The sequence below is a fragment of the Streptomyces sp. NPDC027962 genome, from assembly GCF_055566095.1.
On the sequence record NZ_JBVHTA010000038.1, the window covers coordinates 15,634 to 73,013 of the forward strand.

Sequence of the window (57,380 nt, forward strand, 5' to 3'; positions counted from 1 at the left end):
ACAAAAAAGTGCGCTCCCCCCCCCCAACCCCCCCCCCCCTCCCCCCCCACGGTCTCCCCCCAAGCCCCCCCCCACCCCCCCCCCCCCCCCCCCCCCCCCCTCCCCCAACCCCCACCCCCCCCCCCCCCCCCCCCCCCCCCCCCCCCCCCCGGCGGTACCTCCCACGGCAGCCAGTCCGTAGGGGGCGTTCGAGGCGTGGAGTTCGGGGCGGAGCCCGGCGGAGGGACACGCTCCCGCACCCGCCGCGGGGGCTCCCGCCGAGGGAACCGATCAAGGTCGGGAAGCGTATACATGGTGGGGACGGCAAGATCGGGTCAAATGTGGTGTGAGAAGGTCCCCTGCGGCCATACTGCTGGCCGGGAGTAGTCCCACGACCCGCCGGGGGAGGCGGGCCGACGTCAGCGACCAAGGGGGAGGTCACGTGACACACCCGCCGAACGTGCGCACAGCGCCTCCGTCGGCTCCGCGGCACGCGCCCGCACAGCCGCCGGCCCAGCCGCCCGCGGGTCGCGGCGCCTGGACCGAGGGCCGTCGGCGCCTGCATGTCGCGGCGACGACGGAGCCGGGTCGGCTGCAGATCATCGGCGCCGTCCTGGCCGCGCTGGTGCTGGCGTTCGGCGCGGTGGCGGCATTCGAGGTCTCCGCCCGCGCGAGCGCGGCGGACGATGTGGTGAGCCGCAGTCAGCCGCTCAGCGCCGACGCCGCCTCGATCTACCGTTCGCTCGCGGACGCGAACACGACGGCTTCCAGCGGATTCCTGGCGGGTGCGGAGGAGCCGCGCGAGGTCGCCGAGAGGTACGACAGGGACATCGCGCTCGCGTCCCGTCTGCTCATCAAGGCGGCCACGAACACCGGCAGTTCGAGCGAGTCGGGCCGCCAGATCGCCCGGCTGAACGAGGCCCTGCCGCGCTACACGGGCCTGATAGAGACCGCTCGGGCCAACAACCGGCTCGGCCGGCCGCTGGGCGGCGCGTACCTCCGCTTCGCCAACGAGCAGATGACCAGGGATCTGCTGCCCGCCGCCCAGAAGCTGTACGACGCGGAGACGGCGCGACTCGTCGAGGACGACGAGGACGCACGGTTCTGGCCGGTCCTCTCGCTCGCTGCGGGTGCGGTGACCGTCGGAGCCCTGGTGTGGGCGCAGCGGCGCAACTACCGCCGTACCAACCGCGTGTTCAACCACGGTCTGCTCGCGGCGACGGCGGCGACCACGGTGGTGCTGCTGTGGCTCGCGGTGGGCCACACGGTGGCGCGCGCACAGCTGAACGACGCCGAGGAGCACGGCCAGCAGTCCCTCAAGGTCCTCAACGACGCGCGGATCAACTCCCTGAAGGCTCGCGCCAACGAGAACCTCACGCTCGTGGCACGAGGCGCCGTGCTGACCAACGACGGCAAGAGCGACAAGTACGAGACGGACTACGCGACGGGCATGAAGGAGCTCGCGGAGCAGCTGCACCGGGCGGAGCGGCTGGCCGACGACGACGAGGGCCGCATGCCGGTCGAGGACGCCGTCGAGGGTGTGTCCGAGTGGCAGGATCGCCACAAGGACGTCACCAGGACCGACAGGGCAGGCGACTACGACGGCGCGCTCCGGAAGGTTGTCGGAGCGAAGGGCTCGACGGGCGAGTCGTTCGACAGGGTGGACGCGGCTCTGGAGAAGGCGCTGGCGCACGAGCAGCGCGAGTTCACCCAGGCCGCGAAGGACGGGCGCGGGGCGCTGTCCGGGTTGCCGATCGGGGCGGCCGCCCTGGGAGTGCTGGGTGCCGTGGGCGCGATCGTCGGGATCAACCGCAGGCTTTCGGAGTACCGGTGAGAGGGGGAGCGATGACGGACACCAGGACGCGTCCGGGTGGCCGACGCACTCCGCGCAGGCCGCGCGGCTGGGGCGGCGTCGCGGGGATGGCCGCCGCCTGCGCGCTGACCGCCGCCCTCACCCTGCTGCCGCTGTCCCACGGCGGTGCCGACGCCATGACGGAGCACCACGGCCAGGGCGTGGCCTCGGCTGTGCCGGTCAAGGCGGACACCTGCGAGGACCCCGAGGCCTCCCTCACACCGTCCAGCGCCGACGGGCCGGCCATCGACGCGATCAAGGAGCGGGGCAAGCTGGTCGTCGGCGTCGACCAGAACAGCTACCGCTGGGGCTACCGGAACCCCGCCGACCGCGGCCTCGAAGGCTTCGACATCGACCTCGCCCGCGCCATCGCCGAGGACATCCTCGGCAGCCCGGACGCCGTCATCTTCCGTGCCGTCCCCACCAACCAGCGCATCGCCGCCCTGGAGAACGGCACGGTCGACGTCGTGGTGCGCACGATGACGATCAGCTGCAGCCGTATCGAGCAGGTCGCGTTCTCCACGGCGTACTTCCAGGCGGGCCAGCAGGTGCTCGCGCCGAAGAGCTCCACGATCACCGGGTACGACAAGTCACTCACCGGCAAGCGGATCTGCTCCGCGGAGGGCTCGACCGCCTACGAGGCGCTGGAGAAGAACAGCTTCGGCGCGACCTTCAAGGACAAGCACGACGGGCAGAGCGCGGACGAGGACGTGTACACGGTGCCCAACCAGCTGGACTGCCTGGTCAGGCTCCAGCAGGGCCTGGTCGACGCGATCGTGACGGACAACGCCCTGGCCGCCGGCCAGGCGGCGCAGGACCCGGCGGTCGAACTCAAGGGCGATGCGCCCTTCACCACCGAGTACTACGGCGTGGCCACCAAACTCGGCAACGACGACCTGGTGCGGCGGGTGAACCAGGTCCTGGTCGACTACCGCAAGAGCGCCTGGAAGAAGGCGTACGACAAGTGGCTCGCCGCCGACCTGCCGGGCATAGCCGGCCCGCCGCTGCCCAAGTACCGGGACGGGTAGGCCGAAGGGGCGCACGGGCGAGCGCGGCAAACACAAACCACAGGCGCTACAGGCACCACATGCAGCGAAATGCAGCGAAGCGGAACGGAGAGGTGATCGATGGGCCTCGCGGGACCCTTCCCCGGCTCGGCGGGGAGACCGCACGGACCGGTGATGGACCGGGACGAGGTGGACCGCGCGCTGGCACGGCTCGACGCCGAGCACGAGGCGGTCGAGACCTCGCTGCTGGCACTGCAGGACCACGCGGGCCGCAGACTCCTCGAAGGCGCCGAGCTGACCGGTGTCACAAAGGACCGCTGGGCCACCACCGACCAGCAGATCACCCTGCTGTGGGGCTACTTCGACGCGTACACCGCCGCGCTGACCGACATCCGCGAGCTGCGTGCCCGCCGACGATGGTCCAGCCGTGAGGACCTGGCCGAGCTGACCGAGCGGCTGCGCGGGCGCAGCGTCACCGTGGCGGGCACGGCCGCCCATACCGCGCCGCAGATCACCGGACCCGCGAAGCTGGCGGAGGAGTTCAGCCTCGAGGAGCTTGTCGCCCGGATGAACGAGCTGTACGCGTCCTCCCTGGACGTGGTCGTCGCAGCGGACGTGGTGTGGTCGGCGCTGCCCGCCCGCATCGACCTGCTCGCCGTCGAGCTGCAGCGCACCCGTTCCCTCGCGCACTCCGTCGGTGTCCGGCCGGGTGAGCACCCGTCCGGCGACGAGCTGGAGTCCATCACCGACGAGCTGTCCGCGCTGCGCACCCAGGTGGTGTCGGATCCGCTCGCCTTCTGGCAGCCGGCGGCGGGCAGTTCCGCGCCCGGCGGCGGACGCCCCGACACCGAGCGCTACGACCGGGCGGCGCGCGCCCTGGAGGACGTGCGCCGGGAGATCGAGGCGGTCCTGCAGGTCCGGCAGGACTCGGAGGAGCGGCTGCTGCGGCTGCGTGACGTGCTCTCGCGCGCCGACCGGACTTTGACGGAGGCCCGGGCGGCGCGCGGCGAAGTTCTCGCCAAGATCGCCGCGTCGGAGGTGCCCGCCGTCAGCGGACCGCCGACCGCGCTGCAGGAGCGCCTCGCCACGGCCGCCGAGCACCGCCGTCACGCACGGTGGCACAGGCTGTCGCCGCTGCTCGAGTCGCTGGAGCGGGAGGCCGAGGACGAACTGCTGCGGGCCCGCGAGTCGTTGACGGCCGTCACCGCGCCGCTCGCGGTCCGCGCCGAACTGCGCGGCCGGCTGGACGCGTACAAGGCGAAGGTCGCCCGGCACGGCATGGCGGAGGACCCGCTGCTGATCGAACGGTACGACGCGGCTCGCCGCATGCTGTGGAGCGCGCCGTGCGATCTGCGCGCCGCCGAGCAGGCGGTCCTTCGCTACCAGCACGCCGCGGCGGAGGTCCTGGTGCCCGGAGCGGCCGGACCGGAGTCGGGACCCGCCGACCGCAGGGGGGATTCATGAGCGAGAACAAGAACTGCCAGCGCCCCGGTTGCGAGGGCTCGTACGAGGACATGGGCAGCGGCGAGCTCTACTGCGACACCTGCGGTCTGGCGCCGGTGGTGTCGCCCACCGGCATGGTCTCCTCGCCGCCCACCGGCATCGCGGGCGGCGGCCGGGGCTCCTCGTCGGCGCGCAGCAGTTCCCGCTCCTCGCGGGCCTCGTCGCGTTCGGCGTCCTCGCGCCGCTCGGTGTCGGGACGGCTGTCGCGCACGCTGTCCGGCAGCAGCACCTCCGCGCGGTCGGTCTCGGTCCGCAGCTCGGGCTCCTCGACGTCCTCGTCGGCCCGCAACCGGCTCGGTGCGGGGCTGGTGTCCGTGCCGGACGTGCCGCGCCCCGACCCGCGCTCCGCGGTCATGGCGAACCCCCAGGTGCCGGAGCGCAAGCGGTTCTGCTCGCGCTCCGACTGCGGCGCGCCCGTCGGGCGGGCGCGCGGCGGCCGGCCGGGCCGCACGGAGGGCTTCTGCACCAAGTGCGGCCATCCGTACTCGTTCGTGCCGAAGCTGAACGGCGGCGACATCGTGCACGGCCAGTACGAGGTCGTGGGCTGTCTCGCACACGGCGGCCTGGGCTGGGTCTACCTCGCCGTGGACCGGGCGGTCTCCGACCGGTGGGTGGTGCTCAAGGGTCTGCTGGACACCGGTGACCAGGACGCGATGGCCGCCGCGATCTCCGAGCGTCGCTTCCTCGCCGAGATCGAGCACTCCAACATCGTCCGGATCTACAACTTCGTCGAGCACCTCGACCAGCGCACCGGCTCGCTCGACGGCTACATCGTCATGGAGTACGTGGGCGGCAAGGCGCTCAAGGAGATCGCCAACGAGCGGCGCGGGCCGGACGGACGGCGCGACCCGCTGCCGGTCGACCAGGCCTGCGCGTACGGCATCGAAGCGCTGGAAGCACTCGGCCATCTGCACAGCAGAAACCTTCTGTACTGCGACTTCAAGGTCGACAACGCCATCCAGCAGCAGGACCAGCTCAAGCTGATCGACATGGGCGCGGTCCGCAGGATGGACGACGACGAGTCAGCGATCTACGGCACGGTCGGCTACCAGGCCCCGGAGGTCGCGGAGGTCGGCCCGTCCGTCGCCTCCGACCTCTACACGGTGGCGCGGACGCTGGCCGTGCTGACCTTCGACTTCCAGGGGTATACGAACGTCTTCGTGGACAGTCTTCCGGACCCGGAGAACATCGAGGTCTTCGCGACCTACGAGTCGTTCTACCGGCTGCTGGTGCGGGCCACGGACCCGGACCCGGCCCGGCGGTTCGCCTCCGCCCAGGAGATGGCCGAGCAGCTGACGGGCGTGCTCAGGGAGGTCGTCGCCATGCAGACGGGCCGCCCGCGTCCCGCGATGTCGACGCTGTTCGGCCCGGAACTGCGCGTGACGGACACGCAGTTGTTCGCCGAGCTGTCCGAGGACGTGTCGAGCCTGGGCGTGCGGGCCGCCGCGCGCGGCAAGCGCCGCGCGGTGGGCCACGTCCCCTCGGCAGCCACCGCGCCGCAGCCGGTCGGCGCGCCGCACCAACTGGGACTGCCGGGCCTTTCCGGCACCGCGCCGCACCCCCCGGGACTGCCGGGTCCTCCCGCCGCAGCGCCGCACGCCGCCGTCCCCGCACCCCGTTCGCCTGTCGGCCCCCTGGCCGGCCCGGCACCGACGGCACCGGCGCTCGCCCCGCATCTCGCCGTTCTCGACGTCCGGGCGACCTCGCTCGCCCTGCCGGTGCCGCGCGTCGACCCGACCGACCCGAACGCGGGCTTCCTGGCCGGGCTGATGGCCTCGGCTCCGGCCGAGCTGGTCGCGGCGCTGCACGCGGCGGCCGCGAGCTCGCCGGAGACCCGGCTGCGCGAACTGCGGGCGCGCCTCGAGATGGGCGACCTGACCGCCGCGACGAGAGCGCTCGCCACGATGGAGCAACAGCAGCCGGACGACTGGCGGGTGGTCTGGTACCGCGGCGTCACCTCGCTGGTCACCGGCGACCACGAGGCCGCGGCGCTGTCCTTCGACGCGATCTACGACGCGTTCCCCGGCGAGCCCGCGCCCAAGCTGGCCCTCGGCCTGTGTGCGGAGGTGCTCGGCCAGCTGGACAACGCGGCGGACTACTACCGGCTCGTGTGGACGACCGATCCGAGCCATGTGAGCGCGGCGTTCGGGCTCGCCCGGGTGCAGCTCGCGTCGGGCGACCGGACCGGAGCGGTACGGACCCTCGAGTCGGTGCCCGAGTCGTCGATCCACTACACGGCCGCGCGGGTGGCCGCCGTACGGGCGAGGCTGCGGCGGCGCGCCGCGCACGAGCCGCTGCTGGAGGACCTGTCGGCCGCCGCCGCGCAGGTGGCGGCCCTCGGGGACTTCGGCCTGGACGCGGTGCGGCGCGAGCAGTTGTCCACAGAGGTACTCGGCACCGCACTCGACTGGGTACTCTCCGGGAGTCCCGGAAGCGGGCCGTCCGTTCCGCAGGCACCGAATGCACCGAATGCACCGACCGTGCTTCTCGGCAGCGCGCTGGACGAACGCGGCCTGCGCTTCGGACTGGAACGCTCCTTCCGGGTGCTCGCCCGGCTCGCCCAGCGCGGCGAGGAGCGGATAGAGCTGGTGGAGCGGGCGAACCGCTACCGCCCCCGGACGTGGGTGTGATTGATGGCGCAGAAGCACCAGCCGGCTGCCGGGTCGACCTGCCCGGGCTGCGACGAACCTCTGGAGCCCGCTGACCGGTTCTGCGGGGCGTGCGGGTACGACCTGTCGGCCGTGCCCGCCGCGTCGCCGGACCGCCCCACCGTGGCCATCGGCACGCCTGTGGATTGGCCGGCCGCGACCGGCACCGACACCATGGGCACTCCCACCCCTGTCCAGCGCGCCGCCGATGTGCCCGGCACCGACTCCGACGGCGGCGAGTTGGCGCCGCCGGACCCGGCTTCCGGCGTACCGCCGCAGCCCTCGCATGCCCCGACGGGCGGCGCACCCGCGGGCGGGGCCCACCGGCCCGCGACCGAGCCGGGCGCCGGCTTGGGACAGGCAGGCGCGCAGGCCGGTGCCGCAGGCGCCCCGCCCGCCGGCGGTCCGGCGGGGCACGCCGGCACCGGCCTCGGCCCGTTTTCCGGACCGGGCACCGCGCCCCGCGTCGCCCCCGACCACGGACACGAGCGACCCGCGGCCGAGGGATCTCCGGCACGGGCCGCAGGACCGACCGCGGCGGCGGGCGCGGCACCGGCGGCAGGACCGAGCACGGTCTCGGCCGCCGTACCGGCAGCGCAGCCGCAGGAAGCCGTCGGCCGCGAGGAACACGAGCACGCTCGCGACGGCGTGGGCCCGGCCGCGGCCGCAGGGCCCGACCCCTTCGCGGACGGCCCCGTCCCCGGCGCCGGCCAACCAGCCGCGTCCGGCGTGCGGTTCGACAACCCGTCCTCCGGCGACTTCGAGCTCGCCGCGCCCGTCCCCGGCGCCCCCGACCCGCGCGCGGCAGCCGCGCACCCTGCCACTCCCCCGGCGCCGACCGCGGCCAAAGTCTGTGTGGCCTGCCGCGCCGGCCGGGTGGACGACGACGGCTACTGCGAGAACTGCGGCCACGCCCAGCCCCGCGAGCGCGACCACATGGAGCAGGAGCTCGGCTCGGTCGCCGCGGTCAGCGACCGCGGTCTGCGGCACCACCGCAACGAGGACTCGTTCGCCGTCGCCTCCACCTCCCTGCCGGACGGCTCGCCCGCCGTCGTCGCCGTCGTCTGCGACGGCGTTTCCTCGGCGACCCGCCCCGACGACGCGTCGGCGGCGGCGGCGAGCGCGGCCAACGAGCGGCTGCTGGCGGCGCTGCCCCGCGGCACCCACCCCCAGCAGGCCATGCACGAGGCGATCGTCGCCGCATCGGAGGCGGTCAACTCCCTGGCCGGTCAGCCCGCTTCGAGCCAGGGCGACGATCCGCACCGCCACCAGAACGCGCCGGCGTGCACGATCGTCGGCGCGGTGGCGGCGGGCGGGCTGCTCGTCGTCGGCTGGGTCGGCGACAGCCGCGCCTACTGGGTGCCCGACGACCGTTCCGGTCCGCCGGCGCGGCTGACGGAGGACGACTCCTGGGCCGCACAGATGGTGGCGGCCGGTCTGATGAACGAAGCGGAGGCGTACGCGGACGAGCGCGCCCACGCGATCACCGGCTGGCTCGGCGCGGACGCATACGAACTGGAGCCGCACACTGCGGCGTTCAAGCCGGACCGTTCCGGCGTGGTCGTGGTCTGCACGGACGGGCTGTGGAACTACGCGGAGGGAGCGCAGGACATGGCCCGCGCCATCCCCGCCGACGCCGCGGAACGGCCGCTGCACAGCGCGCAGATACTGGTCGGCCACGCGCTCGACGGCGGGGGCCACGACAACGTAACAGTGGCGGTACTGCCGTTCGCCGTCCCGCCGCAAGGGGCAGGATCGGCCTAGAGATGGCTTGACCCGACCGCTGCTGTCCACCGTTGTCTGCTCTTTTCAGCCCCTGCCCACCCCTGCCCGTGCTGTCACTTCCTTGCCCGTGCTGTCACTTCGCTCTGCCCGTAAGGCCGGGCGGAGTCACAAGGAGCCGATCAGATGGCCGTTTTCTCGAAGTCCCAGGTGCCGCAGTTCTCGGTCGACGTGTACCAGAACGCATACCTCCCGGAGGGCGGCCGTGAGGTGAACGCGATCGTCACGGTCACCTCCACCGGCGGCGGCACCAGCGGCGGGGTGCCCCTGCACGGAGCCACCGCATCGCCCTCCGCCGTGCCGGACCGGCAGTCCGGCGCCGCCGTGGTGCTCATGGTCGACTGCTCCGGTTCGATGGACTACCCGCCGACGAAGCTGCGCAACGCGCGGGAGGCCACAGCCGCCGCGATCGACACCCTGCGCGACGGTGTCGCCTTCGCCGTGGTCGCGGGCACACACAAGGCGCACGAGGTCTATCCGGGCGGCGGGCGGCTCGCCGTCGCGGATCCGGCGACCCGTGCCCAGGCCAAGGACGCGCTGCGGGTGCTCGCAGCCGGCGGCGGCACCGCCATCGGCTCCTGGCTGCGTCTCGCCGACCGGCTGCTCTCCTCCTCCGACGCGGCGATACGGCACGGCATCCTGCTCACCGACGGCCGCAACGAGCACGAGTCGCCACAGGATCTGCGGGCCGCCCTCGACGACTGCGCCGGCCGCTTCACCTGTGACGCCCGCGGGGTCGGCACCGACTGGGAGGTGAAGGAGGTCACCGGCATCGCGTCCGCCTTGCTCGGCACGGCCGACATCGTGGCCGATCCCAGCGGCCTGTCGGCGGACTTCACACGGATGATGGAGAACGCGATGGGCAAGGGGGTCGCGGACGTGGCACTGCGGTTGTGGACCCCGGTCGGTGTGGAGATCAAGTTCGTCAAGCAGGTCGCGCCGACCGTCGACGACCTCAGCGGGCGGCGCACCGGGGCGGGACCGCGGGCCGGTGACTATCCGACCGGCTCCTGGGGTGACGAGTCCCGTGATTACCACATATGTGTGCAGGTGCCGGAGGCCGGAATCGGCCAGGAAATGCTGGCGGCCAGGGCCTCGCTGATCATCCCGGCGGCGGACGGCGGCGCTCCCGAGGTGCTGTCGCAGGGGCTCGTCCGGGCGGTGTGGACGGACGACATGGTCGCCTCGACATCGATCAATCCGCAGGTGGCGCACTACACAGGTCAGGCCGAGCTGGCGCAGGTGATCCAGCAGGGACTCGAGGCCCGCAAGTCGGGCGATTTCGACGGGGCGACGGCGAAACTGGGCCGTGCAGTGCAGCTGGCGGCGCGTTCCGGAAACCAGGACACTGCGAAACTGCTTTCGAAGGTGGTGGACGTCGTCGATGTGGCGACAGGTACTGTGCGACTGAAGGCAAAGGTCTCGGACGCGGACGAGATGACGCTCGAAACGCGCTCCACGAAGACGGTTCGCGTCAAGAAGTAAGCACGCAGGAACACGAAGTGAAACGGCCCTCGGGCCGGATGAAGGAGAGGGGGACGCGCCGACATGCCGACCTGCCCGAACGGACACCAGTCGGGTTCCGACGACTGGTGCGAGGTCTGCGGCCACCGCATGGCTCCTCCCGGCGCTCCCTCGGGTGCCGTACCGCCGCCTCCACCGCCGCCCGGATACGGCTATCCGGGCCCGTCCGACCCGAATGCGACGGCCCAGGCCGAGCTGTGCCCGCAGTGCCGCACCCCGCGCGAGGCCATGGCGCCGTTCTGCGAGGAGTGCCGGTACAACTTCCTCACGCACACGGCGACGTCGTACACGCCGGTGGCGCCGCCGCCCCAGCAGTCGGGCGGGCTGAACCTCCCGCCGGGCTTCCAGTCCCAGCCGGGGCCGCCCGCACCGCCGCCGCACCAAGGGCCCCCGCCGCACCAGGGCCCTCCGCCGCCGCCCCCGCAGCAGCAGCAGCAGCAGCAGCAGCGTGATCCTTTCGAGTACCAGGGCTCGCGTCCCTCCCAGATGAACCGGCCCGCCGAGCCCCTGGGCCAGGACTCGCCCGGTGGACAGCAGCCGGGGCCCTTCCAGCCGCAGGGCGGTCCGCCGCCCCCGCCGTTCCAACAGCAGCCCGGACCACCGGTCTTCCAGCAGCCTGCTCCGCCCGTGCCGCCGCAGCCCCAGCAGACGGGCGGCGACGACTGGATGCTGCCCCCGCCGTCCCGCACCCAGTCGCCCCCGCCCCCGCCCCCGCCGGGGCCGCACGGCCACCAGGGACCCGGACAACAAGGACCGGGCCACCAGGGACCGCCGCCGTTCCAGCAGCAGTCCGTGCCGCCGCAGCACCAGCAGGGCCCCGGCATGCAGGGGTCCGACCCCGGCCGGCCGCAGGCTCCCCAGCACCAGTCGGCTCCGGCGGGCTGGACGGCCGCGGTGGGGCCGGACCGCGAGTACTTCCTGGCGATGATGCAGCGCAGCGGCCCGGAGGCCACCGGTCTCAACCTGCCCGCGTACTCCCCCGAGCAGCACCTGCCGCTCACGGGCGGCCAGATCACCATCGGCCGCCGCCGGCAGTCCACGGGCGAGTCCCCCGACATCGACCTGTCCGTGCCTCCGGAGGACCCGGGCGTCTCCCACCAGCACGCGGTGCTGGTGCAGCAGCCGGACGGCTCGTGGGCGGTCGTCGACCAGAACTCCACCAACGGCACGACGCTCAACGGCGGCGAGGACCCGATCCAGCCGTATGTCCCGATTCCGTTGAACGACGGCGACCGGGTGCATGTCGGCGCCTGGACGACGATCACGGTCCGCCGCGGCTGACGACCGAGTCGGCACCGTCCAGCGTGTCCGGCGGGGAGGGAAGCATCGCGCGAGAGACTTCCGCCGGCCCTGGTGGCTCGAGGGCTGGGAGGGGCAGAGCATCTGGACACCCCGACCTCACCCCCGGCTCTCCGGACGCCCTGCGCCGGCGTATCGACGAGGTCGCCGCAGGCTGAACGCGGCACGGGGCGGCGGCCGGTGGAGCGTGTGAGGGCGCTCCGCCGGCCGCCGCATTCGTGTGTCAGGCCCTGACGGGCTGCTCCGGCAACGCGGCCGCACGCCGCTGTCCCGTGACGCTTCCCAGCCAGCCGAGCAGGAACGCGACGGGCAGCGACACCAGGGCGACCGTCTGCAGCGGGAACCAGGCGATGTCCCACTCGGGGAACAGCGCCGTCGGGCTGCCGGAGAAGACGGGGCTCACGACCTGGAGTCCGATCGCGCAACCGAGACCTCCGTACAGCGTCCACAGCAGCCCCCTGCGCGTGAAGCCGCGCCAGAACAGCGAGTACACCAGCGCCGGGAGCAGGCAGGAGCTCGCCACTGCCAGGGAGATCGTGGACAGGAAGCCCATGTTCCAGCCCTGCACCCACACCGCGAGCCAGATGCTCAGCACCCCGATCAAGGCGGACGCGATACGGGCCGCGGCCACCTCCCGGCCCTCGGTCGTGCGCCCGCGGCGGACGACGTTGGTGACGAGGTCGTGGGCGACCGAGCCTGCGGCCGCCAGCGTCACGCTCGCGACGACTGCCAGCGTGGTGAGGAACACCGCGCAGGAGACCAGCACGACGAGCCATGCCTCGCCCGTCTGCGCCGACGAGCCGCCCGCCAGATCGCCGGTGAGCATCAGCAGGCTGCTGGTGGCTCCGGGGTCGGCGGCGAGGATCTTCGGGGCGCCGATCAGCGCCGCGGCCCCGAATCCCAGCACGGTGGTGAGCAGGCAGATGGCACCGACGATGGTGATGGTGTGGCGGACCGTACGGCGTGCCGCCGCGGCGTCGGGCGCGGTGTTGAGCTGGGTGGCGACATGGGGCATGCATGCGACGCCCAGCACCACGGTGATCATCAGACCGATGAAGTCGAGCGTCCCCTCGACCGGGCTGCTGGCGGCGAACCGCAGGCCCGGACGCATATAGCCCTCGGGACGGCCGCTGCCCCGCCCGGCTGCCTCGATGAGGGAGTCGGGGCTCCAGTGGAAGCGGTGGAGCAGCACCGCCGCCACGGCCACGGCCATGACGAGCAGGATCACCGTCTTGATCACCTGGATCGCGATCATGCCGCGCATCCCGCCGAAGGCCGTGGCGCAGACGACGACGGCGCCGATCATGACGATGGCGGTCTGCTCGGCGCCGGGACCGGACACGCCGAGCAGCATGGCGGTGGTCCTGCCCGCACCGGAGAGCTGGACGATCAGATACGGGACGCACGCGCTCAGCGTGACGAGGGCGACCGCGATCCTGACCGCGGGCCCCGGGGTCCGCAGGGCGAACGTGTCGCCGAGGGTGAAGGTGCCGCGTTCCCGCAGCGGGCCGGACAGCAGGAGCAGGACGCCGAGCGACAGCACGGTGCACAGGGCGATGAACAGGCCGTCGAAGCCGAAGACCGCGACGGCTCCCGTCGTGCCGAGCACGGTCGCGGCGGAGAGGTAGACGCCGGTGAGGACGAGGGCGCCCTGGACGGGCCGCAGCCTGCGGCCCGCCGTGTAGAAGTCGTCGACCCGGTCCCGCTCGGGGCCGTTGAGCACGCAGATGAGCAGGATCGGGACGATGAAGGCGAGGAAGCCGACGAGAACCCAGGAGCGGGTGTCCGTGTCCAGGTCGAGGGTGCCGGGATACCCTGCGGCGAGCAGGACCTGGGAAGGCATCAGTGCTCCTCCTCCGGCTCGTACGCGGCCTCCTCGTGGGCGGCGCGGTCGTAACGCGCCGCCGTCCACAACAGGAGCGAGCCCTGCGCGAGAATGGCGACGACGCCGAGGTTGATCTGTCCGGCGACACGGGTGGCCAGCAGGTCCTCTGCGGCGCAGGCAAGCAGGAGATGGACCGCGAAGGTCAGTCCGTTGACGAGCGCGAAGGATCTGCCCGGCCGGTAGGGCCGGGCTCTTTGATGGAACGGGGGGGTGGGCGGATGGGCGTGCTGATAGGCCATGGAACTCTCCGGGCAGGCAGGGACGCGCGCGCATCGCCTCGCTCGGGCGATGCCTGGCGAGGGCATTGCCCGTGACGGCACTGCCCCCTGATGAGGGCTCACCAGAGCACGTACCGACCAGTCAGTCCATGCGCTTGGGGCACCCCGCTGTCCGCTCCCAACGCCGTAGGGGCGCGACTGTGCCGATGCCCATTCGGCCTTCCGCGGTAAGGAATCCGGCCATGGTGATACGCGTACCGGGAGTTGTCCACCGCCGTGATACGGCGTTGGGGACCAGCGGTACAGCCGTTGGCGCCAAGCACTTGATCACGAGCGTTTTCCCAACCTCACGTTGAGGCGTGGTGAAGACGGCCTTCACTATGTCGGTGATCCGGTTGGTGCTGCAGCGGAGCTTTCGCAGCAGGCGCCAGACGTACATGGCGCGCACCTCCGTATCTCCATACGGGCTGCGCGCCCCGGGCATTCATCCGTCGAACTGCCCGAGGGGCCACACGTACGGTCCCTCGGGATCGTCCAGCCAGGCCCACTGGCGGTCGCCGCTGAGCGTGACGCCGAACCGGTTGCGCTCGGGGCGATGCTCGCGTTCCCACAGGGACAGCGCCTCGCGCGGGTCGAGGCTGCCGGCGGTCAGGCTGAGCAGGAAGCGGAAGAGGTCGTTCTCGATCGCTCGCCTGGGCAGCCCGGCGGCCCGCCCCACCAGTGGGGGCGGACCGCCGCGCAGGGGCACGAAGTAGGCCGACGTGCGCAGGAAGCGCCCCTCCGCGCTGCGGCCTTCCGCGTCGTGGCGGACGCGGAGCACGATGATGCCCGTGGACAGCGGTGCGACGATCCGCGCTCCGTGGTTGCACTGCACGGGCCAGGGGAACGGGACCGACGGCAGCGTGCAGGTCGCGATGACGCAGTCGAAGGGCGCGCGCTCCGGGCAGCCGCGGGCGCCGTCGCCGGTGATCACGGCGGGGTGATGGCCGGCGGCCGCGAGGTGGGTGCGGGCGGACTCGGTGATCTCCGGGTCGAGGTCGACGGTCGTGACCGCCGCGTCGCCGAGCCGGTGGGACAGCAGGGCGGCGTTGTAGCCGGTGCCGGCGCCGATCTCGAGGGCGGTGTCCCCGTCGGTGGCCTCGAGCGCGTCCAGCATCAGGGCCATCAGCGAGGGCTGGCTGCTGGAGGAGACCAGTTCGCCGTCGCGCAGCCGGGTGGCCAGTGGCTCGTCATGGTACGCGCCGCGCAGCCAGCGGTCACGTTTCACGGGGTCGGGGTCCTCGCACCACAGCCGTTCGTGGCCGCCCGCCTGGCCGGCGAGACGGCCGGTGAAGTAGTAGGGGACGAAGAGATGGCGGGGGACCTCCTCGAACGCGGCCCGCCAGGCGGGGTCGGTGAGTCCGCCGTCGGCCACGATCTCGCGCACCATGGCCCTCCGCGCCTTGGCGGCGGGCTCGGCGAAGCGGTCCACATGCAGCCCCATAGGTCCACTTTCCTGCCCGTTCGCCCCCGAAGCGAGCGTCCGGGCCGGGCCTGGGGAAGACCTAGGACCTCTGTCTTCGGCCGGTGGGTCTGAGAGCATGGGAGGCGTGAGTGAGATTCCGCGCGGGACCCTTCAGGAGCAGACCTTCTACGAGCAGGTCGGCGGCGAGGAGACCTTCCGGCGCCTCGTCCACCGTTTCTACGAGGGCGTGGCGGAGGATCCTCTGCTGCGGCCCATGTACCCGGAGGAGGATCTGGGTCCGGCCGAGGAGCGCCTCACGCTGTTCCTGATCCAGTACTGGGGCGGGCCCCGCACCTACAGCGACAACCGGGGCCATCCGCGGCTGCGGATGCGCCACGGGCCGTTCACCGTCGACCGGGCCGCCCACGACGCCTGGCTGAAGCACATGCGCACGGCTGTCGCCGAACTGGGCCTCGCCGAGGAGCACGAGCGGCAGCTGTGGGACTACCTGACGTACGCCGCGGCCTCCATGGTGAACACACCCGACTGAGCCCCGAGCGCGCCGCCCCGGCGGTGAACGGAATGCAGATATCCGTCGCCGGATAACGGTCACGATCAGGTCAAGGTCGTACCGCAAGCGGTTTCCCCGAACCCACGACGATCGTGATCGTCACCCACGACCAGGCGGTCGCGGGCGAGGTCCGTCGCACGGTCGCCATCCGCGACGGCCGCACCTCCTCCGAGGTCCTGCGCCGCACGGAGATCGACGCGGAGGGCCAGGAGTCGGTGGTGGCCCGCGAGTACGCGATGCTGGACCGCGCCGGGCGCCTCCAACTGCCCGCCGAGTACACGGCGGCGCTGGGCATGGAACACCGAGTGATGCTGGAGCTGGAACAGGACCACATCGGCATCTGGCCTGACGACGCGTCGGACCACTGACGGCGCCGCTTTGCGGCCGGGGCGTTGCCCGCCTCGCGGCGTTGGCGGCCCCGGGGCGTTGACAGCCCGGGGCATCATGGCGCTCCTGGGCGGCGCGTGGTGTACCAGGGGCCCAGGCGTGTTCGAGGTGCTGAGCGTCGCCGATCGCGGGGAGCACGGTGTCCACGCGGCGGAGCCGCGCGCGCTATCCCCTCGGCGTGACCGGCAGGCCGGCCAGGCCGCCGCCCGACCTGACCGCGATCGAACCGAACGGCGTCCGCAGCCGCAGCCACCTGCCCGACGCCAGCAGCGCGACCGGTACTCCCGGGCGTAGGAAGCCGAGCGACTGCGCCGCGTGCACGGCGCGCAGCGGCAGTCCCGTGCCGCCGACCGTGCGCGACCAGATGTCGCGGCCGATGCGGTCCCGCTCCGCGCGGGTGCGTCGTTCTGCCGGCAGAGCCTCGTCGCGGTTGCGGAACTCGGCGACGGCCGCCGTCACCGCCCCGTGCATCGCGGACACCTCGGGCAGCCCGGGAACCTCCTGCCAGCCGCCGCGCGGCGGGAGGACCCCGGCCCACGGCGGCCCGGTCACGGCACCGGGTACGGCGAAGTCCGTGCCGCCCAGCGACTCCAGCAGCTCACCCGCGGAGACGGTGATGTCCAGCTCCACGGGCTCCGCGAGCCGCGCCGTGCGGATGGCGAGCACCTCGAACGACGGCGGACGTCCGAACACCGCGAGCGCCCCGTCCCTGGCCTGCAGCCTGACCGCGGCGGCGCGGTCGTAGTGGATCAGCCGGGCGAGGAAGGCGGAGAGGTCCTCCGCCTCCTTCACGTCGGCGAGACGCAGACTCTGCACGGGTACGGACATGGGCGCGCTCATACGACGAGGGCACCCTCGGCGGGCTTGTCCGCGTCGTCGAGGTACTTCTCGAGGAATGACTTCTCCTCGGCGGTGATCCGCCGCGGACGCTGCGCCTCAAGATTGAACGGCACCACGACGGTCGAGGCCCGCACATACACCTGCGAGGAATCGTCCGCTTCCTTGACCTCGTACGCGATGGTGAGGGAGGCGGCGCTGATCTTCGTCACCCACGACTCGATGACCACCGGCTCGTGCCGGTGCACCAGCGGCCGCAGGTAGTTGATCTCGTGCCGTGCGACCACCGAACCGCCGGCGAACGACGGGGAGCCGTTCCCCGGCGCCAGCCGGAACATGAAGTCGATGCGTGCCTCTTCCAGATACCGCAGGAAGACCACGTTGTTGACGTGCCCGAAGGCGTCCATGTCCGACCAGCGCAGGGGGCAGCGGTAGATGTGACGGGCCATTCGCGTCATCAGCCCCGGGTGAGCTTCTTGTAGGTGGCGCGGTGCGGACGGGTGGCGTCCGCACCGAGACGGTCGATCTTGTTCTTCTCGTACGACTCGAAGTTGCCCTCGAACCAGTACCACTTGGACTCGCCCTCGTAGGCGAGGATGTGCGTCGCCACTCGGTCGAGGAACCACCGGTCGTGGGAGATGACCACCGCGGCGCCCGGGAACTCCAGCAGCGCGTTCTCGAGCGAGGACAGGGTCTCGACGTCGAGGTCGTTGGTCGGCTCGTCGAGGAGCAGCAGGTTGCCGCCCTCCTTGAGAGTGAGCGCCAGGTTGAGGCGGTTGCGCTCACCGCCGGAGAGGACCCCGGCCGGCTTCTGCTGGTCCGGGCCCTTGAAGCCGAAGGCGCTGACGTACGCGCGGGACGGCATCTCGACCTGGCCGACGTTGATGTAGTCCAGCTCGTCCGACACGACCGCCCAGAGCGTCTTCTTGGCGTCGATGTTGGCGCGGCTCTGGTCGACGTAGGAGATCTTGACGGTCTCGCCGACCTTGATCTTGCCGGAGTCCGGCGTCTCCAGGCCCTGGATCATCTTGAACAGCGTGGTCTTGCCCGCACCGTTCGGGCCGATGATGCCGACGATGCCGTTGCGCGGCAGGGTGAAGCTCAGGTCGTCGATGAGGACCTTCTCACCGAAGGCCTTGGAGAGGTTCTCGACCTCGACGACGATGGAGCCCAGGCGGGGGCCCGGCGGGATCTGGATCTCCTCGAAGTCCAGCTTCCGCATCTTGTCCGCCTCGGCAGCCATCTCCTCGTAACGAGCAAGACGTGCCTTGGACTTGGTCTGACGGCCCTTGGCGTTGGACCGGACCCACTCCAGCTCTTCCTTGAGCCGCTTCTGGCGCTTCTCGTCCTTGCGGCCCTCGACCTTGAGGCGGGCGGCCTTCTTCTCCAGGTAGGTGGAGTAGTTGCCCTCGTACGGGTGGGCACGACCGCGGTCGAGTTCGAGAATCCACTCGGCGACGTTGTTGAGGAAGTACCGGTCGTGGGTGACGGCGACGACGGCACCCGAGTACTTCGAGAGGTGCTGCTCCAGCCAGTTCACTGACTCGGCGTCCAGGTGGTTGGTGGGCTCGTCGAGGAGCAGCAGGTCGGGCGCCTCGATCAGCAGCTTGCAGAGCGCGACACGGCGCTTCTCGCCACCGGAGAGGTTGACGACGGGCCAGTCGCCGGGCGGGCAGCCCAGCGCGTCCATGGCCTGCTCCAGCTGGGCGTCGAGGTCCCAGGCGTTGGCGTGGTCCAGGTCCTCCTGGAGCTTGCCCATCTCCTCCATCAGCGCGTCGGTGTAGTCGGTCGCCATCAGCTCGGCGACCTCGTTGAAGCGCTGCAGCTTGCCCATGATCTCGGCGGCGCCGTCCTGGACGTTCTCGAGGACGGTCTTCGACTCGTCGAGCTTCGGCTCCTGCATGAGGATGCCGACGCTGAAGCCGGGCGTGATGAAGGCGTCACCGTTGGAGGGCTGCTCGAGTCCCGCCATGATCTTGAGAACGGTGGACTTACCGGCGCCGTTCGGGCCGACCACACCGATCTTCGCGCCGGGCAGGAAGTTCAAGGTGACGTCGTCAAGGATGACCTTGTCGCCGTGCGCCTTGCGCGTCTTGCGCATGGTGTAGATGAACTCAGCCAAGAGAAACCGTCCGGCAGGAAGTGGGTGGGCAGATACACCCATCTTGCCGTACGCCGCCCCTCCGACGGAAACCGCGTGCCCGTGGGCCCGGCCGCGGTTCGCGCGCAGGGCGCCGAGTTCCCGCCGCATCGCGCGTCGCATCCCCGGCCGCCATCCCACATCGCATCGCATCGAGGAATGGCCCGGCACGTTCCCGGATGCTGTAGGTTCCCACAGCATCCGTCCCCGTGCCGGGCCCTTTCTCTGTGCCGCGTCACCTACCGCAGCGGCGGGATCACTCCCCGCCGGCTGCGTTCTTCCTGCGGAGGAAGAACACCGCGCCGCCGCCCACGAGCACCAGCACGATCGCGATGCCCGCGATCATCGGCGTGGCGCTGGAACCGCCCGTCGCCGCGAGGTCGCCCTCGAGGCCGGCGGAGGTGCCGCCGGCCGACGCGGGGCTGGGCTGGGACGACGGGGTCTCCGTGCCCGGCTCCTGCGGCGCGGCCGCGGTCTTGCAGTCCAGGACGCCCTTGAAGTTCTTCTTGAAGCCGTCGGGCCCGGTGATCGTGAAGTCGTACGCCTGGTCCTCCGCGACCGGCACGGTCACCGTCCGGGACTCACCGGCCGGGATCGTGTGCTCGAAGCCCGCCAGGGAGAACGTGAACGGGGCGTCACCCTTGTTGCCGGCCGTGATGTCCACGCCGCCCTTGGCGCAGTTCTTCTTCGCGGACAGCGACGGGACCGCACCCGTCTTCGCCCAGGTCGCCGTGGCGGTCGCCGAGACCGTGGACTGGCTGGAGCCGGCCAGGATCTGGGTCTGGCTCTTGGTGGCGCTGGCGAACGCGCGCCCCACAGGCACCGACATGCTCGCCTGGACGGACAGCGCGGCCGTCCCGTCCGCGGCGTCCTCGGGGACGTCGAAGTAGAGCTTGCTGCCGTCGGCGGCGGACGTGACCGGCTTGCCGGCCTCGTCCGTGATCTTGATGCCGCTGGCCGCCGCGTCGGCGGGCGGCGCCACGGCGACCTGACCGGCGTCGGTGCGCACCGTCACCGGGCCGAGCCGGGTGCCCGGCTTGCCGGAGACCGCGTTGGGCTCGAGGCTCAGCGAGGCCTTGGGCTCGGCCACGTTCTCGGCCGACTTCTCCAGCCAGTCCGCGAGCTTCTCCGCCTGCGGGTCGGCCGCCGTGACGTCCGCGCCGTCCGAGAAGCGCCAGATGGCGACCTGGGTGCCGGCGGCAGCCGTCCTGTCCGTGAGCTGGCCCTCGAGGTCCGCGCTCTCGGCCAGCGCAGCGAGATCGTTGACCTGCGGGAACGAGTGCTGCAGGATCCAGCGGATCTTGCCCGCGTGCTTGTTGGCTCCCAGCGACGTCTGGTCCCAGGGGGTCTCCAGGTACTTGGCCTGGTCCTGGGTCGGGTTGTGGATGTCGATGCAGTAGGTCTGCAGCTGACCGCCGCCGTCGACCGTCATCTCGAAGAGACCCGCGAGGATCTCCTGGTCCTTGCCGTTGGTGTGCAGCACCGCCTGGTCGTACGTCTTCAGCCCGTCGAGCGTGGCGACGGCGCCGCCCTGGTGCTGGACGGCGTCGTCGGCGGCGGCGGCAGCCGCGCCGGCCAGCGAGCCGGTGGCTATCAGGCCGGACACCACGGCCGCGGCGGCTAGACGACGAGCGGCGCGCCGCTTGCGTACGGCAGACGCAGAGAACACAGCAAACACAGCAGAATTCCCCTCCGGGCGAGACCTTTTCGCGTGTGACGCGTGGGGGGAGTGCCTCGCCGACAGACTCAAGTGCCCCGTGAGTACCCGGGAATCCTATGGACGGCTCGCGGCGCGATCCCCCGTCATGCCATCAGATAACCATTCCGACTCGGAATCGTTATCCCCGCTGGTCAGTTCACCCCCTGATCGCCCCTTTCGCCGATGCGGCGCCGACACCCGAATCGGCCCACTTCCCCAACTGCCCTTCATGCCACGGCAGATGTCGGCTCTCTCGGCGCCGTGCCCACCGTGTTCTCGAAGGCCGGCCCCACCTCACCCGGTCGTCCCGTCAAGCCGGTCCTGCCCTTCACCACCCGCCGGAACGCCGAGGTCCCGCGGGTCAGGTCATGCCCCACCGCCAGTGCGTCGATGTCCACGAACGTGCGCCGCCTGCCGTCCGCCTCCTCTTCGCGCACCTTCAACCGGCCGTGCACAACAAGCGGTTCGCCCACGGAAACGGAAGCCGCCAGATTCTGCGCGAGGGACCGCCACACGAAGACGGTGTAGAAGCTCGTGGGCCCGTCCGTCCAGTTACCGCCCCGGCGATCCCAGCGCCGCGACGGCACCGCGAAACGGAATCGCGCCATCCCTCCCGTGGCCGTTTCCCGGTACTCCACATTCGTGGCCACATTCCCCACCACCGTGACGCGCTATTTGTGCGTACCATAGTACCCGGATGTCCGGATTTCCAAGGGAGTGACCATGATCGTTGATATCTACGCCCGCATCAGTAAGGCGCCGGACGGCTCCCTTGAAAAGACCGACCGGCAAATAGCCGACTGCCGCGAGCTGGCCGAACGCCGGGGGCTCGCGGTGGGCAAGATCCATGAGGACCCGAACCGGAGCGCGTGGCGACCGGACCGGCGCCGCAAGGGCTGGGACGCGCTGCTCCGTCGCTACGAGGACGGCGAAATAGACGGCGTCATCGTCTGGAACGCGGACCGGCTGATGCGGCAGCCATGGGACCTGGAACTACTGATCAAGATGTCCGAGAAACGGGGCTTTACGGTCTACTCCTGCTACGGGGACTACGACCTGCAAGACCCCGACCAACAGTCCATGATCCGCATCATGACGACGTTCGCAGCGCGAGAGTCGGCAGCCAACCAGCGGCGCACCAAGCGCGGTATCACGGCCAGTCGCATGAAGGGGCAACTACACGGCGGACAACGCGCGTTCGGGTGGCCTGCCAGTGACGACGAACCGTCCGCGTTGATCACCGCCGAACGTGAAGCCATCGCCGAAGCCACCCGCCGCATCCTGGCCGGTGAGCACCTCGCCGCCGTCGCCCGTGACCTCAACGCCAGGGGTATCCGCACCGCCACCGGGCGGGAATGGAACGGCGTCACGCTGAAGCAAATGCTGCTGCGGGCCCGGAACTGCGGCAGGGTCGTCCATGGCGGCGCGGTCGTCGGCCGCATCGAGGGTGACCCCTGCGTCAGCGAGGCGGAATTCGACCTACTGGCCGCCAAGTTCGCCGCCGCGCGACGGGGCCGCCCGGTGTCCGATGCCCGGCTGCTCAGTGGTATCGCCGTGTGCGGTATCTGCGGCAGGGCCCTCAACTCCCGCAACCGGTCCGGGAAGTACTCCGCCGACCAGCAACCACGGACGATGTACCACTGCCGCTCCGGCCGAGGCTGCGGACGGCTGGCCGTCAACGCCGATGCCGCCGACAAGGTCGTAGAGGCGATCATCATCGCCCGGCTCTCCGACCCCCGCCACGCGGCGCAGATCGAAGCCATGGCAGCCCACACGCGCGCTCTGGACGACCAGATCGCCGACCTTGAGGCGACGCAGCGGGCACTCGGCGACCGGCTGGGCAGGGGCGAAATCACCCTCGGCGTCTTCGACGCCGCACACGCACCGCTGGCCGCTCGTCTCGCCGACCTGAAGGCGGAGGCGACCGCCTCGCCGCCGGTGGCCCCCGTAACCGGCCCCAGCGCCACCGTGGCGGCCCGCTACAAGGCCGCTGGCGGTGAGGGCAGGCGCGCCATGCTGCGGGCGGCGTTGGGCACGGCGGTGCTCGTCGTCGACCCCATCGGCGAAGGGCAGCACTGGCGCGGCGTCGCCGTCCGCGACCGCATCAGGATCGAGGTCTCGTAGCGCAACCTGGATCGCCGTCTCGTACCACAGCATCGACATTCCACGCGACGAGAACGGCCAGGCCCCCGACCAGTGGTTACGCCCTCTGGCCGGGGGCTTTCGCTATGCCGCCGGGGGCACATACGGGGATATTCGGGGGCAGTTCCTTGATCGTCTGGGTTTCAGTGTCGGGGGCCTGGAGTGATGGTGATGCCAGAGCAATCCCGCACCACCCCGAAAAGAAGGCAACGGCAGATGAACGAGTCCGTATTCCTCACACCCAAGCAACTGGCCGAGCGTTACGGCCTGTCCGTGCTCACCATCTATGACTGGAACTACACAGGAATCGGCCCCCGGTATCTGAAGATCGGCAAGTCCGTCCGCTACCCCATTACCGACGTGCTCGCCTGGGAGCAGCGCCAGTACGCCGACCAGGGGGTGCGTAATGGCCGATGACCTCACGGAATGGGCAGCGGCGCTCGTAAAGCGGATGCCGCCCATGACCGACCAGGAGATAGCGGCAGTGGCGCGTGCATTCGCCGCCGTCGACAGGGCCGACCGGCAGGGGGAGTGATGGCAGCGGAGCGGTGCAGGCGCGGTCACCCGTGGACCGACGAGAACACCTACTGGGCGAGGCCGACCAGGAGCCACGTCAAGCGTTGGCGGCAGTGCGTCGAATGCCGACGCATTCGGCAGAAGGCAGCACGGGAGCGAGAGAAGCAACAGCGGCGTGACGGAGGGATCGTGCGATGAGTGAGTACGTCAAGAGCAGCCCGACCGGTTACTGGGCGGTCTACCTCAACGACCCGAACAAGGACCGCTTTCGGCTATACCCGGTCGTTGGTTTCGACGACGACGGGGATGCCCTGGTTGTCAGTGGATGCGGGCAGCGCTGCCCGGCGCACTTGCGTCCTGATTACGGGGATTTCCAGCTCGTCACGGCGTATCCCGACCATTGGATCGACGACGAGCCCCCAGCCTGAAACGAACAACGCCCCCGGAGCCCGAAGCCGGGGGCGCAGTCCAACCAATGTGACCCGACGCCCGCACGCGGAGGTGACCAGCCAACCGAAAAGAACGGAGCATCACTATGGATGTTACCACCGGTAACGACGCTGCTGAAGCGCCCACGCTCCGCGCACCGGGACAGGTGGAGCCCGAGCGCCAGGAAAGCAATTCTGAAGCCGCCGAGCGACTGGCCCAGGATCTCGCCGATGGGCGCTGGATTATCAGTCGCCGGGCCAGCACGTATACCGCAAGGGCGACACGCTGGCTCTGGCAGCCCGGTGAGACGAAGAACGACGGACGCATTCCCATGGGGGCACTGACCCTCTGGGCGGGAAAGGGTTCCGTCAGTAAGTCAACACTGATGGCGGAGTTCGCTGCCGCTCTTTCAACGGGTCGCCTGCCGGGCTGTTTCCACGGAATTCCTGTCGACGTCGGTTACGTCGCCAATGAGGACGACATCGAGCAGACCATAATTCCGAGGATGATCGCCGCCGGGGCCGACCTGAGCCGAATTCACTTTCTGGCTGTTAAGCAAGCAGGCACGGAGGATGCACTTTCTCTGCCGCAGGATGCCGGGCGTCTCAAGTTTTACATCACTGAAAACAATCTCGCCGTCACCTTCGTCGACCCCCTTTCCGCCAACGTAAGCGGCAAGAAGAACGACCAGGGGGACATGCGCAACTCGTATCAGTGCGTGAACAACATCGCGATGGCCACGCGCACGGTAATCATCGGCCTTGCTCATACTCGCAAGGCGGGTGCCAGCGACGTCATCGAAGCACTCATGGGGTCGGTAGAACAGTCGAACGTCGCACGATGCGTGCACGGAATTGTCGCCGACAGCGAAGAGACGGGCGCGCGGATATTCAGCGTCGAGAAGAACAATCTTGGGCGCGACGACCTCCCCGGATTCCGTTTCCGCGTAACCGGCGTCGACGTGCCGTGCATCGACGATGACGACAATCCGGCCGTAAGCGATCAGCCCAAGGTGGAATGGCTGGAGTCCGTCAACGAAACCGCTAGCGACATGCTCGCCGACCGACTCAACGGCACCAGCGATGTTGACGCCTGCGCCCAGTGGCTCGACCGGTACCTACTCGACCAGGGGGGCGCATGGGTTGAGCGCAGCGACGGGCTTGACCGGTTCGTCAACGTGCTCACGCAGCAAGGGGTTCCCGCGCTGCGAAACCTGGTCGCGGCAGGGCAGTCAGTGCTGTCGGTACTCGGCACCGCCTTCCGGGCATTCCTGCCTCTGGGCGTCCAGTTGAGCCAGGTCATCCGCGACGGTGCCAACTCCCTCAAGGAGTGGGCCGCCGATGGTGGCTTTACGCGATTCCTCGACAGGGCCAAGGCCGATGGGCCACTGGTCGGCCAGTTCTTCGCAGCACTGAAGTCGGCGCTGACCAACATCGGCACGGTGATGGCGACGCTGGGTCCGCTCTCGCTGCGACTGGCGACGGCGTTCCTTCAGATAGTCGCAGCACTGCCGCCGTCCGTAATCACCGCGCTTGTGGTGGCATTTACGGCGCTTCGGGTGGCCATGCTGGGCATGCTCATCATCAACGTGATCATCGTTGCGGTGAACCTGCTGAAGGTGGCCTGGCTACTGCTGAACATCGCATTCCTGATGTCGCCCATCGGTTTCATCATCGGCCTGGTCGTGGCGCTGATCGCGGTGATCGTGCTCATCGCCACCAAGACGACATGGTTCCAGACCGCCTGGTCGGCCGTGTGGAATGCCGTCAAGGCAGCGGCACAGGCAGTGTGGTCATGGCTGACAACAGCGTTCAACGCCACCATCGAGTTCCTGCGCAACGTCTGGTCCACGGCGACCAGTTGGCTCAGCGAGAAGTGGACGGCGCTGTGGAACGGCGTCAAGACCACCGCCACGAACGCCTGGGATGCCATCAAGAACGGACTGTCGAAGCTCAAAGACAAGCTCGCCGAGATCGTCACCAATGCCTGGAACCGCCTGAAGGAGATCGTCAAAGAGAAGACGAATGGCGTCATCGAGTTCGTGAAGGGCATCCCCGGCAAGATCACCGACGCTCTCGGAAACCTGGGCAAACTGCTCTACGGCGCCGGTGAAGCGCTCATCTCCGGGCTGTGGGAGGGCGCCAGCTCCATGATCGGTTGGCTGGGCGAGAAGATGCGGAAGGCCGTCAGCACCATCGTCGACGGCGTGAAGGGCCTGTTCGGTATCAGCTCCCCGTCGAAGGTGTTCGCCGACCAGATCGGGCGTCACCTCCCGACCGGCATCGCCGTTGGTGTCGAGGCCGCTGCACCGGCGGCGAACAAGCGTGTGGCACGGGCCGTGTCGCCCGTCACGTCGATGGCTGTGGCGACGATGCCCCCGCCGGTGAACGTCGGCAGCGCCAGCGGTGGTGGTGGCGGCAGAAGCGTCGGTGGGGACACGCACATTCACGTCCACGTCGGCACTGCATACGGCGCCGACCGTGCCGAGTTCGAGGATGTCATCGTCAGGGCCGTTACGAACGCCCGGCGGAAGAAGCGGCTGCCGTAACCAGCATCGCCCCAGTAGCCCCGCCCAGTTGTCGACGGCGGGGCTACGCTGCGTTCCATGGACGACTTTGACGTTGACGACAGTCCGGCGATGCCAGCCAAGGTGAGGGCCTTCACCGATCGCGCAGCCCTGGTCGGCAAGTTGGAGGGGCGGGCGCAGATGTGGAATCGCGTTGCCGACGAGAACAGGGAACGGGCAGAAGCGTTCGAGGAAGCGGCACAGGCGATCAGGAACGGGTCAGTTTCGGTCACTGTCGGCCGGACTACTTACCACGTCGCCGAACCGGAGTAGCCTTCGGGGCCCCAACTCTTGACGGGACAACAGAAAATGACCCAAGCGGACAACGCTCAGGCGTTGCGAATGTCGCTTGCAGAGCCCACCCGGCCAGCAGCGACCACACCCCTGCCACCCCGGTGGGCTTACTTCTGCTCGAATCCGGACCGCATCCATCGCGCCCACTGGTACGCGACCGCGCCATGGAACACCGACCGGCTGCGGGCGCAGTACGGAAGGCTGGCCGGTGAACTGGCACAGACCGTCGACGCCGCCACGTGGCCGGAGCTGCACCGCGCGGTGATGGCACAGGCGGCGCTGTACGAGGAGATCACCAGCGGGGAGGTGGCGACGTAGTACACACAGCAGCGCCCCTACCGAAACCGGCGGGGGCGCTGCGGGTGGTGCCGTCAGGGGTGCTGGCGTCTGACGTGATCGCCCATACGTGAGCCGTAGACGCCGCAGACCGGGCAGCGTCGCTGCTCGTGCCGTTCCTGGCCGCTGACGACCAGGGTGATCGCATCGGTGAGCCGTTCCCGTGTCGGCGATCCTTCCGGCGCCGTGACGCGTATCGCGAACAGCAGATCGGCCAGATCGGCAAGGCTGTCGTAGGGCAAGCGGGCGATGGTGCGGCGCAGGTCGATGTCGTCCATGGCGGGGCTCCCGGTGTCGGGCCCGTCACGGGTGGTGGCACCATATTGGGCTGCACCACCGTCACCATGGTGTCGTTCATGACGGTCACCTCCCCGTCCGGTTGCATTTGCCCGATCGCTGTGGACCGGCCTCCATGCTGGACCGGACGGAAGGATCCCGCCGACGCCTGTGGACGAACGCACCGGTGTGGACAACTCGGTCACCCGATCCGGGAACGCCCCCGCCCGTGCGCGGCCCCGTGCCGGCCCGCCCCCGAGACCGTCGTGTACCGCTCCCGCACCTCCCGGTACCGCATGAGCTCCGTCGCGATCGGATCGAGCACCTTCGCCCGCCCGCACCCGGCCGCCGCCTCCGACAGGCGGCGCCGCGCATCCTGCCCGTACCGCCGCGCCGGCCCTTTCGTCGCGGCCGCGCACGCCCACTCGACGAGCGGCCCGCCCACGATGCCGGCGAGCATCACCAGGACCGGCGGGACGAGCCCCGGTTCGAGGACCCCGATGATCTGGCCCACCAGCCACAGGCCTCCGTAGATCTGCAGCAGCGTCATAGAGGCCTGAGCCAGCACCGCCGCCGGCCACCACGCGGGCCGCAGGGGCCGCCCCTTGGTCTCCGCCGTCTCGCGCGCCGCCAGTTCGTCCAGCGCCTCGGGGAGCCCTTCGGCCCCCCGCGCCGCCGCTTCCCGCACAGCCTGCGCCCACGGCGTGGGCAGCCCGTGCGCCGCCTCGTCCGCGACCGTGCGGACCGCCTGCTCGACCCGCTGGCGCGCGGTCAGCTCCTCCTCGACGGGCGCCGCCGGCTCCGACGACGCGGCCCCGGGCATGCGCTTGCGTTCGTACCAGCGCCACAGCCGCAGCCACGGAGTGCCACACGCACGGCCCGCGTTCCTGCGCCACTCGCGTTCCGCCGCCTCGCCCGCCGCTGTCGCGCCGATGGCCTCCGCGAGCCGCGCCGAGAAGTCCTCGCGGGCCCGCTCGTCCAGGCCGGTCCGCCCGTCGGCGACGTAGACGGGCCGCAGCTTCGCCGCCGCCGCGTCGACGTCCGCGGACAGCCTGCGCGCCGCGGCGCTGCGCTCCTGCACGAACGCGCCGACCATCTCGCGCAGTTCGCCGACGCCCTCGCCTGTGAGCGCCGACACCGCGAGGACGGTGGCACCCGGCTCGCCGTGCTCGCCCAGTGCCATGCCGTTCTCGTCGAGGAGCCGGCGCAGGTCGTCCAGAACCTGGTCGGCCGCCTCGCCCGGCAGCCGGTCGACCTGGTTGAGCACCACGAAGGTGATCTCGGCATGCCCCGCCAGCGGCCGCAGGTAGCGCTCGTGCAGGGCCGCGTCGGCGTACTTCTCCGGGTCGACGACCCAGATCACCGCGTCGACCAGGGCCAGCACCCGGTCGACCTGTTCCCGGTGGCGTACGACGGCCGAGTCGTGGTCAGGCAGGTCCACCAGCACCAGGCCGTGCAGCTGCTCGTCGCCGTCGCCGCCCGCGAGGGGCTTGCGCCGCAGCCGCCCGGGGATGGCGAGCCGGTCCAGCAGCCCCGCGGCCCCCTCCGACCAGACGCAGGCGATGGGCGCGGACGTGGTGGGCCTGCGCAGCCCGGTCTCCGCGATGCGCACCCCGGCGAGCGCGTTGAACAGCGTCGACTTGCCGCTGCCCGTGGCGCCGGCGATGGCGACGACGGTGTGGCGCGCAGAGAGCCGCTGCCGGGCGGCTGCCTCGTCGAGGACCCGCCCGGCCTCCGCGAGGGTCTTCCCGTCGAGCCGGGTCTGGGAGAGGCCCAGCAGCTCGCGCAGGGCGTTGAGCCGCGACTGCAGGGGGCGGGCGTACGTGCCGCCGATGGGCAGGTCGTCGTCGGCGGTCAGCAGGTCTCCGGCCGCCTCATCGTCCCCGCCGCCGTCTCCCGGCTGCTGCCCGGCCCGGCGGGCGATCAGGCCGTCGTCCCATCGGTCCCCGGTCTCGTTCTCGTCGTCGGTGATGGCGGTCACCCGCGGTCACCTCTCCTTCTGCAGTAGGGACAGCGCGGCGATCAGCTCGGCCTGCGGCTCGGGGGTCACCTCGAGCGCGTCGAGGGGCGCGAGTCGCCGCTCCCGTTCGCCGTTCAGTACGTCGTCGATGTACGTCGTCACCAGCTCGCCGCCCTTGTCGCGCAGCCGCAGCGCACTCTGGGCGCCGATCCGTTCGGCGAGCCGCTCGCCCGCGCCGCGCGCCCTCCGTCCGCCGAGAAGCGAGGCCGCGAGCAGTGCGGCCACCGTCTCGGGGTCGGGCGCGGCGTTGCGCTCCATCCCCCGTACCTCCTCCTCCGTGAACTCCTCCAGGACGCGTCGCCAGCGGCGTACGGCCATCCCGATCCGCTCCCCCACCTCCAGGTCGCGTCTGCCCTGCCGCGCGACCGCTTCCGCCGCCGGCTCGCGCCGCCAGGCGTTCTCGACCTGCTCGTCGGCGGCTGCGACGGCGCACTGGAGCAGCGCGGACAGGCTGGCGACCAGGGAGTCCAGCAGCTCGGCCGCCGAACTGTCGCGCGGGTAGCCGCGCCAGCGCGTGCGCGCGTCACCCGCCAGCACAGCGCCGGCCCGCAACTGCCTGAGCACCCGTTCGCGCTCCGCCTCGTACGCCTCCTCGACCGCCCCCGTCAGCCGTACGGCCGCCGCGTACTGGGCGGCCACCGCGCTCGCGAGCTCGGGCATCCGCGCATTGAGCGAATCGATCACACCACCGGCCGTACGCGCCATGGCCTGCTGGCGCGCCGCGGGGTCCTGTGCCCGGTGCGCGAGCCAGGCGAACAGCGCCGCGACCGCCGTGTTGGGCAGCAGCCCGTGCGCCCCGCCGGCCGACTCCGGCAGCTCCGGGATCGTGAAACGCGGCACCTCACCGAGGCCCGCTTTGGTGAGCAGCGCCGCGTACTGCCGCGACACCTCCTCGAGTACCTGGTGCGGCACCCGGTCGAGCACGGTGACCAGCGTGGCGTTGTACTCCTTCGCCGTACGCAGCAGGTGCCACGGCACGGCGTCGGCGTAGCGCGAGGCCGTGGTCACCATCACCCACACGTCGGCGGCGCAGATCAACTCGCCCGCCAGCAGCCGGTTCTCGACGACCAGCGAATCGATGTCGGGCGCGTCGAGCAGCGCCAGCCCGCGCGGCAGGGACGACGCCGTCTCGATCCGCAGCGCCTTCTCGTCCACGGCCCCGCCCGCCCTGCGGGGCCGCTCCTCCTCCACCTCGTCCTGCGGAGGCAGCCACACGCGGGTGAGCTGCGGCAGCACCCGCACCCCCGCGAACCAGTGGTGATCGTCCGGATGGCAAACCAGCACGGGAATGCGTGTGGTGGGCCGCAACACCCCCGCCTCACTGACCCGCCGTCCCACAAGGGAGTTCACCAGCGTGGACTTCCCGGCCCCGGTGGATCCGCCGATGACGACGAGCAGGGGGGCTTCGGGCTCCTTGAGGCGGGGCACGAGGTAGTCGTCTAGCTGTGCGAGCAGCTCTGCCCGCGTCTGCCGCGCCCATGGAGCGCCGGCAAGGGGAAGCGGTAGACGCACGGCGGCGACACGGTCGCGCAGGGCGGAAAGTGCGTCGATCAGCTGAGGCCGTGCATCCAAGGTCACCACATGCGAAGAATGCCCAATTTTGGAGGCTTTTTGAAGCGTATGAGGATCTCTGCGCGCCGATCGGACAGACGGGACACACGGGACGAGTGGGACGCAGGCATAACGAGTACACAACACCCGTGCCGTGAGACGTCAAAAGCGGTGCACGAATCGCACCTGCCTGCGATTATCGGTTCGCTTCACCGAACCTCCACATCGTGCCACGCAGGTGAAGCAACCGGGCCAAGGGGAACGGAGCCCTATCCTTGTGCCCGGCAAGGTCGCGGACCACCCGAGGGGGGCTCCAGGCCACCATCGGCCCCCGTAGCTCAGTGGATAGAGCAGGCGCCTTCTAAGCGCTTGGCCGCAGGTTCGAGTCCTGCCGGGGGCGCACAACGCGCACCACCGTCAGGCCCTCCTACCGGGAGGGCCTTTTCGCTGGCCAGGGGCACGCTAGCGGGTGGCGCGTAGAGGACGCGTAAGCGCCGGACCGGCCCCACATGATCACGAGGGGCCCCCGCCCTGCGAGAGCCGGCCGGCCTGCACCGCCGGAGCGATGAGGCCGAAATCCCAGGAAGCCGGCGACGCCAGGTGCACCGCCACGCGGTCGTGAGCGGCAGCGGGTCGCACGCCCCCCGAAGGCGAGGTCCAGGTGCGGAGGCGGCAGGGACCGTTCGTCAGCAACCCTGTTGTCATGCTGAACCTCGACTCGCAGGACCCCCTCGCCGTCGCCACCGCCGAGGCCATCCGGGCCGGCGATCTGACCACCCTCACCCGGCTGCTCGGAAAGAATCCGCGGCTCGCCCGGGCCCGGATCACCGAGTCGAGGGAAGGCTGCGGTCCGGGCGGCCGCAGCCTGCTGCACATCGCCACCGACTGGCCCGGGCATTTCCCCGGAGGTCCGCAGGTCGTCGCCGCCCTGGTCGCTGCCGGGGCCGATCCCGACGCCCGGTTCAGCGGCGCGCACTCGGAGACACCGCTGCACTGGGCGGCCAGCAGCAACGATGTCCCCGTCTTGGACGCGCTCGTCGCCGCCGGGGCGGACATCGAGGCGAAGGGGGCGGTCGTCGGAGGCGGCACGCCGCTCGCCGACGCCCGCGGGTTCGGACAGTGGGACGCCGCCTGGCGCCTCGTGGAACTGGGCGCGCACACGACCCTCGAGGACGCCGCCACCCTCGGGCTGCTCGACCGTGTCGAGGCCCTCGTCACCGCCGCCGCACCACCGACGCCCGACGAGATCACCAGCGCCTTCTGGGGCGCGTGCCACGGGGGCCGGTTGGCCCCCGCGCGGTACCTGCTGGACCGCGGCGCGGACATCGACCGGGTCGGTCACGCCGGCATGACCCCGCTCGACATCGCCCGCGCGCAGGAGGACGGGCGGGCGGGAGACGTCGTGGCGTGGCTGACCGAGCAGGGAGCGAGAGGACGCGCGGAGCTCCCCGGCTCGCGCTGACGCAGCCCGCCGGCACCCGGCGACCGCGCCGCCGTGCCCACCCCGGCCGGAGAAGGCCCCCGCGAGGGGAGCGGCGGATCGTGCGGCGCGTGTTGAACACCCCGGCGCTCGTGTCCGTACTTGTCGCTGCGTGCCGTGCCAGCCGCCACAACAGCTCCCCGAATCCATCACCAACTGTTTTCTCCATGCCGAGCCGGGAGGCATCAATGCATTCGAACCGACGCGCAGCACGCTCCGGGATATCGATGAAAGTCGTCGCGGTCGTCACCGCGGCGATCGCCGCGGTCGCTCTGGTGATCGTCTCGCTGCAGGCGGGAGGCGGAGAGGCCACCGCGGGGACCACCGCAGCGGACGGCTCCGCCGAGCACGGTGCCGGGCATGCCGGGACCGATTTTTCCGGTGCGACCGCCGCCGAGGCCCAGGGGCCGCACAAGGTGACCGAGGTGGACCGGACGTTCCTTGTGAAGGTGCGGCAGGCGGGGTTGTGGGAGATACCCGCCGGGCGGCTGGCCCAGACGCACGCCTCCAGCGAGGCCGTCAAGCGTGCCGGCCTGCACCTTATCGACGGTCACAGCAAGCTCGACCAGCTCGTGCGTGAGGACGCCAAGATTCTGGGCGTGGAGCTTCCCAACGAGGCCACCGAGGAGCAGCAGGGCTTCGTGAAGCAGATGGAGAACGCCCAGGGAGCCGAGTTCGACCGGATCTTCGCGAACCTGTTGCGCGCCTCCCACGGGAAGATCTTCGCCACGATCGGCGAGGTCCGCGCCGCCACACAGAACGACCTGATCCGGCGTCACGCGCGGCAGGCGAACCAGACCGTGCTGGACCACCTGGAGGTCCTTGAGGACACGGGCCTCGTGGACGCCGCGACGTTCGCGGAGGTCGAGGCGGCGGTGGCCCCGAAGTAGTTCGCCACTTCGGGTTCACCGCTTCGGGTTCACCGCTTCGGGTTCACCGCTTCGGGTTCACCGCTTCGGGAAATTGAGGTCCGCCAAGGGGAGCGGAAATCCCTTGCACTGTGCAATGCTCCTCGTGGTGGAGGACCCGGCTACTGGCCGGCCTCTGCCCGGGAGCGGCACTGGCACGGTGACGCAGCTCGACCGCCGCAAGCCGGCTACGTCGACCGGGTCCTCCCCGCCAACCTCGCCGGCCTGCGTCAGTGTGCGGGCCGCGGGCCCATGTCCGACCAGCCGAGCGGGTACAGCTCGCCGTCCGCGTCGGGCACCGCCGGCTCGCCTCCCGCCTCGGTGAAGGCTGCGAGCGCGCCGATGAGCGCGGCCCGCTGTTCCGGGTCGAGCCGTTCGACGATGGCGGCGATCTCCTTACGGCGCTGGGCGGTGACGTCCTCGACGATGCGCCGCCCCTCGCTCGTCAACTGCAGTACCGTCTCCCGCCGGTTGCCGGGATTGACCTGCCGGTCCGCGAGCCCGGCCGCGATCAGCCGGTCCATCATGCGCATGGCTGTGGACGGGTTCACACCGAGCCGGTCGGCGAGCGCCACCAGCTTCGCCGGCCCTTCCAGCGACAGCACGACCAGCAGCCGGAACTGGGGCAGCGTCACCCGGTCCTCCACGGCCGCGAGAGACCGCGCGGACAGGGCGACGAGCAGTCTGGAGGCGGTCAGCACCGCGCGCGTCACGGCGTCGACGTCGTCCATCCCCCGTGCGGAGTACGAGGAGTGCGCTGGTTCGGTCATTTCATCTTTGTACCGTGCAGCGCCCCCGTCCCGCACAGCGCCATCCCATCGACGGTCGCCCGGCCCCGGTTCGTTGATCGTTCTGCGGCCTTTCAGCGGCGGTGCCGGATCAGCAGCATGGCGGCGTCGTCGTGCGGGGGCGCCTGCGCGTACTCCTCCAGATCGGCTCGGACCGCCCCGAGCGCCGCTTCCGGATCGTCCCGCGCCAGCAGGTGGCCGCGGTCGCCGAGGGGGTAGAACCGGCCGGTCCGGTCGCGGGTCTCTGAGACGCCGTCCGTGTAGAGGAACATCTGGTCGCCCGGTCCGAAGTCCGCCGTGAACGGTTCCGGAGCACTCCCGCCGTGGAGGCCGAGCCCGAGCGGCAGGGCACGTTTGGGCGGCTCCGCGAAGGAGACCCCGCCGTCGGAGCACAGCACCATCGGGGCGGGGTGCCCGTAATTGAGGAGGGTCACGCCGTTGTCGGCATTCAGCTCCGCGAGCACCGCGGTGACGAACTTCTCGCCGCCCTGCAGCTCCCGCTCGAGCGCCCGCTCCAGCCGTTCGCCGACCCCGGCGAGCTCGCTCTCCTCGTGCGCGGCCTCACGGAAGGCGCCGAGGACGACTGCCGCCGTCTCGACCGCTTCCAGCCCCTTGCCCTGCACATCGCCGACGATGACCCGGACGCCGCCCGGCGAGATCACCACCTCGTAGAGGTCGCCGCCGATGCGTGCCTCTGCGACCGCCGAGGTGTACGAGACCGCCACCCGCAGATGGCCCGCCGTGCGCGGCACCGGTCGCAGCAGCACGCGCTGCGCGACCTCCGCGATCGAGCGCATGCTGGCGAGCTCGGCCTCTCGGCGCTGCCGCATCACGGCCGCCGCCACGCCGGCCCCGGTCACGCCGGCAACCGAGGCCATGGCCGAGTACCAGCGGCGTTCGCCGATCAGTCCGTCGTAGTGCCCGAGGCCCAGGCAGAACAGCAGCGACAGGACACCGATCAGCGTCGTACGCCGCCAGCCGCCCACCAGGCCGGCGAAGGCCGGGCCGAGGGAGACGAGCGCCAGGAAGCCCACACTCGATCCGGCCGTCACGTCGACGACCGCGACCGCCCCCATCACCACGAAGGGAAGCGCGGAGAGCAGTCTGGAGCGCGGCGGTGTCTCCTCGGCCAAGTCGGACTCCGGCGGTTGCTCGGGACGGCAGGACAGTCTCGGCCGACGGCACGGCTGCGCGGCAGCCGCAGGGGCGGAGAGTGGCGGCTCCGCCGCCTCCGCCGACGTCGCACCATGTTTAGACTATGCAAAGATTGCACAGTCAAATCGTCCGGATCCGCCCCCGTTACCGAATCGAAGCCGACCCCTGGGGGATCCTTTTCACCCCGATTCGAAGCACCACGCCGCACCCCCACCCGCCCACTCCCGCTCACGAGAGGCAGGCCCGTGACTTCTCCGCACACCGCGCCCCAGCGGCCCCCGCTCCCCAGCGGCTGGAAGCGATTCGTGGCCCGGCTGCCGATCCACCTGTACCGGGTCGGCCTCGGGCCACTGTTCGGCCGGCGCCTGCTGCTGCTGATCCACACGGGCCGGACGACCGGGCTGACCCGCAAGACGGTCATCGAGGTCGTGGAACGCGACCCGGCGGGCGGATCATGGTCGGTGGCCTCGGGCTTCGGGCCGCAGGCCCAGTGGTACCGCAACCTTCTCCACACGCCGCAGGCCACCATCCAGGTAGGCCGCCGCTACTACCCGGTGACCGCGTACCCGATCACACCTGACGACGGCGGCCGTCTCATGGCCCGCTACGCGACCCGGCATCCGCTCGCCGCGCGCCGGCTGTGCCGATTCATGGGATACGAGGTCGACGGCACCGAGGCCGACTACCGCCGGGTGGGCGAGTCCGTCCCGTTCCTCCGCCTGGACGCGACACCGGGCAGCTTCTGAGGGTCAGAGCCCTCGGGGCGCATCGACCGCGTCAGCGGGCTGCGAGCAGCAGCCCGCGCACGCTCGGAGTGAGCGAGCGGTCGGGCACGGCGAGACCGAGGACGAACGGCAGGGCCCCAGGTGGCGAGCCCCGACGCGGTGGCACCCGACCGCAGCCGCAGGAACGCGGGGTCGAGAAGGACGGACCATGAGAGTCGTCTCTTCCGCCCAGTCACCTCACGGGGTCGCCGCGCAGACGAGGAGGACGAAGGCGGCGAGGGCGAAGAGCGTGCGGACCAGGTGGAAGGCGTTCCACTTGACCTCGAAGGCGGCACGGGTCTCCCGGGCGGGTGCCCGGCCGGAACTCTCCGCCGATGCGAGGGCGTTGTTCAGCGGGACGTTGCCGGCGCTGGTGATGAGATGGCCGACGATCGCGCAGACCAGTGCGGCGATGACCAGCCAGCGGTCGGTTTCCGTGCGACCGTCGACCGGGACGAAGAGGGCGGCAACGGGAAAGCCGACGCTCCCCAGGAAGGCCAGCATGAAGGTGCCGCGCGGCACCCTCTCGTTGATACGGGCCATGGCGGGCACGAACTGGTCGTCGGACAGGCGCGCGAGCGCGGGCATGATGCCGGTCTGGAAGATCACGAAGAAACCCGCGTACAGACCGGTGGACACGACGGCGAGGGCGAGCAGAAGGGTGGCCATGCCGTTCATGATGGCGTGGCCGGAGGGGCGGCGCGCCGTGTTTTCGGTCGGCGTGAGGCGGTTCGAGGCCGGTTCGAGGCCGGTTGCCGGCCGCCCTCGAACCACCCTCGCTCCGGCCGCGACCCGCTCTGTGGCGTCTCTTGAGCGGGCGCGCTCCAGGGCTCAGTCCCGGGCGCGCCGATTCGCCTGCCCGATCGCTTCGGCCAGTTCGCGTACGGCGCTGTCCTCCGTCGACTCCGCCAGCTTCCGCGCCCGGTCCCTCAGCGCGCCGGGCCCGGGAGCACCCGGCATGGCGCCGCCGCGCAGCGACTCGGCGAAGTAGGCGGCGACCGCGGTGATCTGCAGCCGCGCGGACGACCCGTCCCACAGGGCTCCGTCGATCGCGTCGGTCTCCACGGAGCCGCTCTCCTCGTGCGGCGCCCTGGTCTTGGGGTCGAGCCAGCGGACGGTCGCCGTCGCGACATGGCCGTCGGCGCCGTCCCTCAGCCGCACGGCGTAGAGGGCGGTGACGGTGTGGCCGGGACCGACCTCGCCGCCGTCGACCCGGTCGTTGCGGAAGTCCTCGTCGGCGACCTCGCGGTTCTCGTAGCCGATGAGCCTGAACTGCTTGACGGTCCCCGGGTCGAACGCGACCTGCGCCTTGGCGTCCCGGGCGCGCAGTTCGACGTGGCGGGGCAGTTGGTCGACGAAGACCTTGCGTGCCTCGTCCTTGGTGGACACGTAGGTCGTGTGGCCGTCGCCCTTGTCGGCGAGGCGTTCCATCAGGTCGTCGCCGTAGTCGCTGCCGACCCCGACGCCGAACAGGGTGATTCCGTGCTCGCGGCGCGCTTCGCCGATCCGCTCGAGGATCGCCTCTGCCTCGGTCTCACCGGTGTTGGCGAGGGCGTCGGACAGCAGCACCACGCGGTTGGTGGCTCCCTTCCTGCTGCCCTTGACGGCCTCGTCGTAGCCGGTGGTGACGCCTGCCTCCACGTTGGTGGAGTCGGTGGGCTCCAGGTCGTCGACGACGGAGTGGACCCGGTCGCGGTTGCCGTCGAGCCGGGTCATCGGGAGCCGTGTCTCCGCCTCGCCGCTGAAGGTGACCACGGCGATCGAGTCGTCGTCGCGCAGTTGGTCGGTGAGGGTTCCGAGCGAGTGCTTGACGAGGTCGAGCCGGCCGGGCTCCGCCATGGAGCCGGAGATGTCGATCACGAAGGTCAGGGCGGCGGGCGGCCGTTCGCCGTCGCGGTCGGAGGGGCGGGTGGAGAGCCCGACGCGGAGGAGGGACCAGTTGTCGCCCTCGTATCCCGTGGTGTCACCTGCCGGTCCCGTGGTGCCGCCTTCCGGCGCCTTGATCTCTCCGTCGCCGCTGCCGGCGGCGCCGCCGGGCCGCGCGCCGTCGACCGTCACGGAGAAGCCGTTGCCCTTGGGCTTCGGGTAGTCCTGGCGGAAGCTGTTGATGAACTCCTCCGGCCTCACCTGATGCGGCTCGGGCGTCCCGCCCTCTTTGAGCAGGCGGCGGGTGTAGTCGTAGGAGGCGGTGTCCACGTCCAGCGCGAACGTGGACAGGTAGTCGGCGGGCGGTGCGGCGTCCTGCGCCTCCCGCTCGGCGCTGTCGGCCCCGCTGCTCGGAACGCCGTTGCCTCCGTCCGGTGCGATGGGCGCGGGTGCGCCGTCGGCCGCCCTCCGCCCGCCGGAGTGGTCGGCCGTGCTTTCGTGCCGGGCGCCCGAGCAGCCCGCCGCCAGCAGCATGCCACCGGCCAGAACCGCCGCGACGATCCCCCGGCCGGCCCTCGGCCCCATACCTGTGCGGAGCTGCGTCGAACTCCCCGTCGGACTCCCCATCGGGCTCCCCCTTGCGTCGTCGTCACTTGTGAATGTGACGTCCGAGGCGGCCGGAAGGAGCCGACGGAGGAGTTGCGGAAGCGTCTCAATGCGGCAACGGCACGTCCGTTACGCACCGATCCGCGCCGAATGACTAGGAGACGATGTCCTTGCGGGAGAAGTTCCGGAAGGCGAGCGCGAAGAGCACCAGCCCGTAAGTGACGGAAACGGCGGCCCCCTTGAGCATCCCGGTCCACTCCAGCTGCGGCTGCAGCGCGTCGATCCAGGCGAACTGCCAGTGCGCGGGCAGTGCTTCGCGCCAGCCGCCCAGAGCCGTGACCGCGTCCAGCACATTGCCGATGATCGTCAGTCCCACCGCGCCGCCGACCGCGCCCAGCGGCGCGTCCGTCTTGGTCGACAGCCAGAACGCCAGCCCGGCCGTCACCAGTTGGGAGACGAACACGAACGCGACGACGAGGCCGATCCGCGCCAGCGTGTCGCCCGCGGCCAGGGACCCGCCGGTCGGCAGCTTCAGCGGCCCCCAGCCGTACGCGACCGTCCCCGCCACCAGTCCGACCAGCGGCAGCAGCATCATCGCCGCCGCGCTGAATCCGAGAGCCACGGCCAGCTTGGACCACAGCAGCCTGGTGCGCGGGACGGGCGCGGCGAGCAGATAGCGCAGGGACGACCAGTTGGCCTCGGAGGCGACCGTGTCGCCGTGGAACAGGGCGACCGGCACCACCAGCAGGAAGCCTGCCGACACGAACAGGCAGGTGGCCGCGAAGTTCGCGCCGGAGGCCGTGGCGGTGTCCATCAGGGTGATCCGGCCGTTGTCCCGGCCGTCGGGGGTGCCCCCGATCGCGAAGGCGGCGATCAGGATGAGCGGCAGCGCGGCCAGCACCCCGGCCATCACCAGCGTCCGGCGGCGCTTCAGCTGCCGCACCGCCTCCACCCGCAGCGGCAGCGTGTGCCGGGCCCGGTAGCCGGGGGCGGACCCGACGGACACGGGCCTCGGCGGTCGGGTCTCGACGGGCGCGCTCATGCGGAGCCTCCGATCAGGGTGAGGAACGCGTCCTCCAGGCGGCGGTGCGGGCCGACGCCCGTCAAGGGCACGTCCAGACGCACCAGTTCGGTGATCATCTCGGTGGCGGTCGCACCGTCGAGCCGGACGAGCAGCCCCTCGTCCGTGCGGGCCGCGGAACCGATGCCCGGCAGCGCGGCGAGCTTCTCGACCACGGGCTCCGGCACCTCGCCGTCGGTGGTGACGAGCAGGGTGTCGCTTTCGCCGGTGATCTCGGCGGCCGGCCCGGCCTGCACGAGCCGGCCGCGGTCCATCACCACCAGGTGCGTGCAGGTCTGCTCGACCTCGGACAGGAGGTGGCTGGAGACGATGACGGTCCGGCCGCCGGCGGCGTAACGGATCATCACGTCCCGCATCTCGCGGATCTGCGGCGGGTCGAGGCCGTTGGTCGGCTCGTCGAGAATCAGCAGGTCCGGCAGGCCGAGCATCGCCTGGGCGATGGCGAGCCGCTGCCGCATGCCCTGCGAGTACGTGCGCACCGCGCGGGCCAGCGCGTCGCCGAGGCCGGCGATCTCCAGCGCCTCCTCGATGTGCGCGTCGGCCGCCGGGCGTCCGGTGGCCTTCCAGTACAGCTCCAGGTTGTCGCGACCGGACAGGTGCGGCAGGAAGCCCGCACCCTCGACGAAGGCGCCGACCCGGGAGAGTACGGGCGCGCCGGGTCTGATCGCGTGGCCGAAGACCCGGATCTCGCCCTCTTCGGGCCGGATCAGCCCCATCAGCATGCGCAGGGTGGTCGTCTTGCCGGCGCCGTTGGGGCCGAGGAGGCCGAGCACCTGGCCCTTCTCGACACGGAAGGACAGGCCCCGCACCGCGTACCGGTCGGCGGACTTGGCGTACCGCTTGGTCAGGTCGGTGATCTCCAGCGGCACGTCGGCGAGCTCGGGGTCGGGGGCCGGTGCGAACGTGCGGCGGCGGGCGGTGAACAGCAGCGCGGCGGCCACGAGAGTGCCCGCGGCGGGCAGCGCCCAGACCCACCAGGGCAGGCCGGTCGCCTGCGTCCGCACGGCGGGTGCGGTGGGCACCGAGAGCTGTCCTGCGAGGCTCACCGTGTAGGTGGCGGGTTCGGCGGGCGAGGCGTAGCCGAGGTCGGTCGCGGAGAGGACGAGGCGAAGCCGGTGCCCGGCGTCGACCTCGTGGTCCACGGCGGGCAGGGTCAGCTCGACCTCCTTGCCGGCTTTCGCGTCCTCGATCCGGACGGGGGCGACGAGCTGGGAGGGCAGCACCTGCTGCCTGCCGTCCGGGCCGACGTCGTACACCTTGCCGAAGAGGACCGCGTCGCCGGCGTCCGAGGCGGCCTTCACCCTGACGGTGGGCGAGCCGGTGATGCGGGTGGACGTGCCGAGCGGCTCGGACTGGAAGCTCGCGAACTGTCCGGGGAAGTCGAGGGACAGGCCGACACCGAGCGAGGAGAGGGCGCCCGCGCCACCGCTGAGGCCGGGGACGGCCGAGATGGCGGGCGGGGTGGCGCCCGCCGGGTTGGCGAAGCGCTGTTCGCGGCCCGCCAGCGGGATCTGCCGGGTGCCGTCGGTGAGGCCGGGGTAGCTGTCGCCGGTCGCGCCGCGCAGCAGTGCCTGGCCGTCGGTGGAGTCGACGCCGCCGGTGCGGCTGACGCGGAAGGCGGGGCCGGTGCCGGCGTCCTTGTCCTGCTTCAGGTAGCGGTCGAACCAGTCGCCGATGCGGCCCTCGACACGGCCGCTCTCCCGGTCGCCCCCGTCGTGGCCTCCGGCGATCCAGTCGACGGCGACGGGTGCCCCGTTGGCGCTGATCGCCTTCGCCATGGCGTCCGCGTGCGAGAGGGGGAAGAGCGAGTCGGACTGGCCCTGCACGATGAGCGCGGGCGCCTTGATGCGGTCGCCGACCGCGGAGGGGCTGCGGCTCTCGAGGAGCTCACGGGACTCGGCATCGGGCTTGCCGGCCACGGCGACACGCTCGTACATGGCGCACAGCGTCGGCTGGAACGGGCCGCAGCCGGTGGGGTTCGCGGGTGCCGGCTCGCCGGCGGCGGAGTCGGCTTCACCGCGGGAAGCGCGCCCGGCGTCGGAGCCTGCGGCGTCGGCGCGGTCCTGACCGGCCGGGGCCTCGCCCGCGGGCGGCTCCGCGGGGGCGTCGGGAGGCTGCCGGCCGCCCGGTGCCGTGACCAACGAGGCCGCCGAACCGGTCGAGAAGAAGATTCCGGCCCACAGCTTCTTGAAGACGCCGTCGGGGAAGAGGGCGTCGGCGAGGTTCCAGTAGGTGATCTGCGGCGCGATCGCGTCGACCCGCTGGTCGTAAGCCGCGCCCAGCAGGGAGATCGCGCCGCCGTACGACGAACCGGTCATGCCGACGCGCGGATCTCCGTCCGCGTCCAGCTCGACCTCCGGCTGCTTCGCCAGCCAGTCGATCAGCCGGGAGACGTCCTTGACCTCGTGGTCGGGGTCGTTGAGCCCGATCTGCCCGGTGGACCGGCCGAAGCCGCGGGCGGACCAGGTGAGCACGGCATAGCCCTCACGGGCAAGCTGCTCGGCCTGCGCGCGGACGTCGTTCTTGCTGCCGCCGAAGCCGTGACCGATCAGGACGGCTGGTCTGCGCCCTTCGCCGCCGCTGGTGAAGTAGGAGGTGTCGATCTTCGCCCCGGGCACGTTCTGCACCCGGTCCTCGCGGTGCACGGCGGGTGCGTCGTCGTCGGCGACGGCGGTCCACGTGCCGGCGCCGGCAAGGACGGCGAAGGCCGCGACGCCGGCGAGCCATCGGCTCCGCGGCCGGGGAAGTCGGATCTGCATGATGGAACCCTAAACGGACGGACCCCCCGGTCTCGGCTGCCGCAAGGCGGAACCGATGAGCCTCCTCGAGGAGTACGCGGCAGGGCCCTCGTACACCAGACGCGGTACGCGGCGCAGGTCCTGACATTACGGACGCACGCCAGTGGCACACAAGATCCGCACTTACTGATGTGCCGTCATATCACTTGCGGCGCAAGGGGCTTACTGGCCAGTCGCGACTTTGTGGCGCAGGTCACAGCACGGGCCTCTGGTTCTCGCAACCTCACATCCTGGCACCATGCACGCCCGTACTTGTCCGTAACCGGTCAATGAAAGGTCAGGTGCACGAGATGAGAGCCACTGCCCGTCGCGCCGGCGCGCTGATATCAGCAGTCGCCGCCGCGACCGGTCTCCAGTTCGCCGTTTCCCCCACCGCGCACAGCGCGATCGTCGGCGATCTTCGTCTCGCTCCCACTGCAACTGCCATCCCCGACAGCTGGATCGTCGTCCTCAAGGACGGCACGACTCGCGCCGCCGATCTCGGCGTCGCACCGAAGCACACCTACCGCAGCGTCCTCGCGGGCTTCTCCGCCTCGATGTCGGCTGCCAGAGCCAAGGCGCTCGCGGCCGACCCACGGGTCGCGTACGTCGAACAGAACGCCACGGTCCGGCTGAACGACACCCAGTCCAATACCACCTGGGGCCTCGACCGGATCGACCAGCGCAACCTGCCGCTGTCGAAGACGTACACCTACAACACGTCCGCCTCGAACGTGAACGCGTACGTCATCGACACCGGGATCCGCACCTCGCACAGCGAGTTCGGCGGGCGCGCGAGCGTCGGCACGGACACGGTGGGTGACGGCCGGAACGGTCAGGACTGCCAGGGCCACGGCACCCATGTCGCCGGCACGGTCGGCGGCAAGAACTACGGCGTCGCCAAGGGCGTCAACCTCGTCGCCGTACGCGTCCTGGACTGCGCGGGCTCCGGTACGACTGCCGGAGTCATCGCGGGAGTCGACTGGGTGACCGCCAACGCCAAGAAGCCGGCCGTCGCCAACATGAGTCTCGGCGGCTCGGCCAACACGTCCCTCGACAACGCGGTGAAGAAGTCCGTCGCGTCGGGAGTCAGCTACGCCATCGCGGCGGGCAACGGTCTGCCGATCCTCGGGCTGCCCGCGAACGCGTGCAACTACTCACCCGCCCGCGTCCCCGAAGCGATCACGGTCGGCGCGACGGACAGCTCCGACCGCCGGGCGTCGTTCTCCAACTTCGGTACCTGCCTGGACCTGTTCGCCCCCGGTGTGGACATCACGTCGGCCTGGAAGGACGGCGACACCGCCACCAACACCATCTCGGGGACGTCGATGGCGACCCCGCACACCGCGGGTGTTGCGGCGCTCTACCTGGCCGACCACCCGACGGCCACCCCGGCCCAGGTGCGGGACGCCGTGGTGAACAATGCGACCAGCGGCAAGGTCGTGGACCCGCGCTACGGCTCCCCGAACAAGCTGCTGCACTCCCTGTTCTGACGCCCCGGCACACCACGCGCCCGGCACTGAACGCCGCAGCGGCCCGTACGGGATTCTCCGTGCGGGCCGCTGCGGCGTGCGGTGCTTCAGTGCTTCGCGCGGTGCGTCACTGACTCGTGCGGTGCGTCAGTGGTTGCGGGGGAAGCCCAGGTCCACGCCGGCGGGGGCGTCCGCCGGGTCGGGCCAGCGGGTGGTGACGACCTTGCCGCGCGTGTAGAAGTGCACGCCGTCGTTGCCGTAGATGTGGTGGTCACCGAAGAGCGAGTCCTTCCAGCCACCGAAGGAGTGGTAGCCCACCGGCACCGGGATCGGCACGTTCACACCGACCATGCCGGCCTCAATCTCCAGCTGAAAGCGGCGGGCCGCGCCGCCGTCGCGGGTGAAGATCGCCGTGCCGTTGCCGAACGGCGACGCGTTGATCAGTGCCACGCCGTCCTCGTACGTCTCCGCGCGCAGCACGCACAGCACGGGGCCGAAGATCTCGTCGCGGTAGGCGTCGGAGTCGGTGGAGACCTTGTCGAGGAGGGAGAGGCCGATCCAGTGGCCGTCCTCGAAGCCGTCGACCGTGTACCCGGTCCCGTCGAGGACCACGTCCGCGCCCTGGGCGGCGGCGCCCTTGACGTACGAGGCGACCTTGTCGCGGTGGGCGGCGGTGATCAGCGGACCCATCTCGGACGTCGGGTCGTTGCCCGGACCGATCTTGATCTTCTCGGCGCGCTCGCGGATCTTGTCCACGAGCTCGTCGCCGACCGCGCCGACCGCGACGACCGCGGAGATCGCCATGCAGCGCTCACCGGCCGAGCCGTACGCCGCGGAGACCGCCGCGTCGGCGGCCGCGTCGAGGTCGGCGTCGGGCAGCACCAGCATGTGGTTCTTCGCGCCGCCGAGCGCCTGGACGCGCTTGCCGTTGGCGGAGGCGGTCGTGTGGATGTAGCGGGCGATCGGGGTGGAGCCGACGAAGGAGACGGCGGAGACGTCCGGGTGCCCGAGCAGCGCGTCGACGGCCACCTTGTCGCCGTGCACCACATTCAGCACACCATCGGGCAGACCGGCCTCGGAGGCCATCTCCGCCAGGAGGTTCGCGGCCGACGGGTCCTTCTCGCTCGGCTTGAGGATGAAGGTGTTTCCGCAGGCGACGGCCAGCGGGAACATCCACATCGGCACCATCGCCGGGAAGTTGAACGGCGTGATGCCGGCGACCACGCCCAGCGGCTGGCGGATCGTGGCGACGTCGACCCGGTTGGAGACCTGGGTCGACAGCTCGCCCTTGAGCTGGGTGGTGATGCCGCAGGCGAGCTCGACGATCTCCAGACCGCGGGCGACCTCGCCGAGCGCGTCGGAGTGCACCTTGCCGTGCTCGGCGGTGATCAGGGCCGCGATGTCGTCACGGCGGGCGTCCAGCAGGGCGCGGTAGCGGAAGAGGACCGCGGTGCGCTGCGCCAGGGACGAGGTGCCCCACGTCGCGTACGCCTCCCGCGCCGCGGCCACGGCCGCGTCGACCTCGCCGACGGAGGCCAGGGCGACACGCGTGGTGACGGCTCCCGTCGCCGGGTCCGTGACCGGGCCCCAGTTGCCCGACGCACCCTCGACGGTCTTGCCACCGATCCAGTGGTTGACGGTCTTCGTCATGACGAAATGCTCCTTCAGAGATGGCGGCGTCGGGCGGCGGCCTGCCGGTCGTACTCCTCCCGGGCCTTGACCGCCGACGGGCGAGTCGCGGTCTCGGCCACTGGAACATCCCACCACGCCTGCGCCGCCGGCGGGCCCGACACAGTGTCTGGCGTTTCGGTCTCGACGTAGACACATGTGGGCACGTCGGCCGCGCGCGCCTCGGCCAGAGCTTCGCGCAGGTCACGCACGCTGCGGGCGCGGATCACCCGCATCCCGAGGGACTCGGCGTTGGCCGCGAGGTCCACGGGCAGCGGCGCCCCGGTGAAGGTACGGTCGGCGGCCCTGTGCCGGTAGGCGGTGCCGTAGCGCTCCGAGCCCACCGACTCGGACAGGCCGCCGATGGAGGCGTACCCGTGGTTCTGAAGGATCACCATCCGGATCGGGACGCCCTCCTGGACCGCGGTGACGATCTCGGTGGGATTCATCAGGTACGTGCCGTCGCCGACGAGCGCCCACACCGGGCGGCCGGGGGCCGCCATCGCGACGCCGATCGCGGCCGGGATCTCGTAGCCCATGCAGGAGTAGCCGTACTCCACGTGGTACTGGTCGGCGGAGCGGGCGCGCCACAGTTTGTGCAGGTCGCCGGGGAGCGAACCGGCGGCGTTGACGAGGATGTCGTCCCCGGTCACCAGGGCGTCGAGGGCGCCGAGGACCTGCGCCTGGGTGGGGCTTGCGTCGGGATCCGGCGCACTGAACGCACCGGTCACCCGCTCCTCCCAGGCCGCCTTGGCCGAACCGTACTCCGCTGTGTACGCCGCGTCGACGCGATGTCCCCCGAGCGCAGCCGTCAGCTCTTCGAGCGCGGCGCGGGCGTCGCCGACGATCCCGAGACCGGCCATTTTGTGGGCGTCGAAGGACGTGACGTTGATGTTGACGAAGCGGACCGCCTCGGACGGGAAGAGGGTCGAGGAGGCGGTGGTGAAGTCGGACCAGCGGGTGCCGACACCGATGACCAGGTCCGCGGTGCGGGCGAGGTCGTCGGCCGTGGCGGTGCCGGTGTGCCCGATGCCCCCGACATCGCACGGGTGGTCGTACGGCAGCGAGCCCTTCCCGGCCTGGGTCGAGGCCACCGGGATGCCGGTCGCGTCGGCGAACGCCCGCAGCGCCTCCTCCGCCTCGGAGTGGTGGATGCCGCCGCCTGCGACGAGCAGCGGGCGGCGGGCGGCACGCAGTGCCCCGGCCGCCTGCGCCAGCGCCTCGGCGTCGGGCCGCGGGCGGGCCACCCGCCAGATCCGCTCGGCGAAGAACTCCTCCGGCCAGTCGTACGCCTCCGCCTGCACGTCCTGCGGCAGCGCGAGCGTGACCGCGCCGGTCTGCGCGGGGTCGGCGAGAACCCGCATGGCCTGGAGCGCGGCCGGGATCAGCGCCTCGGGGCGGGTGACCCGGTCGAAGTAGCGGGAGACGGGGCGCAGGCAGTCGTTCACCGACACATCGCCCGCGTAGGGCACTTCGAGCTGCTGGAGGACGGGGTCGGCGGGCCGGGTGGCGAAGATGTCGCCGGGGAGCAGCAGGACGGGGAGATGGTTGATCGTGGCGAGGGCGGCGCCGGTGACGAGGTTGGTGGCGCCGGGGCCGATGGACGTGGTGACGGCCTGGGCAGTCAGCCGCCGGGACTGGCGGGCGTGGCCGACGGCCGCGTGGACCATCGCCTGTTCGTTGCGGCCCTGGAGGTACGGCATGTCCCCGGACGATTCGAGGAGCGCCTGTCCGACGCCCGCGACGTTGCCGTGCCCGAAGATGCCCCAGGTGGCGTCGATCAGACGGTGGCGGCGGCCGTCGCGCTCGGTGTACTGGCGGGCGAGGAAGGCGACCAGGGCCTGGGCGGTGGTCAGCCGCCGGGTGGTCGGGCGGGGAGCGGTCGGGCCGGGGGTGGCGGGGTGTGGGGTGGTCACCGGTAGCCCTCCGTGTGGTCGGGGTGGAAGCGGATGAGCCACTCGCGCTCGGCTCCGGGGCCCGCCATCACGTTGAGGTAGTACATGGTGTGGCCGGGCTCGGCGATGGAGGGACCGTGCCAGCCGTCGGGGACGAGGACGGCGTCGCCGGTGCGGACCTCGGTGAGGAGGTCGGAGCCGCCGGGGCGGGACGGGGAGATGCGCTGGTAGCCGAGGCCGCCGCCCTCGATCTCGAAGTAGTAGATCTCCTCGAGCTCGCTCTCCTCGCCGGGTCGGTGCTCGTCGTGCTTGTGCGGAGGGTAGGAGGACCAGTTGCCGCCGGGGGTGAGCACCTCGACGGCGATCAGGCGGTCGCAGTCGAAGGAGCCCGCAGCGGCGAAGTTGTGGACCTCGCGGGCCTGGCTGCCGCTGCCGCGGGACTCGACGGGTACCTCCGGCGCGGGGCCGTAGCGAGCGGGGAGTGGGCGCTCGCACCTCGCTCCTGCCAGGGCGAAGCGGCCTCCCGCGCCGGAGGCGATCTGGGCATGGGCGTTGCGCGGTACATAGGCGAAGTCGCTCACTCCGCCGAACACGCTTTCCCGCCCCTGCAGTTCAAAGATCTCGCCTTGTGTGTGCACGGTGCAACCGCCGCTGAGGGGCAGCACGATCCACTCGCTGTCGCCGGCGGTGAGCAGCTGCGCTCCGCCCGGCTCGAGCTCGAGCACGCGCAGGGAGGAGTAGCCCCAGCCGGCCTGCTCAGGGCTGATGCTCAGGGCGTACGGGCCGTCGGCCGTGCTGCCCGCCCGGAGGTGGAGACCGCCCGGCTTGCTGTTGTCGTCCATGTCCTGGTCGGCCAAGTCCCGGCCGTACATGTCCTGGCCGTCCATGTGCTGATCGTCCATGTGCTCTCCGTACCCCCTACAGCAGTCCTACGGCCGTATCGACCGCGCCCGCCACGTCGCCGTCGACCGGATAGAGCAGTGAGCGGCCCACCACCAGACCCTGGACCGTGGGCAGTTGCAGCGCTCCGCGCCATTTCTCGTACGCGTCGTCCTGGTCCTTGCCTATGTCGCCGCCGAGCAGCACCGCGGGGAGGGTGGAGGTCTCCAGTACCGCCCCCATGTCGTCGGGGTCCTCGGTGACGGGCACCTTCAGCCAGGTGTACGCCGATGTGCCGGCCAGCCCGGAGGCGATGGCGATGGAACGGGTCACGGCTTCGGCGCTGAGATCGTTGCGGAGCCGGCCGTCGATCCGGTGACAGATGAACGGCTCTATGAAAACGGGAAGCTGACGCTCGGCCATCTCGTCGACGGCCCGGGCGGCGGCATCGAGGGTGCCGAGGGAGGCCGGGTCGTCGTAGTCGATACGGAGGAGCAGCTTGCCCGCGTCGAAACCCAGCCGGTCGAGGTCGCGGGCCCGGTGACCGGTGAACCGGTCGTCGAGCTCGAACGCGGCGCCCGCGAGGCCTCCCCTGTTCATCGAGCCCATGACGACCTTGCCGTCGAGGGCCCCGAGGAGCAGCAGGTCGTCGAGGATGTCGGCGGTGGCGAGCACGCCGTCGACACCGGGGCGGGACAGCGCGAGGCAGAGCCGCTCCAGCAGGTCGAGGCGGTTGGCCATGGCGAGGCGGCGCTCGCCGACTGCGAGGGCGCCGCGGGCGGGGTGGTCGGCGGCCACGATCATCAGCCGTCCTCTGTCCCCGACGAGCCCCTGCCGCCGGCGCCTGCGGACAGCGGCCTCGGCGACCGCCTCCGGGTGCCGCGCGCGGATCCCGACGAGCTCGCCGATGTCGACCCGGCTCACGGCCCCTCCCCGCGCCCGCCGCTCTCGGGCCGCTCCTGGTCGGGGCGGGCCGGGTCGGGGTCGGCACGGAGATCGGGCCGCCCCGGTGCTGCGCCGCCCCGAACGGCGGCCGGGTCGGGGTCGGCGGACCGGGCGGTGGCCTGCGCAGGGGCGGCGGCCCGGTCGGGGGCGCTCGGGTCCGGTGGGGGTGGGGCGCCGGCCAGGACGGCCTCGACCTCCTCCTCGTACGGCATCGCCGTCGAGCACGCGAGGCGTGATGCCACGATCGCGCCCGCCGCGTTGGCGTACCGCATCGTGTGCTCCAACTCCCATGCGGCCAGCAGCCCGTGGCACAGGGCACCGCCGAACGCATCCCCCGCCCCCAGCCCGTTGACGACATCGACCGGGACGGGCAGGACCTCGGCCTGTGTGCCGTCGCGGTGCAGGGCGAGCACTCCCTTGGGCCCCTGCTTGACGACGGCGAGCTCGACGCCGGATGCCAGCAGCGCCCGTGCGGCGGCGTGCGGCTCGCGCTCGCCGGTGGCGACCTCGCACTCCTCCAGGTTGCCCACGGCGACCGTCGCATGGGTCAACGCCTGGGCGTAGTACGCCCGCGCCTCCTGCGGGTCGGACCAGAACATCGGCCGCCAGTCCAGGTCGAACACGGTGATGCCCGATCCTCCCGCCCGGTGCGCCAGCGCCGCGAGGGTCGCCGACCGGCTCGGCTCGGCGCACAGTCCGGTGCCGGTCATCCAGAAGACCCGGGCGTCACGGATCTGCGCCAGGTCCAGTTCGCTGTCGCGGATCTCCAGATCGGGCGCCTTCGGCTGCCGGTAGAAGTAGAGGGGGAAGTCGTCCGGCGGGAAGATCTCGCAGAAGGTGACCGGCGTCGGATACGCGGCGACGGGCGTGACCCACCGGTCGTCGACACCGAACTCCCCGAGCGCCTGGTGGAGATAGTCGCCGAAGGCGTCCTGCCCGGTACGGGTGATCACCGCGGTCCGTCGGCCCAGCCTCGCCGCGGCGACCGCGACATTCGTCGCCGAGCCGCCGAGGAACTTTCCGAACGTGTCGACCTGCGCCAAGGGAACCCCGGTACGCAGCGGATAGAGGTCGACCCCGATCCGCCCCATCGTGATCACGTCATACGGCTGAGGCATGCGCGTCCCTTCGGTTCGAACCGCCGGTGCCGGCCGACATCAGGTCTAGCCCTCCCCTGCGAACCCTGTCAACATTTTGTCCTTACATTCGGACCAAGTCTTGACACCTTTCTCGGGCGGCCGGAAAGCTGACCGGCATGACCTCATCCGTACCCGCCCTGAACCGCATCCGGGTCGGCTCGGCCCCCGACTCCTGGGGGGTGTGGTTTCCCGACGATTCCCGTCAGATCCCCTGGCAGCGCTTCCTCGACGAGGTCGCGCACGCCGGTTACGAGTGGATCGAGCTCGGCCCGTACGGCTATCTGCCGACCGACCCCGCCCGGCTGGCGGAGGAGACCATGCGGCGCGGTCTCAAGGTCTCGGCCGGCACCGTCTTCACCGGCCTGCACCGCGGACCGGCCGTGTGGGACGAGACCTGGGCCCATGTCTCCGACATCGCAGCGCTCACCCAGGCGATGGGCGCCTCGCACCTGGTGGTGATCCCCTCTTTCTGGCGCGACGACAAGACGGGGACGGTGCTCGAGGACCGCACGCTGACCCCGGCGCAGTGGCGTGACCTCACGGCTCAGACCGAACGACTGGGCCACGAAGTGCGGGAGCGCTACGGCCTGGAGATCGTCGTCCATCCGCACGCGGACACCCACATCGACACCGAGGAGAACGTCACCCGCTTCCTCGACGCCACCGACCGGGATCTGGTGTCCCTCTGCCTGGACACCGGTCACTACGCATACTGCGGCGGCGACAGCGTCAAGCTGATCGAGACCTACGGGGAGCGGATCGGCTACCTCCACCTCAAGCAGGTCGACCCGGAGATCCTGGCCCAAGTGGTGTCCGAGGAGGTGCCGTTCGGACCGGCCGTGGGGCGCGGAGTGATGTGCGAGCCGCCGGCCGGGGTGCCCGCTCTCGAACCGGTGCTCAGCGCCGCCCAGTCGCTGGGGGTCGAGCTCTTCGCCATCGTCGAGCAGGACATGTATCCCTGCCCTGCGGACAAACCGCTTCCGATCGCCGAACGCACCCGTAACTTCCTGCGCTCCTGCGGCGTCTGACGCACCGCAGCAGATCCGTCACCGATGTCCGCCTCTCATCACGCATGTCTCCATTACGCGGATCTTCCGTCACAGACGATCAACAGGCGGGCCCCTGACACCGGTCCCTGTCGTTCAACGGGCACAGGCTCAGTGATCGCCAGCGTCCGCGCGACAGCTCCCCCGACGGCATACCGACCGCGTCTGCTGCGCGCGCAGGGAGGTACCACGCTCATGACGGACAGCAGGCTCTGGTCGTACAAAGACATCGCCGCGCACATCAAGGTCCAGCCGGACACCGTCCGCTCCTACCGCAAGCACGGTCTTCTGCCTCCGCCCGACCATGTGGAGGCCGGCAAGCCGTTCTGGTACGCGGACACGATCCGCGTGTGGGTGGCCAACCGGCCAGGGAACAGAGGCCGTAGGGAGTGAGGCACAGAGCGAGGCGAGGGGGCGGCCCGCACCGGCAGCCGCGGAGGGCCGCCGTACCGTGTCGCCGCCGCGCCGCGCCGTGCGGAGTGACCTCCGCGTCGTGCCGTGTGGCCGCCTCGCCGAGCGGCAGCCGCGGAGGGCCGCCGCCGCGCCGCTCGGCGTGACGCCGGACCCGACCTTGTCTCGCGCGGCGCCGTCCAGGCGAGGCGGCGAGCAGGCCGAGTACCACCCTGGCGTCCATCAGGACGACCGGCGCGCCCCGAGGCCGAACTGGAAGCCGTTTCCCGTGCGGGAGCAGCACAGCCGGAGGCCGCGAACACACCGCCCCGGTACCTGTCGCCGCTCCTCGGCGATGCGGAATCAAACAGGTACCCCCTAGGGGTATAGTGGTCCCGACAGAGGGTCGCGGGCAGCCGCCGCTACCCCTGGGCGCACCATGCCCGATCGAGGGCGTACGCGCTCGAAGCCCCGAAGAGGAGAAGGCCATGACCGTGGAGACGAAGACAGGCATCGAGACCGAGGCCACCGGGGCGACCGCCTCATGCTGCTCGTCCACCGGCTCCTGCCACGACGCCGCCGCGGACGTGCAGACCCTCGGCGTCACCGCCGTCTACCAGGTCAGCGGCATGACCTGCGGCCACTGCGAGGGCGCTGTCAGCAGCGAGATCTCCGAGCTTCCCGGCGTCACCTCTGTGACGGCCGTCGCCGCGACGGGGCAGGTCACCGTGGTCTCGGATGCCCCGCTGGACGAGGCCGCCGTGCGGGAGGCCGTCGACGAGGCCGGCTACGAGCTGGCCGGAAAGGCCTGAGCGCCGCGCGCCCCGGCCCACCGGCCCGCACCCCTGGCCCTGGCCGTAGCCCCACCGCCGGATACTGGTGGGGTACGGCCCGGCCCAGCTGCGTGGAGTCCCGAACGTGGAAACATCCGAGGTAGAGCTCACCATCGGCGGGATGACCTGCGCTTCCTGCGCCGCCCGCGTCGAGAAGAAGCTGAACCGCATGGACGGCGTCAGCGCCACGGTCAACTACGCGACCGAGAAGGCGCACATCTCCTGCCCGGCAGGGACGGAAATCGCCGATCTGATCGCGACGGTGATGAAGACCGGCTACACGGCCGAGGAGCCGCCACCGGCCGCCCCCACGCCGGACACCCATCCCGAAGAGCCCTCGGACGGCACGGCCGCCGCGGACACCGGACGGGACGGCGGTGCCCTGCGACAGCGGCTCGTCGTCTCCGCGCTGCTGTCGGCACCGGTCGTCCTCATGTCGATGATCGGGCCGCTGCAGTTCGACAACTGGCAGTGGCTCTCGCTGACACTCGCCGCCCCGGTCGTCGTCTGGGGCGCCCTGCCCTTCCACCGTGCCGCCTGGACCAATCTGCGGCACGGCGCGGCGACGATGGACACGCTGGTCTCCACCGGCACACTGGCCGCCTTCGGCTGGTCCCTGTGGGCGCTGTTCTTCGGCAACGCCGGCATGCCGGACATGCGCCACGGCTTCGACCTCACCGTCAGCCGCACCGACGGCTCGTCGACGATCTATCTCGAGGTCGCCGCCGGGGTGACCACGTTCCTCCTGCTCGGACGCCGGCTCGAAGCACTCTCCAAGCGGCGCGCGGGCGCGGCCCTGAGGGCGCTCATGGACCTGGGCGCGAAGGACGTCGCGGTCCTGAGGGGCGGCTCCGAGGTGCGCATCCCGGTCGACCGCCTCGCCGTCGGCGACCGCTTCGTCGTACGGCCCGGGGAGAAGATCGCCACCGACGGGAGCGTCGTCGGGGGCACCTCGGCCGTCGACGCCTCGATGCTCACCGGCGAGTCCGTTCCGGTGGACGTCGCCCCGGGCGACGCCGTCACCGGTGCCACCCTGAACACCGCCGGCCGCCTCGTCGTCGAGGCCACACGCGTCGGCGCGGACACCGGGCTGGCCAGGATGGCGAAGTTGGTGGAGGACGCCCAGAACGGCAAGGCGCAGGTCCAGCGGCTGGCCGACCGGATCTCCGCCGTCTTCGTGCCGGTGGTGCTGCTGATCGCAGTAGGCACGCTCGGCGCATGGCTGGCGGCGACGGGTGACACGTCCGCCGCCTTCACCGCCGCCGTCGCCGTACTGATCATCGCCTGCCCCTGCGCGCTCGGTCTGGCGACTCCGACCGCACTGATGGTCGGCACGGGGCGGGGAGCGCAGCTCGGCATCCTGATCAAGGGGCCGGAGGTACTGGAGTCCACGCGGAGGGTGGACACCGTCGTCCTGGACAAGACGGGAACCGTCACCACGGGCCGGATGACTCTTCAGGGCGTGCACCCCGCCGAAACCGCCGACGCGCAGGAACTGCTGCGTTTCGCGGGCGCACTGGAGCACGCCTCGGAGCACCCCGTCGCTCGTGCGATCGCCGACGGCGCGGCGGTCCGCACGGGAGGCCCGCTGCCTGCCGTCGAGGAGTTCGTGAACGTGCCCGGCCTCGGCGTGCGGGGAGTCGTCGAGGGCCGGCAGGTGCTGGTGGGGCGGGCGCGGCTGCTCGAGGGCGCGGGCGTCGAGCTGCCTGACGGGCTCGTGGAGGCCGCGGCCCGCGCGAGCGGCTGTACGGCCGTGTACGCGGCGCGGGACGGCAAGGCCCTCGGCGTCCTGACCGTCGCCGACGCGGTCAAGGGCACCAGCGCACAGGCCGTGCGGGAGCTGCGGGCGCTGGGGCTTGCTCCCGTGCTGCTGACCGGCGACAGCAGGGCGGTGGCGGAAGCGGTCGCCGCGGAGATCGGTGTGGACGAGGTGTACGCCGAGGTCACGCCCGAGGAGAAGGTGAAGGTCGTCGAACGGCTTCGCGCCGAGGGCCGCGCGGTCGCGATGGTCGGCGACGGCGTGAACGACGCAGCCGCGCTGGCCACCGCCGACCTGGGCCTCGCGATGGGAACGGGCACGGACGCGGCGATCGAGGCGGGAGACCTCACCCTGGTGAGGGGGGATCTGCGGGTGGCCGGGGACGCGATCCGTCTCGCAAGGCGGACACTGGCCACGATCAAAGGCAATCTTTACTGGGCCTTTGGCTACAACGTCGCCGCACTGCCTCTGGCGGCATCAGGCCTGCTCAACCCCATGATCGCGGGATTCGCGATGGCCTTTTCGTCCGTATTTGTGGTATTCAACAGCCTGCGCCTGCGCTCCTTTTCGTGACTACAAACAGGTCACAAGACCTTCACAACGAGACCTAGATCACAGATATTTAGGGGTAACCATTCGTGCTCCTCGCGGGTCTGAATGGTCGATGCCGAGAACGTCTTGGGGGACGTTCATGGGATGTCTTGGGGGACGTCCCAGGCAAGCGTTTGGCCGGGGCACGTGCCCGGGGAGCTTTGAGCGGCCCTCCCGTGCGTACGTACCCCGGCACCGCGTGAGGAGCTTCTGCCACCCACAGACGCCCGGCCGGATCCCGTGGGGGGAATCCGCTGTCGGGGATATGGGAAGCGCCCCGCCCGCCGACCCGTGGGGGGATCGGCAGCGGGGCGCTTTCCGCTGTTCGGGGACCCGGGGCTTCGACCCCGGCCCGGACGGTGCGAGGGCTCAGCGGGCCTCGACCGGAACGAAGTCGCGCAGGACCTCGCCGGTGTAGATCTGGCGCGGGCGGCCGATGCGGGACCCGGGCTCCTTGATCATCTCGTGCCACTGGGCGATCCAGCCGGGAAGCCGGCCGAGCGCGAAGAGCACGGTGAACATCTCGGTCGGGAAGCCCATGGCGCGGTAGATGAGACCCGTGTAGAAGTCCACGTTCGGGTAGAGGTTGCGCGAGACGAAATAGTCGTCGGAGAGCGCGTGCTCCTCGAGCTTCAGCGCGATGTCCAGCAGTTCGTCGGACTTGCCGAGCGCGGAGAGGACGTCGTGCGCCGCGGCCTTGATGATCTTCGCGCGCGGGTCGAAACTCTTGTAGACCCGGTGGCCGAAGCCCATCAGGCGGACGCCGTCCTCCTTGTTCTTCACCTTGCGGATGAAGGAGTCGACATCGCCGCCGTTGGCCTGGATGCCCTCGAGCATCTCCAGGACCGACTGGTTGGCGCCGCCGTGCAGCGGGCCCCACAGGGCACTGATGCCGGCGGAGATCGAGGCGAACATGTTCGCCTGCGAGGAGCCGACCAGCCGCACCGTGGAGGTCGAGCAGTTCTGCTCGTGGTCCGCGTGCAGGATCAGCAGCTTTTCCAGCGCCGAGACCACGACCGGGTCGGGCTCGTACTCCTGCGCGGGGACCGAGAAGGTCATGCGGAGGAAGTTCTCCACGTAACCGAGGTCGTTGCGCGGGTAGACGAACGGGTGACCGATCGACTTCTTGTACGCGTACGCCGCGATCGTCGGCAGCTTGGCCAGCAGCCGGACCGTGGAGAGGTGGCGTTGCTTCTCGTCGAACGGGTTGTGGCTGTCCTGGTAGAACGTGGACAGCGCGCTGACCACGGACGACAGCATGGCCATCGGGTGCGCGTCACGCGGGAAGCCGCCGAAGAACCGCTTGACGTCCTCGTGCAGCAGCGTGTGCTGGGTGATCTCGCCCTTGAAGCCCGCAAGCTCGTCGACCGTCGGAAGCTCGCCGTTGATCAGCAGGTATCCCACCTCGAGGAAGGTGGAGCGCTCGGCCAGCTGCTCGATCGGGTAGCCGCGGTAGCGCAGAATGCCCTGCTCGCCGTCGAGGTAGGTGACCGCGGATTTATAGGCGGCGGTGTTGCCGTATCCACTGTCCAGGGTCACCAGACCGGTCTGGGCTCGGAGCTTCCCGATGTCGAAGCCCTTGTCGCCGACGGTGCTATCGACCACCGGGTAGGTGTATTCACCGTCCGCGTACCGCAGTACTACAGAGTTGTCGCTCACGTCATCCCTCACCGACGTAGTGCCTCTTCTTCGAGGTGCCCTGACTGTCTCTACCATCCCCCATTTGGCTCAGCAGAGTGCACTCGGGGTCGACCATTGGGCCTATCGGCGGCACTCAGTGCCGCCAACCTGCTCATCTTGCCCCCTTCGCCCTGGTTCCGGAAGCCAGGACGGGGTCGGGGTGGTGTTTCCCACCCCGGCATGCCGCCGAACCGTCCGCCCACCGGGCCCGTCCGGGCGGCGGGCTCACCCGGCCAGCCGATGGGCGAGCGCCGTGCAGCGTCTGCCTGCGGAAACGGTCCGCACGGCCTGGCCTATCGCCTTGCGGGAGCCGACCAGGACGACGAGCCGCTTCGCCCGGGTGACAGCCGTGTAGAGCAGATTGCGCTGAAGCATCATCCACGCCCCTGTGGTGACCGGGACCACCACCGCCGGATACTCGCTGCCCTGCGAGCGGTGAATCGTCACCGCGTAGGCGTGGGCCAGCTCGTCCAGCTCGTCGAAGTCGTAGGCAACCTCCTCGTCCTCGTCGGTCAGCACGGTCAGCCGCTGGTCCTCCACCTGGAGCGACGTGACGACGCCGACGGTGCCGTTGAAGACCCCGTTACGCCCCTTGTCATAATTGTTTCTGATCTGAGTCACTTTGTCGCCAACGCGGAAAACCCGTCCGCCGAAGCGCTTCTCCGGAAGCTCGGGGCGGGCCGGGGTGATCGCCTGCTGAAGCAGTCCGTTGAGCGTCCCGGCACCGGCCGGGCCCCGGTGCATCGGCGCCAG

At 71.0% G+C, this 57,380-nt stretch carries 47 protein-coding genes, 1 tRNA gene and 1 pseudogene (1 of these 49 running past the window's edge); 25 read left to right on the top strand and 24 right to left on the bottom strand.

What is annotated here, in order from left to right; genetic code table 11:
* Positions 1-421: 421 nt before the first annotated feature.
* The 7 genes from ACZ4SA_RS28450 to ACZ4SA_RS28480 all read left to right on the top strand — a co-directional run bounded on the left by ACZ4SA_RS28450 (position 422) and on the right by ACZ4SA_RS28480 (position 11,576).
* Entirely contained in the window at positions 422-1,813 is a 1,392-nt protein-coding gene (locus ACZ4SA_RS28450) for a hypothetical protein (RefSeq protein ID WP_468280107.1), read from the top strand.
* An 11-nt stretch (positions 1,814-1,824) separates the two neighbouring features.
* Entirely contained in the window at positions 1,825-2,859 is a 1,035-nt protein-coding gene (locus ACZ4SA_RS28455; RefSeq protein ID WP_468280110.1) for a glutamate ABC transporter substrate-binding protein, read from the top strand.
* A 99-nt stretch (positions 2,860-2,958) separates the two neighbouring features.
* Positions 2,959-4,302, top strand: a complete 1,344-nt coding sequence (locus tag ACZ4SA_RS28460; RefSeq protein WP_468280113.1) for a coiled-coil domain-containing protein — start codon at positions 2,959-2,961, stop codon at positions 4,300-4,302.
* Entirely contained in the window at positions 4,299-6,971 is a 2,673-nt protein-coding gene (locus tag ACZ4SA_RS28465; RefSeq protein ID WP_468280115.1) for a serine/threonine-protein kinase, read from the top strand. Before ACZ4SA_RS28460 ends, ACZ4SA_RS28465 begins: the two co-directional genes overlap by 4 nt.
* Positions 6,972-6,974: 3 nt before the next feature.
* Positions 6,975-8,753 carry a PP2C family serine/threonine-protein phosphatase gene (locus ACZ4SA_RS28470; RefSeq protein ID WP_468280117.1) on the top strand — a complete coding sequence of 593 codons (1,779 nt, stop codon included), beginning with the start codon at positions 6,975-6,977 and terminating at the stop codon, positions 8,751-8,753.
* Positions 8,754-8,897: 144 nt separating this feature from the next.
* Positions 8,898-10,256, top strand: coding sequence for a vWA domain-containing protein (locus ACZ4SA_RS28475; RefSeq protein WP_468280119.1), 1,359 nt, complete (start codon positions 8,898-8,900; stop codon positions 10,254-10,256).
* A 63-nt stretch (positions 10,257-10,319) separates the two neighbouring features.
* On the top strand, positions 10,320-11,576 hold the full coding sequence (locus ACZ4SA_RS28480; protein ID WP_468280122.1) for an FHA domain-containing protein: 1,257 nt from the start codon (positions 10,320-10,322) through the stop codon (positions 11,574-11,576).
* Between the two features lie 241 nt (positions 11,577-11,817).
* Here the strand turns inward: ACZ4SA_RS28480 and ACZ4SA_RS28485 are convergent, their stop codons facing one another.
* The 3 genes from ACZ4SA_RS28485 to ACZ4SA_RS28495 form a co-directional block, all read right to left on the bottom strand.
* On the bottom strand, positions 11,818-13,437 hold the full coding sequence (locus ACZ4SA_RS28485; RefSeq protein ID WP_468280125.1) for a sodium/solute symporter: 1,620 nt from the start codon (positions 13,435-13,437) through the stop codon (positions 11,818-11,820).
* Positions 13,437-13,718 carry a hypothetical protein gene (locus tag ACZ4SA_RS28490; RefSeq protein ID WP_468280127.1) on the bottom strand — a complete coding sequence of 94 codons (282 nt, stop codon included), beginning with the start codon at positions 13,716-13,718 and terminating at the stop codon, positions 13,437-13,439. The genes ACZ4SA_RS28485 and ACZ4SA_RS28490 overlap by 1 nt, the downstream gene beginning before the upstream one ends.
* A gap of 463 nt (positions 13,719-14,181) precedes the next feature.
* Positions 14,182-15,180 carry a methyltransferase domain-containing protein gene (locus ACZ4SA_RS28495; protein ID WP_468280130.1) on the bottom strand — a complete coding sequence of 333 codons (999 nt, stop codon included), beginning with the start codon at positions 15,178-15,180 and terminating at the stop codon, positions 14,182-14,184.
* Positions 15,181-15,277: 97 nt separating this feature from the next.
* Here ACZ4SA_RS28495 and ACZ4SA_RS28500 point away from each other — a divergent pair, with 97 nt between their 5' ends.
* Both ACZ4SA_RS28500 and ACZ4SA_RS28505 read left to right on the top strand, forming a co-directional pair.
* Positions 15,278-15,691: a globin gene (locus ACZ4SA_RS28500; protein WP_468280132.1), complete on the top strand. Its 414-nt coding sequence runs from the start codon at positions 15,278-15,280 to the stop codon at positions 15,689-15,691.
* 104 nt (positions 15,692-15,795) lie between these two features.
* Positions 15,796-16,080 (top strand): annotated as a pseudogene (locus ACZ4SA_RS28505) (ABC transporter ATP-binding protein); the annotation flags it as partial.
* A gap of 184 nt (positions 16,081-16,264) precedes the next feature.
* Here the strand turns inward: ACZ4SA_RS28505 and ACZ4SA_RS28510 are convergent.
* The 5 genes from ACZ4SA_RS28510 to ACZ4SA_RS28530 all read right to left on the bottom strand — a co-directional run bounded on the left by ACZ4SA_RS28510 (position 16,265) and on the right by ACZ4SA_RS28530 (position 21,425).
* On the bottom strand, positions 16,265-16,927 hold the full coding sequence (locus ACZ4SA_RS28510; protein ID WP_468280250.1) for a DUF8010 domain-containing protein: 663 nt from the start codon (positions 16,925-16,927) through the stop codon (positions 16,265-16,267).
* An 8-nt stretch (positions 16,928-16,935) separates the two neighbouring features.
* Positions 16,936-17,385 carry an acyl-CoA thioesterase gene (locus tag ACZ4SA_RS28515; protein ID WP_468280135.1) on the bottom strand — a complete coding sequence of 150 codons (450 nt, stop codon included), beginning with the start codon at positions 17,383-17,385 and terminating at the stop codon, positions 16,936-16,938.
* An 8-nt stretch (positions 17,386-17,393) separates the two neighbouring features.
* The gene (gene ettA / locus ACZ4SA_RS28520) at positions 17,394-19,058 is read right to left on the bottom strand and encodes an energy-dependent translational throttle protein EttA (RefSeq protein WP_468280138.1); all 1,665 of its coding nucleotides are present in this window, start codon (positions 19,056-19,058) and stop codon (positions 17,394-17,396) included.
* A 274-nt stretch (positions 19,059-19,332) separates the two neighbouring features.
* Entirely contained in the window at positions 19,333-20,754 is a 1,422-nt protein-coding gene (locus tag ACZ4SA_RS28525) for a Cys-Gln thioester bond-forming surface protein (protein WP_468280141.1), read from the bottom strand.
* Between the two features lie 248 nt (positions 20,755-21,002).
* Positions 21,003-21,425 (bottom strand): single-stranded DNA-binding protein, encoded by a 423-nt coding sequence (locus ACZ4SA_RS28530; RefSeq protein ID WP_468280144.1) that lies wholly within the window; start codon positions 21,423-21,425, stop codon positions 21,003-21,005.
* 73 nt (positions 21,426-21,498) lie between these two features.
* Here ACZ4SA_RS28530 and ACZ4SA_RS28535 point away from each other — a divergent pair, with 73 nt between their 5' ends.
* From ACZ4SA_RS28535 to ACZ4SA_RS28565, 7 genes are all read left to right on the top strand, one after another.
* The gene (locus ACZ4SA_RS28535) at positions 21,499-22,899 is read left to right on the top strand and encodes a recombinase family protein (RefSeq protein WP_468280147.1); all 1,401 of its coding nucleotides are present in this window, start codon (positions 21,499-21,501) and stop codon (positions 22,897-22,899) included.
* 234 nt (positions 22,900-23,133) lie between these two features.
* Positions 23,134-23,334, top strand: coding sequence for a helix-turn-helix transcriptional regulator (locus ACZ4SA_RS28540; protein WP_468280151.1), 201 nt, complete (start codon positions 23,134-23,136; stop codon positions 23,332-23,334).
* Complete coding sequence (locus tag ACZ4SA_RS28545; protein ID WP_468280155.1) at positions 23,324-23,452, top strand: hypothetical protein; 129 nt, start codon at positions 23,324-23,326, stop codon at positions 23,450-23,452. Before ACZ4SA_RS28540 ends, ACZ4SA_RS28545 begins: the two co-directional genes overlap by 11 nt.
* Before the next feature lie 175 nt (positions 23,453-23,627).
* Positions 23,628-23,861: a hypothetical protein gene (locus ACZ4SA_RS28550; RefSeq protein ID WP_468280158.1), complete on the top strand. Its 234-nt coding sequence runs from the start codon at positions 23,628-23,630 to the stop codon at positions 23,859-23,861.
* Between the two features lie 107 nt (positions 23,862-23,968).
* On the top strand, positions 23,969-26,410 hold the full coding sequence (locus ACZ4SA_RS28555; protein ID WP_468280161.1) for an AAA family ATPase: 2,442 nt from the start codon (positions 23,969-23,971) through the stop codon (positions 26,408-26,410).
* A gap of 57 nt (positions 26,411-26,467) precedes the next feature.
* Entirely contained in the window at positions 26,468-26,701 is a 234-nt protein-coding gene (locus ACZ4SA_RS28560) for a hypothetical protein (RefSeq protein ID WP_468280164.1), read from the top strand.
* 69 nt (positions 26,702-26,770) lie between these two features.
* The gene (locus ACZ4SA_RS28565; protein WP_468280167.1) at positions 26,771-27,040 is read left to right on the top strand and encodes a hypothetical protein; all 270 of its coding nucleotides are present in this window, start codon (positions 26,771-26,773) and stop codon (positions 27,038-27,040) included.
* A 53-nt stretch (positions 27,041-27,093) separates the two neighbouring features.
* Here ACZ4SA_RS28565 and ACZ4SA_RS28570 read toward each other — a convergent pair whose 3' ends face one another.
* The 3 genes from ACZ4SA_RS28570 to ACZ4SA_RS28580 form a co-directional block, all read right to left on the bottom strand.
* Positions 27,094-27,336 (bottom strand): hypothetical protein, encoded by a 243-nt coding sequence (locus tag ACZ4SA_RS28570; RefSeq protein ID WP_468280169.1) that lies wholly within the window; start codon positions 27,334-27,336, stop codon positions 27,094-27,096.
* Positions 27,337-27,536: 200 nt separating this feature from the next.
* Positions 27,537-29,315, bottom strand: coding sequence for a YfjP family GTPase (locus tag ACZ4SA_RS28575; RefSeq protein WP_468280172.1), 1,779 nt, complete (start codon positions 29,313-29,315; stop codon positions 27,537-27,539).
* A gap of 6 nt (positions 29,316-29,321) precedes the next feature.
* Positions 29,322-30,926, bottom strand: coding sequence for a dynamin family protein (locus ACZ4SA_RS28580; RefSeq protein ID WP_468280175.1), 1,605 nt, complete (start codon positions 30,924-30,926; stop codon positions 29,322-29,324).
* 306 nt (positions 30,927-31,232) lie between these two features.
* Between ACZ4SA_RS28580 and ACZ4SA_RS28585 the strand changes: the two genes are divergently transcribed.
* The 3 genes from ACZ4SA_RS28585 (at position 31,233) to ACZ4SA_RS28595 (ending at position 33,275) form a co-directional block, all read left to right on the top strand.
* Positions 31,233-31,305 (top strand) — tRNA-Arg (locus ACZ4SA_RS28585).
* A 303-nt stretch (positions 31,306-31,608) separates the two neighbouring features.
* Positions 31,609-32,367: an ankyrin repeat domain-containing protein gene (locus ACZ4SA_RS28590; RefSeq protein ID WP_468280179.1), complete on the top strand. Its 759-nt coding sequence runs from the start codon at positions 31,609-31,611 to the stop codon at positions 32,365-32,367.
* A 245-nt stretch (positions 32,368-32,612) separates the two neighbouring features.
* The gene (locus ACZ4SA_RS28595; RefSeq protein ID WP_468280182.1) at positions 32,613-33,275 is read left to right on the top strand and encodes a DUF4142 domain-containing protein; all 663 of its coding nucleotides are present in this window, start codon (positions 32,613-32,615) and stop codon (positions 33,273-33,275) included.
* A 248-nt stretch (positions 33,276-33,523) separates the two neighbouring features.
* Here ACZ4SA_RS28595 and ACZ4SA_RS28600 read toward each other — a convergent pair whose 3' ends face one another.
* The gene (locus tag ACZ4SA_RS28600) at positions 33,524-34,063 is read right to left on the bottom strand and encodes a MarR family winged helix-turn-helix transcriptional regulator (RefSeq protein WP_468280185.1); all 540 of its coding nucleotides are present in this window, start codon (positions 34,061-34,063) and stop codon (positions 33,524-33,526) included.
* A gap of 92 nt (positions 34,064-34,155) precedes the next feature.
* Entirely contained in the window at positions 34,156-35,214 is a 1,059-nt protein-coding gene (locus ACZ4SA_RS28605) for a PP2C family protein-serine/threonine phosphatase (protein ID WP_468280188.1), read from the bottom strand.
* A gap of 267 nt (positions 35,215-35,481) precedes the next feature.
* On the opposite strand from ACZ4SA_RS28605, the gene ACZ4SA_RS28610 reads away from it, so the two are divergent.
* On the top strand, positions 35,482-35,982 hold the full coding sequence (locus tag ACZ4SA_RS28610) for a nitroreductase family deazaflavin-dependent oxidoreductase (RefSeq protein ID WP_468280191.1): 501 nt from the start codon (positions 35,482-35,484) through the stop codon (positions 35,980-35,982).
* 216 nt (positions 35,983-36,198) lie between these two features.
* On the opposite strand, the gene ACZ4SA_RS28615 is transcribed toward ACZ4SA_RS28610, so the two are convergent.
* The 4 genes from ACZ4SA_RS28615 to ACZ4SA_RS28630 form a co-directional block, all read right to left on the bottom strand.
* Positions 36,199-36,669 carry an anthrone oxygenase family protein gene (locus ACZ4SA_RS28615; RefSeq protein ID WP_468280193.1) on the bottom strand — a complete coding sequence of 157 codons (471 nt, stop codon included), beginning with the start codon at positions 36,667-36,669 and terminating at the stop codon, positions 36,199-36,201.
* A 162-nt stretch (positions 36,670-36,831) separates the two neighbouring features.
* Positions 36,832-38,451 (bottom strand): vWA domain-containing protein, encoded by a 1,620-nt coding sequence (locus ACZ4SA_RS28620; protein WP_468280253.1) that lies wholly within the window; start codon positions 38,449-38,451, stop codon positions 36,832-36,834.
* Positions 38,452-38,626: 175 nt separating this feature from the next.
* On the bottom strand, positions 38,627-39,514 hold the full coding sequence (locus ACZ4SA_RS28625; protein ID WP_468280196.1) for an ABC transporter permease: 888 nt from the start codon (positions 39,512-39,514) through the stop codon (positions 38,627-38,629).
* Complete coding sequence (locus ACZ4SA_RS28630; protein WP_468280199.1) at positions 39,511-42,312, bottom strand: CocE/NonD family hydrolase; 2,802 nt, start codon at positions 42,310-42,312, stop codon at positions 39,511-39,513. Before ACZ4SA_RS28630 ends, ACZ4SA_RS28625 begins: the two co-directional genes overlap by 4 nt.
* A 320-nt stretch (positions 42,313-42,632) precedes the next feature.
* On the opposite strand from ACZ4SA_RS28630, the gene ACZ4SA_RS28635 reads away from it, so the two are divergent.
* Positions 42,633-43,823, top strand: coding sequence for a S8 family peptidase (locus tag ACZ4SA_RS28635; RefSeq protein WP_468280202.1), 1,191 nt, complete (start codon positions 42,633-42,635; stop codon positions 43,821-43,823).
* A 126-nt stretch (positions 43,824-43,949) separates the two neighbouring features.
* Here the strand turns inward: ACZ4SA_RS28635 and mmsA are convergent, their stop codons facing one another.
* The 5 genes from mmsA to iolC all read right to left on the bottom strand — a co-directional run bounded on the left by mmsA (position 43,950) and on the right by iolC (position 50,307).
* Positions 43,950-45,452, bottom strand: coding sequence for a CoA-acylating methylmalonate-semialdehyde dehydrogenase (gene mmsA, locus ACZ4SA_RS28640; RefSeq protein ID WP_468280205.1), 1,503 nt, complete (start codon positions 45,450-45,452; stop codon positions 43,950-43,952).
* A gap of 14 nt (positions 45,453-45,466) precedes the next feature.
* Entirely contained in the window at positions 45,467-47,386 is a 1,920-nt protein-coding gene (gene iolD, locus ACZ4SA_RS28645) for a 3D-(3,5/4)-trihydroxycyclohexane-1,2-dione acylhydrolase (decyclizing) (RefSeq protein ID WP_468280208.1), read from the bottom strand.
* Positions 47,383-48,207, bottom strand: a complete 825-nt coding sequence (gene iolB, locus ACZ4SA_RS28650) for a 5-deoxy-glucuronate isomerase (RefSeq protein WP_468280256.1) — start codon at positions 48,205-48,207, stop codon at positions 47,383-47,385. Before iolB ends, iolD begins: the two co-directional genes overlap by 4 nt.
* A gap of 76 nt (positions 48,208-48,283) precedes the next feature.
* Positions 48,284-49,168: a Cgl0159 family (beta/alpha)8-fold protein gene (locus ACZ4SA_RS28655; protein WP_468280211.1), complete on the bottom strand. Its 885-nt coding sequence runs from the start codon at positions 49,166-49,168 to the stop codon at positions 48,284-48,286.
* Complete coding sequence (iolC, locus tag ACZ4SA_RS28660) at positions 49,165-50,307, bottom strand: 5-dehydro-2-deoxygluconokinase (RefSeq protein ID WP_468280214.1); 1,143 nt, start codon at positions 50,305-50,307, stop codon at positions 49,165-49,167. The genes ACZ4SA_RS28655 and iolC overlap by 4 nt, the downstream gene beginning before the upstream one ends.
* 137 nt (positions 50,308-50,444) lie before the next feature.
* Here iolC and ACZ4SA_RS28665 point away from each other — a divergent pair, with 137 nt between their 5' ends.
* The 4 genes from ACZ4SA_RS28665 to ACZ4SA_RS28680 all read left to right on the top strand — a co-directional run bounded on the left by ACZ4SA_RS28665 (position 50,445) and on the right by ACZ4SA_RS28680 (position 54,929).
* On the top strand, positions 50,445-51,356 hold the full coding sequence (locus ACZ4SA_RS28665) for a sugar phosphate isomerase/epimerase family protein (protein WP_468280217.1): 912 nt from the start codon (positions 50,445-50,447) through the stop codon (positions 51,354-51,356).
* A 213-nt stretch (positions 51,357-51,569) separates the two neighbouring features.
* Positions 51,570-51,767: a helix-turn-helix transcriptional regulator gene (locus ACZ4SA_RS28670; protein ID WP_468280220.1), complete on the top strand. Its 198-nt coding sequence runs from the start codon at positions 51,570-51,572 to the stop codon at positions 51,765-51,767.
* Between the two features lie 485 nt (positions 51,768-52,252).
* Positions 52,253-52,576, top strand: coding sequence for a heavy-metal-associated domain-containing protein (locus ACZ4SA_RS28675; protein ID WP_468280223.1), 324 nt, complete (start codon positions 52,253-52,255; stop codon positions 52,574-52,576).
* A 142-nt stretch (positions 52,577-52,718) separates the two neighbouring features.
* On the top strand, positions 52,719-54,929 hold the full coding sequence (locus ACZ4SA_RS28680; RefSeq protein WP_468280259.1) for a heavy metal translocating P-type ATPase: 2,211 nt from the start codon (positions 52,719-52,721) through the stop codon (positions 54,927-54,929).
* A gap of 387 nt (positions 54,930-55,316) precedes the next feature.
* On the opposite strand, the gene ACZ4SA_RS28685 is transcribed toward ACZ4SA_RS28680, so the two are convergent.
* Both ACZ4SA_RS28685 and recD2 read right to left on the bottom strand, forming a co-directional pair.
* Positions 55,317-56,606 carry a citrate synthase gene (locus ACZ4SA_RS28685; RefSeq protein WP_468280226.1) on the bottom strand — a complete coding sequence of 430 codons (1,290 nt, stop codon included), beginning with the start codon at positions 56,604-56,606 and terminating at the stop codon, positions 55,317-55,319.
* A gap of 246 nt (positions 56,607-56,852) precedes the next feature.
* Positions 56,853-57,380 carry the 3' portion of an SF1B family DNA helicase RecD2 gene (gene recD2, locus ACZ4SA_RS28690; protein WP_468280229.1) on the bottom strand. It continues 1,692 nt past the right edge of the window, so 528 of the gene's 2,220 nt are visible here — the last part of the coding sequence; its start codon lies off the right edge, out of view; the stop codon is at positions 56,853-56,855.

Bases quoted from the DNA above. Each gene is read 5' to 3' on its own strand.
- ACZ4SA_RS28455 (WP_468280110.1), top strand. From the start codon at position 1,825: ATGACGGACACCAGGACGCGTCCGGGTGGCCGACGCACTCCGCGCAGG.
- ACZ4SA_RS28460 (WP_468280113.1), top strand. From the start codon at position 2,959: ATGGGCCTCGCGGGACCCTTCCCCGGCTCGGCGGGGAGACCGCACGGA.
- ACZ4SA_RS28465 (WP_468280115.1), top strand. From the start codon at position 4,299: ATGAGCGAGAACAAGAACTGCCAGCGCCCCGGTTGCGAGGGCTCGTAC.
- ACZ4SA_RS28470 (WP_468280117.1), top strand. From the start codon at position 6,975: ATGGCGCAGAAGCACCAGCCGGCTGCCGGGTCGACCTGCCCGGGCTGC.
- ACZ4SA_RS28475 (WP_468280119.1), top strand. From the start codon at position 8,898: ATGGCCGTTTTCTCGAAGTCCCAGGTGCCGCAGTTCTCGGTCGACGTG.
- ACZ4SA_RS28480 (WP_468280122.1), top strand. From the start codon at position 10,320: ATGCCGACCTGCCCGAACGGACACCAGTCGGGTTCCGACGACTGGTGC.
- ACZ4SA_RS28485 (WP_468280125.1), bottom strand. From the start codon at position 13,437: ATGCCTTCCCAGGTCCTGCTCGCCGCAGGGTATCCCGGCACCCTCGAC.
- ACZ4SA_RS28490 (WP_468280127.1), bottom strand. From the start codon at position 13,718: ATGGCCTATCAGCACGCCCATCCGCCCACCCCCCCGTTCCATCAAAGA.
- ACZ4SA_RS28495 (WP_468280130.1), bottom strand. From the start codon at position 15,180: ATGGGGCTGCATGTGGACCGCTTCGCCGAGCCCGCCGCCAAGGCGCGG.
- ACZ4SA_RS28500 (WP_468280132.1), top strand. From the start codon at position 15,278: ATGGGAGGCGTGAGTGAGATTCCGCGCGGGACCCTTCAGGAGCAGACC.
- ACZ4SA_RS28510 (WP_468280250.1), bottom strand. From the start codon at position 16,927: ATGTCCGTACCCGTGCAGAGTCTGCGTCTCGCCGACGTGAAGGAGGCG.
- ACZ4SA_RS28515 (WP_468280135.1), bottom strand. From the start codon at position 17,385: ATGGCCCGTCACATCTACCGCTGCCCCCTGCGCTGGTCGGACATGGAC.
- ACZ4SA_RS28535 (WP_468280147.1), top strand. From the start codon at position 21,499: ATGATCGTTGATATCTACGCCCGCATCAGTAAGGCGCCGGACGGCTCC.
- ACZ4SA_RS28540 (WP_468280151.1), top strand. From the start codon at position 23,134: ATGAACGAGTCCGTATTCCTCACACCCAAGCAACTGGCCGAGCGTTAC.
- ACZ4SA_RS28545 (WP_468280155.1), top strand. From the start codon at position 23,324: ATGGCCGATGACCTCACGGAATGGGCAGCGGCGCTCGTAAAGCGGATG.
- ACZ4SA_RS28550 (WP_468280158.1), top strand. From the start codon at position 23,628: ATGAGTGAGTACGTCAAGAGCAGCCCGACCGGTTACTGGGCGGTCTAC.
- ACZ4SA_RS28555 (WP_468280161.1), top strand. From the start codon at position 23,969: ATGGATGTTACCACCGGTAACGACGCTGCTGAAGCGCCCACGCTCCGC.
- ACZ4SA_RS28560 (WP_468280164.1), top strand. From the start codon at position 26,468: ATGGACGACTTTGACGTTGACGACAGTCCGGCGATGCCAGCCAAGGTG.
- ACZ4SA_RS28565 (WP_468280167.1), top strand. From the start codon at position 26,771: ATGTCGCTTGCAGAGCCCACCCGGCCAGCAGCGACCACACCCCTGCCA.
- ACZ4SA_RS28570 (WP_468280169.1), bottom strand. From the start codon at position 27,336: ATGGACGACATCGACCTGCGCCGCACCATCGCCCGCTTGCCCTACGAC.
- ACZ4SA_RS28590 (WP_468280179.1), top strand. From the start codon at position 31,609: ATGCTGAACCTCGACTCGCAGGACCCCCTCGCCGTCGCCACCGCCGAG.
- ACZ4SA_RS28595 (WP_468280182.1), top strand. From the start codon at position 32,613: ATGAAAGTCGTCGCGGTCGTCACCGCGGCGATCGCCGCGGTCGCTCTG.
- ACZ4SA_RS28600 (WP_468280185.1), bottom strand. From the start codon at position 34,063: ATGACCGAACCAGCGCACTCCTCGTACTCCGCACGGGGGATGGACGAC.
- ACZ4SA_RS28615 (WP_468280193.1), bottom strand. From the start codon at position 36,669: ATGGCCACCCTTCTGCTCGCCCTCGCCGTCGTGTCCACCGGTCTGTAC.
- ACZ4SA_RS28620 (WP_468280253.1), bottom strand. From the start codon at position 38,451: ATGGGGCCGAGGGCCGGCCGGGGGATCGTCGCGGCGGTTCTGGCCGGT.
- ACZ4SA_RS28625 (WP_468280196.1), bottom strand. From the start codon at position 39,514: ATGAGCGCGCCCGTCGAGACCCGACCGCCGAGGCCCGTGTCCGTCGGG.
- ACZ4SA_RS28630 (WP_468280199.1), bottom strand. From the start codon at position 42,312: ATGCAGATCCGACTTCCCCGGCCGCGGAGCCGATGGCTCGCCGGCGTC.
- mmsA (WP_468280205.1), bottom strand. From the start codon at position 45,452: ATGACGAAGACCGTCAACCACTGGATCGGTGGCAAGACCGTCGAGGGT.
- iolB (WP_468280256.1), bottom strand. From the start codon at position 48,207: ATGGACGACAACAGCAAGCCGGGCGGTCTCCACCTCCGGGCGGGCAGC.
- iolC (WP_468280214.1), bottom strand. From the start codon at position 50,307: ATGCCTCAGCCGTATGACGTGATCACGATGGGGCGGATCGGGGTCGAC.
- ACZ4SA_RS28665 (WP_468280217.1), top strand. From the start codon at position 50,445: ATGACCTCATCCGTACCCGCCCTGAACCGCATCCGGGTCGGCTCGGCC.
- ACZ4SA_RS28670 (WP_468280220.1), top strand. From the start codon at position 51,570: ATGACGGACAGCAGGCTCTGGTCGTACAAAGACATCGCCGCGCACATC.
- ACZ4SA_RS28675 (WP_468280223.1), top strand. From the start codon at position 52,253: ATGACCGTGGAGACGAAGACAGGCATCGAGACCGAGGCCACCGGGGCG.
- ACZ4SA_RS28680 (WP_468280259.1), top strand. From the start codon at position 52,719: ATGACCTGCGCTTCCTGCGCCGCCCGCGTCGAGAAGAAGCTGAACCGC.